Here is a 41,337-nt window from a genome sequence, read left to right on the forward strand (position 1 = left end):
GAGTTTTGCCCGCTTCGTCAATGTCCAAAAGAGCTATGACGGTGTTGAACTGGTCGTCAAGGACTTCAATCTTGATATCCGCAAGGGTGAATTCGTCACCCTGCTAGGCCCTTCGGGCTCTGGAAAGACCACCTGTCTGATGATGATGGCAGGCTTCGAAACCCCCACCCATGGTGAGATTCTACTCAACGACGAGCCAATTAGTGGCTTGCCGCCGCACAAGCGTGGCATTGGCATGGTCTTCCAGAACTATGCGTTATTCCCGCACATGACGGTGGCCGAGAATCTTGCTTTCCCGCTTGAGGTGCGCCATCTCAGCAAAGCGGAGATCAAGGAGAAAGTGGCTAAGGCACTGGCCATGGTACGCCTGGAAGAGTTTGGTGATCGCCGCCCGGCGCAGCTCTCTGGCGGCCAGCAGCAACGGGTGGCATTGGCTCGTGCGCTGGTCTTTGAGCCTGATCTGGTGCTGATGGACGAACCGCTGGGCGCGCTGGACAAGAATCTTCGCGAAGAGATGCAGTACGAGATTAAGCGCATTCACGCCCGTCTTGGGGTAACCATGATTTACGTCACCCACGACCAGACCGAAGCACTGACCATGTCTGACCGGATTGCGGTCTTCAACGATGGCATTGTGCAGCAGTTGGCCTCTCCGGACGAACTCTACGAACGACCGGAAAATGCCTTTGTGGCGTATTTCATCGGCGAGAACAACCGCTTGGTGGGTGACGTTATCGAGCACCTCGGTAGTGACTGCAAGGTGCGCCTGGATAGCGGCGACATGGTGATTGCCAAAGCGGTGGCGTCGGGCGACGTAGGCTCGCGTACGACGCTATCACTGAGACCCGAGCGGGTCAGCATCCTGCCGGATGATACCGACGGCGCGCAGTTCGACAACCAGTTCACTGCTACGGTGCAGGAGGTTATCTACCTTGGCGACCATCTACGCACGCGGGTGTCGGTGTGCGGTAACGAGGACTTTATTTTGAAAACGCCCAATGCCCAAGGGTGTGGGGTGATGCGCCCCGGCCAGCAAATTCAGGTTGGTTGGTCGAGTGCCGATTGCCGCGCGTTGGATGCATGAGCCGGACGGCAGTCAAGTGCGCCGTTTCTCGGTACCTGATGGTGCCGGCGGCGATGACAACAGCAAACGGAGAATCTCTATGAAAATCAGCAATCGCGTTGTTAAGACAAGTATCGCTGCCGTGGGGATGTCGGCACTTGCCGTGGCGGTTAGTGCCCATGCTCAGCAGACGCTGAATATTGTTTCTTGGGGCGGTGCTTACAGCATGAGCCAGCACGAGGCTTACGATAAGCCGTGGATAGAGAAGACGGGTGACGAGATTGTCAATATCGACCGCAGTGGTAACGCTTTGGCCGGTCTGCGTGCTCAATCTCAGGCTGGCAACGTGACCTGGGATTTAGTCGACATGCTCCCCGCCGATGCCATGATCGCTTGTGACGAAGGGCTTATCGAGCCCCTCGACCACGATGAGCTGCTGGCCGACGCCCCGGATGGCACGCCGCCAAGTGAGGACTTCGTCGAGGGGGGCTTGGGGGACTGCTTTGTGGCGTCCATCGTCTATTCCAATATTGTCGCCTTCAATAGCGAGATGTTCCCAGAGGACGCTCAGCCCAGCACCATCGAGGATGTCTTCGACCTGGAGAACTACCCCGGCAAGCGGGCTCTGCTGCGCAAGCCAATTAACAATATGGAATGGGCCTTGATTGCCGATGGTGTCGAGCGTGATGAGGTCTACGCCATGCTTGAGACCGAAGAAGGCGTGCAGCGTGCCTTCGACAAGCTGGATACCATCAAGGATGAAGTCATCTGGTGGGAAGAGGGTGCCCAGCCGCCTCAGCTGTTGGCCGATCAGGAAGTCGCCTTTGCCTCCGCCTACAATGGTCGGATCTTCAATGCCATGGTCACTGAAGACCAACCCTTCGAGATCATTTGGGATGCGCAGGTGTTCGAGCTAGATGGCTGGGTTGTGCCCACCGGCAAGCTCGACAAGGTGAAGGATTATCTCCATTTCGCCACCGATACCCAGCGACTCGCCGATCAGGCTCAGTACATTTCCTATGGCCCGGCACGTCTTTCTTCCTCTGAGCTGGTGTCCACCCATGCCGAAACCGGTATCGATATGACGCCGCACATGCCAACCCACGAACCTAACTTCGCAACGGCACTGCAAAAAGATGACCTGTTTTGGGCTGACTACAACGATGAGCTGACCCAGCGCTTTAACGCCTGGCTATCCCAGTAAGGCGCTGCCGCCGTCCGTCGACAATCGGGCGGCGGCATAACCGATAGCCGATCGTTGCTGATCGCTTTTCTTGCCTGACGGAGAGATCTACGTGTCCGAACCGCTTGCAGCTCCTCTGACAACGGCCGATGGCGTGCCGCTCAAGGTTAGCCTGCGTCGCACCGTACGACGCTCGAAAATCAAGGCGCTGCTGCTGGTTGCGCCGCTACTGGCATTCCTGTTTATCGCCTTTCTGATGCCCTTGTTCGAAATGCTGTGGCGCAGTGTCGATAACCCTGAAGTGTCTACCCATCTATCACGAACCGTTTCAGCGCTGGAAGGCTGGAATGGGGAGTCATTACCCGATGAAGCCGCCTTTGCCGCCTTGGCTGAGGACCTTCGTGTCGGACAGCAGGAACGCAACCTGGGGTTGTTGTCCAGCCGGCTGAACTATGAAAAGTCGGGCATGCGTTCGACCATTAGCCGCACGGCGCGACGTGTTGGTAGGCTGGAACCGCCGTATCGCGAGTCTCTGATCGAGGTCAACGATACCTGGGGAGAACTCGATACCTGGAAGCTGATCCAGCGTGAGGCGTCGCCCTACACCATTTCGTATTATCTGGCAGCGGTCGACCGTCAGTTGAACGCGGACGGCGAGATCGCCAAAGTGCCGGAACATATGCAGATCCACGCCACCCTGTTTTGGCGAACGCTATGGATGAGCGCTGTCATCACGGGCCTGACGCTAGCGCTCGGTTTTCCGGTGGCCTTTCTGCTGGCGAACCTGCCGACGCGTCACTCCAATCTGCTGATGATCCTGGTACTGCTACCGTTCTGGACCTCGCTGCTGGTGCGCACCACTACCTGGATTGCCATCCTGCAGTCGCAGGGGGTGCTCAATGACGTGATGGTAGCCCTCGGCGTGATCGCCGATGAGGCGAGGTGGCAGATGATCCACAACAAGATGGGCACGATCATCGCCATGACGCATATTCTGCTGCCTTTCATGATTCTACCGCTTTACTCGGTGATGAAGACCATTCCACCCAGCTATATGCGCGCCGCGCGCTCGTTGGGCGGCAAGCCGTTTCTCAGTTTTCGTCGAGTCTATTTTCCGCTGACCATCCCAGGCATCGCCGCTGGTGGCATCTTGGTATTCATACTGTCGATTGGCTACTACATCACACCGGCGTTGGTGGGTGGGCAGTCGGGTCGCTTCATCACTAATTACATCGCCTACCATATGCAGACATCGCTCAACTGGGGACTGGCGGCTGCGATTGCCTCCATCCTGCTGTTCGTGGTGATTATCTGTTATTTGGTATTCAATCGTCTGATCGGCGTCGACAAGGTCAAGCTGGGGTAAACGATGGCTATTCCTTCCTACGCCACCCGTGGCGAGCGCATTTGGCATTACATCTTTCTGGCTATCTGCGGCCTGGTGTTCCTATTCCTGATCGGGCCGCTATTGGTGATCATACCGCTGTCATTCAACGCGCAGCCCTACTTCACCTTCAGTAAGGAAATGCTGACTTTCGACCCAGCCGGTTATTCGTTGCGCTGGTATCAGGACTTCTTTACATCGAGTGAGTGGCTCAATGCCATCAAGAACAGCTTTATCATCGGTATTGCGTCCACGCTGCTAGCCACAGTGCTAGGGACGGTGGCGGCGTTAGGGTTGTCGAGTCGGCATATGCCAGCGCGTGGCGCGATCATGGCGCTGTTGATCTCGCCGATGATCGTGCCGTTGATCATCTCAGCGGCGGCGATGTTTTTCTTTTTTTCCAAGGTCAATCTCGCCCAGACCTACGTAGGCGTGATCCTGGCCCACACGGCGCTCGGCATTCCCTTCGTGGTCATCACCGTAACCGCTACGCTATCGAGCTTCGACACCACGCTGATCCGCGCGGCGCATAGCCTCGGCGCTAACCCGACACGGACCTTCTTTAAGGTGGTGCTGCCACTGGTAACACCAGGGGTGGTATCAGGAGCGTTGTTTGCTTTCATTACGTCCTTCGACGAGGTGGTGGTGGTGCTGTTCATTGCCGGGCCCGAGCAACGTACCATGCCGATTCAGATGTGGTCGGGCATTCGCGAGCAGATCAGCCCAACGATTCTCGCTGTGGCGACCCTGCTGGTGCTGCTCTCGATGCTGCTGCTTACCACACTTGAGCTGCTACGCCGTCGCAGTGAGCGTCTGCGGGGGCTCTCTCCCGACTAAGCCCAAGCAGCGTTTTTACCGCGCCGGTTTGATGCGAAAACTAAAGGTCTTTGACCAACCTAAGCGCGTCGTAGATGGCCGCGTGAGTATTGCGGGACTCGACGGCATCACCGATACGGAACAGTTGGAAGCTGCCATCCGGATTGCGCGTTATGCTCTGGGGGGCGCCCACGATTAGGTCATCGTAATTCACCTCGCCGCGGTTGCTGGAGTGCGGCTTTAGCTCAAAATAGAGTTCGGCCATCGGTGTAATGCCGTAGTTGACCACCACTTGGTCGATGCGCCGCTCATACCCCTTATCCTGCTGGCCGTGAACAACATAATCGCTGGTGATTTCGGCGAGCAGTTGGTTGCCGTCGCGCTGCACGGACTTCAGTCGGTAAGTCGGTGTGAATATGACGTTGGCGCGCTGTAGGGAGCGCATGTAGGGCACCAGGTTCATGGCCATGATCTCTGCGGAGAAGGTGCGGTCCGGCGTCATAATCTCAAGCTCTGCTCCCGTGGCGGCAATGATCTCTGCCGCCTGCAAGGCGGCATGGTCGCCTGCATCGTCGAACAGTAATACCCGCTTGCCCGGCGGCACGTGCCCGGAAAGAATGTCCCAGGTGTTGATCACTAAGTCGTGGCCGACGGTGGGTTGGTCTTCCATGGGGTAGCCGCCGGTGGCCACGATCACCACATCAGGTTTTTCGGCGAGCACGTCCTCGGCTTCGGCCCAGACGTTGTAGCGGATCTCGACACCGAGTGCCTCGCAGCGCGACAGACGCCAATCGATGATGCCCAGCATCTCGCGACGTCGCTCACTCTGCGCCGTGAGCCGTATCTGCCCTCCAGCATCGCTGGCAGCTTCTAATATCACCACCGAATGGCCACGCTCGCCGGCAACACGAGCGGCTTCTAATCCCGCTGGACCTGCGCCGATAATGACGACTCGCCGTTGCTGTGCCGCTTTGGAAATGGTGTGGGGCATGCTGGTTTCACGCCCGGTGGCCGCGTTATGGATGCAGTAGGCGGCACCGCCTTGATAGATGCGGTCAAGGCAGTAGTTGGCGCCAACGCAGGGGCGGATCTCTTCCTCTCGCCCCTCTACGATTTTGCGCACGATGTGCGGGTCGGCCATGTGGGCACGGGTCATGCCGATGATGTCGACCTTGCCGGAGGCGATGGCATAACGGGCAGTGGCGACATCCTGGATCTTGGCGCCATGAAAAGTGGGGAAATCGGTCTCACGACGTATTTCTCCGGCAAAATCCAGGTGCGGGGCGCTGGGCATGCCTTGGATGGGAATCACGTCGGTGAGCCCCGCGTCGGTGTCGATGTGGCCGCGAACCACGTTGAGGAAGTCTATCAGGCCGCTACTCTTCAAGCGTCGTGAGATCTCCAGCCCATCACTGGATGTCAGTCCACCCGATAGCATTTCGTCGCCGGTATAGCGAACGCCGACGATGAACGCCTCACCAACTCGCTGGCGAATGGCGCGCAGCACGTCAAAGGTGAAACGCAGTCGGTTATCGAGATCCCCACCATAAGGTTCCTCTAAGGTATTGGTCAGTGGCGACCAAAACTGATCCATCAGGTGGCCGTAGGCCTGCAGCTCGATGCCATCGAGACCGGCAGCGTGCATGCGTTCGGCAGCATCGGCGTAGTCACGGATCAAACGTTCGATATCCCAGTCCTCGACCTGTTTGGGAAAGGCGCGGTGGGATGCCTCGCGGCGATGCGAAGGCGACACTGCTGGCAACCAGTCACCTTTGTCCCAGCGGGTACGTCGGCCCAAGTGAGTCAGTTGGATCATTACCGCGGTACCGTGCTCGTGGCAGGCATCGGTCAGCTCACGCATCCAAGGTACGACTTCATCCTTATAGGCGAGAATATTGTTGAACACCGGCGGGCTGTCTTTTGCTACCGCCGCGGATCCTGCCGTCATGGTCAGGCCAAGACCTGCCTTGGCCCGTTCGACGTGGTAGGCACGGTAGAGTGCTTTGGGCATCCCATCCTCAGGATAAGCGGGCTCATGAGCTGTCATCATAAGCCTGTTTTTTAGGGTCAGGTGTTTGAGTTGGAAGGGCTGCAACAGCGGATCGTTAGCCATGGGTAGCACTCTATTTTGTTGTGTATTTAACAAAGTTAGGTGCCGATGTTCATATCTGTCAATTTAATGTTCATTGGTGTACGTTGGCGGGGCGGTAACTGACATAAACCCGTCGCTTATCGTATCGGCCGACTACTCTTCTATGTACCCATGGCGGGCATGGAAGCGTTGCAGCTCCCTTGCGTCAGGAGACTGGCCGGTGAATATTGCGACATAGGCGGGGATGCGCTGCATGCGTACTTTGATCGGCTCCTGCGTCTTCATCGAGATATAGCCGATCTGGGTTAGGTAGATCGTGCGGCCACGAACGTTGGCCGCCAGTGAATCATAACCGTAGCGCTGGAACATGCGTGTCAGGGCTTCGATACGTGTGGCATCGGCAGTCTCGATTTCACTCACCACCGGCGCCGACTGCAGTGCCCAACTGCGCATGGCGAACTCTAGCGGGGAGTCGAATAAGTTAGGGTCTAACCAGCAGTCGAAGACATTAAGCATCGCCTCGACGATATTCTCGGCATAAGCTTCAGTCTGATGCACTAGTCCCTGGGTGTTCTTTTCACGCCAGCGTGCGATCAGTGCTTCCAGCAGTGACTCACGGTCCTTAAAGAACCAGTAGAAACTGGTCCGAGAAAGCTTTAGGCGCTTGGCCAGGGGCAGAATGCGGACGCTATCGATGCCCGATTCCAGTAGCGTCTCAAACGCTGCATCAAGCCAGACGTCTTGGGAGCCCTTGGTGGCGGACGTATTGGGGGAGGGCATGGGGCTAACCTTTAGGAGTGTTGCGATGCAGTGTACACATGTGTCTTTTATGTGTACACGTGGTTAGCGTTCTCGGCTGAGTTCTGGTGAAGGTGACAATCAATCTCTATGCACGCCGCTAAACAAGTCTGGCCCGCATAAGCGGGCCAGATGGATGGGGAAATTACTCTGCAAACGTCAGCCTTGCGCTAACTGTAACACGGGAGCCTCGTGGCCTAGATTCTCAAGCATGCGGGCGGCGTACCAATTGACAAAGTCGATAACACCGAACTCATAGGTTTCGGAATAAGGCCCAGGCTGATAAGCCTTTGAGTTGATGCCGCGCTGGTTCTCTTCGGCGAGCTGGCGATCCTGGTCGTTGGTGGCATCCCATACTCGGCGAAGCTGCTCGGGATCGTAGTCGACGCCTTCTACGGCATCCTTGTGAACCAGCCATTTGGTGGTTACCACGGTTTGCTGCGGACCAATTGGCAATACGCGAAATACCACCGCGTGATCGCCCATGAAATGGTTCCATGAGTTGGGCAGGTGAAGGATACGCAGTGAGCCCATATCGGGGCTTGATAAACGTCCCATCAGTTTCTTGCTGCCGGGCTTACCATCCATTGTCATGGAGACAATGCCATCCAGCAGTGGCGTACGCGTCAGGCGGTTGCGTTTACCAAGCCGCTTTAACTGGTAGGGCACCTGCTCGGCATCCCAATCTGCTTGTTTACGTGCCACCAGCGCTTTATAAGCGGGTGTTGCGCGGGGGTCGTCGGTATCATCAAACTCCTGCAACGAATTAAGCAGTTCAGGGTGGGCGCCGTTACAGTGGTAGCACTCGCGGTTGTTTTCGATCACGAGTTTCCAGTTGGCTTGCTCGACGATGCTGGATTCGGTGGCAACCTTGACGTTGTCCATCTGGTACGGCTCGAGATAGTGCTCAAGCGTTGTCAGAAAATCGTCAATGGCAGGTGGTTCATCGCTCAGGTTGATAAAGATGAAGCCGCCAGCTGTTTGGACGTTGACCGGCTTGAGGCCAAACTGGTTGAGGTCGAAGTCAGTGCCCATGTCGCTACCGGCAAACAGCAATCGGCCATCAAGCTCGTAAGTCCACTGATGATACGGGCAGACGAGTTTTGCTACCTTGCCCTTATCTTTAACGCACAGACGCGAACCGCGATGGCGGCACACATTGTGAAACGCATGAATAACGCCTTCACTACCGCGCACAATAACAATGGGGTTGTCGCCAATATCCAAGGTGATGAAGTTACCCTTGGTGGGGATCTCGCATGTCATGCCTGCGAACAACCACTCTTTTTCGAAAATCTCTTGCATATCAAGAGCAAACAGTCGGGCATCGTTATAAAACGGTTGCGGAAGAGAAAAGGTACGCGCCCTTTCCTGCAGCATATGGGCCGTTGACTCACGAGCCGCAGTGAGTGGGTCGTCCATCATATTAGAAACACTTTTTTCCATACCAGTATCCTCGTAAACCTCCGCTTTCCCCTCAAGGGCTGCGTGGCGGCCGTTAGTCAAGATTGTTTATCTTGTTGTTCTGTTGCGTAACCTGGCGTTTTATTCGAATGGGGCCTGATGTCAGTGTCTGATTGTGTTGCAGGCTAACCCCTACCAGTTATCTGCCCGCGACATCAGGTGGCGTAACGGCGACTAAAGAAGAGCTTTCTAAGCAATAAAGAGTGGCACGAGGTAAGTGCGCGTCGTTGTCAGGTAAGTCGGCTAAGAGGAGCGTCCCCAAAATGCACATCAACGGTGCTGGGCTATAGCGAATATGGTTCGGTAATGCATAGCGATGAAGGCTGGTCAGGCAGAGGCGATAATGACAACTAATTTCTTTAACCCGGTCACGACCCAAACCTGGACTAACGGCCGCCACCAGGTACGTTGCGTTAAGGTGATCCAAGAAACCCAAGATGTACGCACGTTCTGTTTTATGGCGGAGCAACCCGTACTGTTCTTCTTCAAGCCTGGCCAGTTTGTGACCCTTGAGCTTGAGATCGATAATCAGCCGATCATGCGCTCCTATACAATCTCAAGCTCACCCTCTATTCCTTACAGCTTTTCGATCACTGTTAAGCAGGTGCCGGGAGGCAAGGTTTCCAATTGGCTGCATGCCAATTTAAAAATAGGCGACGAGCTGGTGGTGCATGGGCCAGTCGGTAACTTTAACTCGATCGACTTTCCCGCCGAGAAAGTGTTGTTCCTCTCTGGCGGTGTTGGCATTACCCCTTTAATGTCCATGACACGTTGGCTTTTTGATACTAATGCCGCTGTGGATGTTGAATTTATACATAGTGCTCGAGCTCCCCGCGATGTCATTTATCATCGTGAATTGGTGCATATGTTTTCGCGTATCCCCGAATTCAAACTGCATATTATCTGTGAGAGTAAAGAGGATATTGGTGAGGCATGGGCTGGCTACCGGGGGTATCTCACCGAGCCGCTGTTTGAATTAATGGTGCCGGACTTTATGGAGAGGGAGATCTTTTGTTGCGGCCCGACTCCCTACATGAACGCCATCAAGCGTATTTTGCAGCACCATAACTTTGATATGAGCCATTATCACGAAGAGTCGTTTGGCGCCACGCCTGTCGACGTTCGTGATGATGTGCGTGAGCTGGCCGAGCAAGCAGAAGTCGATGCTGAAAATGTTGATAGCAATGACTTGCACTGCATTGAGTTCGCATCGACCGGCAAAAGTGTGCGCATTCAGCCTGGCGAAACAGTGCATGCAGCCGCGGCGAAGTTGGGTCTGCATATCCCCAAAGCATGTGGTATGGGGATATGCGGTACTTGCCGTGTAGAGCTCAAGTCGGGGGAGGTAGATATGGAGCATAACGGGGGCATTACGGATGAGGATGTCGCAGAAGGATACATTCTATCTTGCTGCAGTCGTCCTAAAGGGGACCTCGTCGTCGATTTTTAACGCAGTCATTTTTTAATACTTCAGTAAAGCGCCCTTTATGGCTTTTGCCGTTTAGGGCGCTTTTTTATGGGTAATCAATGACGATCTATCTGCGCAGCCTGGCTAATTGATGTCGATGTCGCAAATGCATCGAGTGGTGACGTCAACAAGTATCTTGGGCTAGGAAACCAACGATAGTATCGCGGTAAGAAAACGTTGATAGGAACCTTGGTTGATAGAAACTCTGGTTGATAGAAAGCTTGGTTTGTCAGCGTTAAAGAGAACGTCCAGCACTTAATAAAAAAGTCACTCATCAGGAGGCGATAATGCTTCAAAGTAATTTTTCCCCAAAAGCACGTTTGGCCAGTTACGACAGTTTGCTTGCAGAAGCAATTGCTGAAGAAACGGTACGCCAAGAAGCGCATATTGAGCTGATCGCCTCCGAAAATTACACCAGTCAACTTGTCATGGAAGCGCAGGGTACCCAACTGACTAACAAGTATGCGGAAGGCTATCCAGGCCGTCGCTACTACGGTGGTTGTGAATTCGTCGACAAGGTTGAGGCCTTAGCCATTGAACGTGCCTGCAACTTATTTAGTGCCAATTATGCCAATGTGCAGCCGCATTCCGGTGCTCAGGCAAATGCCGCTGTGTTTATGGCGCTGGTCAAACCTGGCGATACTATTCTAGGTATGAGCCTTGCCCACGGCGGCCATTTAACCCACGGCGCCGCCCCGAACTTCTCGGGCAAACACTACAACGCTGTTCAGTACGGCCTCAAGCCGGAAACCGGTGAGATCGATTACGAAGAAGTTGAGCGTTTGGCCCGTGAGCATCAGCCGAAAATGATCATTGCCGGTTTCTCTGCCTACTCTCGCGTGGTGGATTGGCGTCGTTTCCGCACTATCGCTGATGAAGTGGGTGCTTACTTAATGGTCGACATGGCCCACGTTGCAGGTTTAGTGGCAGCTAACCTTTATCCGAGCCCGCTGCCTCATGCCCACGTCGTCACCACGACTACCCACAAAACGCTGCGTGGCCCCCGCGGTGGTCTGATTCTGTCTGCGGATGGCGACGAGGCGCTCTACAAAAAGCTTAATGGTGCGGTCTTCCCAGGCCAACAAGGTGGCCCATTGATGCATGTTATCGCGGCGAAAGCGGTGGCGTTCAAGGAAGCCATGAGCCAGGAGTTTGTGCGTTACCAGCAGCAGGTGATTGACAACGCCCAAGCCATGGCCAACGTATTCATGGAGCGCGGCTATGATGTCGTGTCGGGTGGTACCGAAGATCATCTTTTCTTAGTCTCGCTTATCCAGCAGGGCGTCACGGGTAAGGATGCGGATGCCGCATTGGGCCGCGCGCATATCACCGTTAATAAGAACACGGTGCCCAACGACCCGCAGAGCCCCTTCGTGACATCGGGTCTACGTATTGGTACCCCCGCGGTCACCACGCGTGGCTTCAATGCCCAAGAGTGTGGCGAACTAGCTGGCTGGAGTTGCGACATCCTAGACGTATTAGCTGCTGGGAGTGATACCGCTGCCATCGAGGCCGAGGTGCTGGCTAAAGTGAGTGACGTGTGTGCCCGGCACCCTGTCTATGCTGAAGCTGTCGCTGAAGCCGTCGAATCTATTGCTTGAATCGGCTTGCCGGCAAGGCCCGGCGCGGCTGAACTAAGGAGACCACTATGCAACGCTATTCCGGCTTTGGCCTGGTCAAGCACGCGCTGAGCCACCATGAAAACTGGGAGCGCCAATGGCGCAATCCCACGCCTAAAAAGCAGTACGATGTGATCATCGTCGGTGGTGGTGGCCACGGTTTGGCCACGGCTTACTACTTGGCCAAAGAATTCGGTGTCAAGAATGTCGCGGTGATCGAGAAGGGCTGGTTGGGCGGTGGTAATACCGCCCGTAATACGACTATCGTGCGTTCGAACTACTTATGGGACGAATCGGCTGCCCTTTACGAACATGCCATGAAGCTGTGGGAAGGGCTTTCCCAAGACCTTAACTACAACGTCATGTTCTCCCAGCGAGGGGTGCTCAACCTGGGGCATACCCTGCAAGATATGCGCGATATCCAGCGCCGGGTTAACGCGAATCGCCTAAACGGCATTGATGGCGAAGTGCTGGACACCAGGGGTGTGCAGGCGCTGGTGCCAATCATGGATTGTTCCAAGAATGCTCGCTATCCAGTGATGGGCGCTTCCTGGCAGCCGCGTGCTGGGGTAGCGCGGCATGATGCTGTGGCCTGGGGCTATGCGCGCGGTGCTGATGCTCACGGGGTGGACATCCTCCAGCAGACCGAAGTTACCGGCTTCAAAATCCGTGACGGTAGGATCTACGGTGTGCACACCAACCGTGGCGATATCGAAGCCAAGACAGTGGGCTGTGTGACCGCCGGTAATTCTGGTGTGTTGGCCAATATGGGCGGCTTTCAGTTGCCTTTGGAATCTCACCCGCTACAAGCCCTGGTCTCCGAGCCGATCAAACCGATTCTCGATACCGTGGTGATGTCTAATCACGTACATGGCTATATCAGTCAGTCTGATAAAGGCGACCTAGTCATCGGCGCTGGCATTGACGGCTATAACGGCTATGGTCAGCGCGGTAGCTATCCTACCGTGGAACACACCCTTCAGGCGATCGTCGAGATGTTCCCGATCTTCTCTAGGGTGCGTATGAATCGTCAGTGGGGCGGTATTGTCGATACCTGTCCGGATGCCTGTCCGATTATCTCTAAAACACCGGTGAAGGGGTTGTTCTTCAACTGTGGTTGGGGCACGGGTGGCTTCAAAGCTACTCCAGGATCGGGTCACGTGTTCGCTGCCAGCTTGGCTAAGGGTGAGATGCACCCCATTGCTGAGCCGTTCTCCATGTTCCGCTTCCATAGCGGTGCGCTGATTGATGAGCACGGCGCCGCCGGCGTGGCCCACTAGGGTTCATACGAGAGGAGTATTCGTCATGTTTTATATCTATTGCCCCTACTGCGGCGAGCACCGTGAGGAAGAGGAGTTTCACCCCAAGGGCCAGGCGCATATTGAGCGACCCAAAGAGCCCGAGGCGTGTAGCGATGAAGAGTGGGGGAACTACCTTTTCTTCCGCAACAACCCCAGAGGGGTGCATCACGAAATGTGGGTGCATGCGGTAGGTTGCCGCAAGTTCTTCAACGTGACGCGTCATACGGTGAGCTACGAGATTCTCGAGACCTACAAAATGGGCGAGCAGCCGACGATAACTGCCGACAGCCAAAAGCAGCCTCGCGAGGCGGCAGCGGTAAGCCATCAGGAAGGAGTGCGGGCATGAGTCAGTCTAAGCAACAAGTGTTCCGCCTAAAGGCAGGCGGCCGAATCGATCGCTCTCGCACGTTGAGCTTTACCTTTAACGGTCAGCGTTACCAAGGGCATCCTGGAGATACCCTGGCTTCGGCGCTGCTGGCTAACGGTGTGGATATCGTTAACCGCAGCTTTAAGTATTCCCGCCCCAGAGGCATCGTCGCCGCAGGCGCTGAAGAACCCAATGGCATTGTTCAATTAGGCAGTACCGAAGCGGCACAGGTGCCCAATGTTCGCGCTACCCAGCAAGCACTGTTTGATGGATTAGCCGCCTGTAGCACCAACGGTTGGCCTAATGTACAGCGCGACTTGATGGGCTTGATAGGCAAGTTAGGTGGGCAATTTATGCCGCCGGGCTTCTACTACAAGACGTTTATGGCACCAGCGTCGATGTGGCTGACCTACGAAAAGTACATTCGCAAAGCGGCAGGTCTGGGCCGTAGCCCTATGGAAGCCGATCCAGACAGCTATGACCACCTTCATCAACACTGCGATGTGCTGGTCGTTGGCGCTGGCGCGGCTGGCTTGTCTGCAGCATTGGCTGCTGCCCGTGGCGGTGCGCGGGTGATCGTTGCCGATGAGCAAGAAGAGATGGGCGGCTCACTGTTGGGTAGCCGCGAAACTCTGGATGGCAAGTCGGCAGACCAGTGGGTTGCTCGAGTGCTTGAAGAGCTAGCCGGATGTGACAACGTCACACTGCTGCCACGCACCACGGCTAACGGTTATCACGATCACAATTTTGTGACACTGTACGAGCGGCGTACTGAGCATCTGGGCGAAACGGCGCCTGTCGTCAATGGCCGCCGCCCGGTACGCTCCCGCATGCATCGAGTTCGCGCTGGTCAGGTGATCTTAGCCACAGGCGCTCACGAGCGGCCATTGGTGTATGCGGGAAATGACGTTCCAGGCAACCTACTGGCAAGCGCTGTTTCTACCTACATTCGACGCTATGGTGTCGTGCCAGGTCGCCAACTGGTGCTCTCTACCAGCAACGATGATGGCTATCGCGCCGCCTTAGACTGGAAGGAAGCAGGCTGCGAGGTGGTGGCGGTTGTTGATGCCCGCGAAGCACCTGCAGGGGATTGGGTCGATGCCGCCCGCGCCCAAGGTATCAAGATCATCACCGGCAGTGCCGTTATCGAGGCGAAAGGCAGCAATCGAGTCACTGCCGCACGGGTGGCCAAGATCGATATTGGCGCTTACCGAGTCAGCGGCCCAGTCCAGGAATTGGCCTGCGACACTATTGCTAGCTCAGGTGGCTATAGTCCGGTCATCCACTTGGCTTCCCATACCGGCGCGCGGCCTACTTGGCGTGACGATATCCTCGGCTTTGTACCAGGGCTAGTGAAGGGCGTTCATGCCTGCGGTGGCGCTAATGGCACCTATGCGTTGGGAGACGTACTTGCTGAGGGGGTTGAGGCTGGTATTAAAGCAGCGGCAGCCACAGGCCACGCGGCTCGCCAGCCACAGGCCACGCGGCTCAGCCGGTTAACCTGCCTAGCGTTGAACGTCTCCAGCAGGGGCCTGCGGTGGCACTTTTCCAGGTTCCCCATGAGAAACCCACGCTGCGCGGGCCGAAGCAATTCGTTGACCTGCAGAACGACGTCACTGCGGCGGGCATCGAACTGGCTACCCGGGAGGGCTTTGAGTCTATCGAGCATATTAAGCGCTATACCGCGATGGGTTTCGGTACCGACCAAGGCAAGTTGGGCAATATTAACGGTATGGCCATTGCAGCTCGCTGCCTGAATCGCTCCATCCCCGAGGTGGGCACCACGGTATTTCGGCCAAATTATACGCCGGTGACCTTTGGCGCCATTGTGGGTCGCCACTGCCGTGATCTGTTCGATCCCGAGCGCTATACCGCTCTTCATCAGTGGCACGTTGAGCGCGGCGCCGAGTTTGAGGATGTCGGTCAGTGGAAGCGTCCCTGGTACTACCCACAGAAGGTGAATGGCAAGACCGAGACCATGCACGAAGCGGTCGCCCGGGAATGTTTAGCGGTGCGCGAGAAAGTGGGTATTCTCGATGCTTCGACGCTTGGCAAGATCGACATTCAAGGGCCGGATGCACGTGAATTCCTGGCGCGTGTCTATACCAACAAGTGGGAGAAGTTGGCAGTTGGTAAGTGCCGTTATGGCTTGATGTGCAAAGATGATGGCATGGTCACCGATGACGGTGTGACTAGCTGTCTTGCTGAAAATCACTTTTTGATGACCACCACCACCGGTGGTGCAGCAGCGATATTGGAATGGTTGGAGTTATGGCATCAGACCGAGTGGCCAGAACTGGATGTCTACTTCTCTTCAGTGACTGACCACTGGGCCACCATGACGATCACTGGCCCCGAAGCACGCAAACTGCTGGCTGAGATGACGGATATCGATCTCGACCGCGATAGCTTTAAGTTTATGGAGTGGCGTGCTGGAAAAGTGGCCGGGGTGCCTGCGCGTGTTTATCGGATCTCCTTTACCGGTGAGTTGACCTTTGAGATTAACGTTCAAGCCAACTACGCCATGCACGTGTGGCAGACCCTGTTCAAGCATGGCGAAAAGTATGGCTTGACGCCCTACGGCACAGAGACCATGCACGTCCTGCGTGCTGAAAAAGGCTTTATTATCGTTGGCCAGGAAACCGACGGCTCGGTAACGCCGGAAGACCTGGGCATGCAGTGGTGCGTAGGTTACGACAAGCCTTTCTCATGGATTGGTAAGCGAGCCCTGACGCGAACGGATACCAAGCGCGAAAACCGCAAGCAGCTAGTGGGGCTCAAACCGAAGGACCCTACGGTGGTGCTGGAAGAGGGCGCCCAGATTGTGTTTGATCCCAAGCATGCGATCCCAATGCCGATGGCAGGGCATGTGACCTCAAGCTACTACAGCCCAATTCTGGACTCTGGATTTGCCTTAGCGGTGGTTAAGGGCGGCCTCAAGAAAATGGGCGAAACCGTCTATCTGCCCATGGCAGACGGCCAAGTTCACGAAGCCGAAATTGTCAGCACCATTTTTTATGATCCCAAGGGAGAGCGCCAAAATGTCTAATGCGGCCACTTTCGATACCCGTACTGATACCGCTATCCCGGTAGAGTCTCCGTTAGCCTTTAGCTACCGTCATAGCGGCGCTCCTCGTGCTGGTAGTTCAAGTCGGGTTCAGCTACGCGAGCGGGCAATGCTTGGGCATCTGATCTTACGAGGCGGTGCTATCGTTCTCGATGAGGCGGTGCGCGATGTGCTGGGGATTAGTCTGCCTGGCAAGCCCCAGGCGCTAGTGCAGGATGCCAGCGGCGAGCGGTCCATTCAGTGGCTTTCCCCTGACGAGTGGCTGGTGATTGTGCCTAGCGGTGAGGAATTCCCGCTAGAGACGCAGCTGCGGGAGCGTTTGGGGGATTCCCATTACGCCATCAGCGATGTCAGCGGTGGGCAGACGGTGTTAGAGATTACCGGAGAGGCGGCCCGCGAGCTGTTGATGAAAGCGGTGATCTACGACGTTCATCCCCGCCATTTTCCCGTGGGCAAAGGTGTTACTACCGTTTTCGCCAAGGCCACGACCATCCTTCGTCGGCCCAGTGAGGAGCGTTGGGAGTTAGTCGTGCGGCGCAGTTTTGCCGACTACTGCTACCGCTGGCTACTGGATGCAGCAGCAGAGTATGGCGTGAACGTAGAACAATAAGCAGGCAGGCCGAAACGCTGTTTCGGCCGCTATCTTCTGCCGCTAACAGAGATACATGCATTATGAGCCGAATGAGTGATACCTGGATACTTGCCGCCCAATGCCCAAGCCGTTTGGGAACGGTGGACGTCGTCACGCGCTTTTTAAAAGAGCAGCAGTGCTATATCACTGAGCTTAACTCTTTCGATGACCGGCTTGGCGGACGCTTTTTCATTCGTGCCGAGTTTCGTCCAGAGCGAGACGACTTCCATGAAGAGCGCTTCCACGCCGATTTTACAGCGCGGGCAGGCGAATTCGATATGCAGTTTGAGCTGACGGCGCCGGGCAAACGCACAGGCGCCGTGATTATGGTCTCCAAGGCCGATCACTGCTTGAATGATCTGCTCTACCGTTATCGGACGGGCCAGCTTCCGCTGGATATCAAAGCGGTGATTTCCAACCATCCTGATCTGGAGCCGTTGGCAGCATGGCACGATTTGCCCTATCACTACCTGCCGATCACGCCCGAGACGAAATTGCAGCAGGAAGCGCAGATACGCGAAATCATCGCGGATACTGACGCTGAGCTGGTGGTGCTGGCAAGGTATATGCAGGTACTCTCCCCCTCAATGTGTGAACTATTAGCCGGGCGCGCTATCAATATTCATCACTCGCTACTGCCCGGTTTTAAAGGCGCTAAGCCTTATCATCAGGCGTACGAAAAAGGCGTCAAGCTAGTGGGGGCAACGGCACATTATATTAATAATGACCTTGATGAAGGGCCAATTATTGCTCAAGGGGTCGAGCCAGTGGATCACACCCACTACCCAGAGGATCTGGTTGCCAAGGGAAGGGATATCGAGTGCCTGACGCTGGCTAGAGCGATTAGCTATCACTTGGAACGTCGTGTGTTCTTTTATTCTGGGCGTACAGTGGTGTTTGGTAACTAAGGTTTTTTGCTTATAGCTATTAACGATAAATACACACAGTTATAGCGCGCTTTTATAACGGGGCTACTGTCAGCACCAAGCGTTTTTTAGTTCGCTAGGTAGCCCTTAGTTATGTATAAGCATGCTAATGCGTGCTTAAGAATTTCGGTTTATAAAAATAAAAACTTATCCATAAAAGATAGTTTCGTTTTATTTTTCATCACATCAATAACTTATTAAAACTTTCAGGCGCCGCCTGAGTTTCCCCTGTTTATACGTCAAGAGGTGCTCCAATGCCTATCAGTGTTTTCGACCTTTTTAAGATTGGAGTAGGCCCCTCCAGTTCCCATACCGTAGGGCCCATGCAGGCCGCTTTTAAGTATGTTACATCACTACGCGAAGCCGACCTTCTTGATGAAGTGGCCCGTCTAGACGTTCATCTTTATGGCTCACTGTCAGCGACGGGTATAGGGCACGCAACGGATCACGCGATTATTATGGGGCTAATGGGTGAGCGCCCCGACACGATTGATCCTTTGATTATTGGGCCATCTATTGCGTCGCTTAAAGAGAGTCAGTTATTAGAACTTGGACGCCAAAAAAAAATTGCTTTTGATTGGAATCGCGATATTTATTTCCATGAAGAGAGTTTGCCTCATCATCCTAATGCCATGCGGCTTGCTGCCTTTACACATCAAGGTGAGTTGCTGCATGAAAATATCTACTACTCGGTAGGGGGCGGTTTTGTTGTTGAACAAGCCCAGGTGGATATGCCGTTAGAGGACTTTGATGGGGCAACTATTCCCTACAACTTCGATACAGCTGAAGAACTGCTAGCATTATGTAAAAAAGAGCAGCTGAGTATTAGCCGCTTAATGCTAGAGAATGAGAAAGTATGGCGGACGGAAGACGAGGTCAGAAATGAGCTATGGCGAATCTGGCAAGTCATGTGTGAATGCATTGACAACGGGTTAGCCCATGAAGGGATATTGCCGGGTGGGTTAAACGTGAAGCGCAGAGCTAAGCTATTGCATCAGCGGCTTTTAGCCGCTGAGCAGAATGATTGCCTAATCGCATCGACATTTTCAGCAATGGAGTGGGTCAATATTTTTGCCCTCGCGGTTAATGAAGAGAATGCCGCAGGAGGGCGCATGGTAACGGCGCCCACTAACGGCGCTGCAGGCATTATTCCCGCCGTTCTGCACTACTATATGAAATTTCAGCCCAACGCCTGCGAGAAAAACGTCGTGGATTTTCTGCTAGCGGCAGGTGCCATTGGCATTCTCTGTAAGAAGAACGCGTCGATATCAGGGGCAGAGGTGGGCTGCCAGGGGGAAGTGGGCTCGGCGTGCGCCATGGCGGCAGCTGGCTTAGCGGATGTGATGGGAGGAACGCCCGAGCAAGTAGAGCATGCGGCCGAAATCGGCCTGGAACACAATTTAGGATTAACCTGCGACCCGGTGGGAGGGCTGGTTCAGGTGCCGTGTATCGAGCGCAACGCTATTGCCACCGTAAAAGCCATTAATGCAGCGCAAATGGCATTGCACGGTGATGGTACTCACTTTATATCGTTGGATAAGGTCATTCGCACTATGCGCGACACGGGGAGGGATATGCTTGATAAATATAAGGAAACATCCAAAGGTGGACTGGCCGTCAATGCTATTGAATGCTGATCGCTAATGTATTCGGCAGGGTAGTTAAATTATCAGTCGTTTGGGTGCGCTTCATTGTCGGCATGCCTAACACCGATGACTCCCAAGAAGATTTACTTGATGGCGTTGGTGTTGCGGCGTCAGGACCAATGGCAGAGATGATGCGAGCCCCGGCTATTACGGTATTCAGCTTCTGAAACGTTAGTGCCATGCTGGCAGTATGAAGCCGCTACTTTTTAGTAGCGGCTTTTCTATGTTGGAGTGTTGCAGCATGAGCTTTTCCAACAATACTTGAGAAATTATTGATACTCATACCATTAGTAGGGTGTACTTACGGTTATCCACTTTTCGAGTGGTTGCTCCATGGAAATGTGACTGGCTCTAACGCTGGCAGCGTTGTTTTGCACGGCATGACCATGTTCCCTGGAGGTTTACTTGTCTCAAGATTACCAACCACTCGGTATGCCATAAAGCTATGAAATACACAGATTCCTCTATTACGCGTAAGTTAAAATTTCATCAGCTAATGGTCTTTGAGCAGGTCGTTTTAAGCGGCTCAATGCTACGAGCTTCCCAGGTGCTCAATCTGACACAGCCAGCCGTTAGCAAAGTGATACATGATTTAGAAGTGTATTTTGACAGCCCGCTTCTCGTCAGGGGAAACCGAGGGGTAGTTCCCACTGAGCTAGGTGAGCTTGTTTTGAAACGTGCAAAGCTGCTGATGGCAGAGCTGCGTAGTCTGACAGACGAAGTGAATGCTTTTCAGGAGGGAACTAGCGGTCATGTCGTCGTCGGCACGTTGATTTCGGCTTCAGTTTCCTTACTTCCAAAAGCAATTCAGTTGCTTAAGCAAAGAGCACCCAACGTCATGGTATCTTTGCGTGTCGGCCAGATGGATCAACTGTTTCCGGCAGTGGAAGTGGGCGACGTTGACTTAGTGGTTGGACGTGTCCCTGATGATTGGCGTTGGCGAGATGAGGCTAATAGCCTTACGGTGGACACTCTCTACAGTGAAGAGTTATGCATAGTCGCTGGCTCGAAACATCCCCTACACGAAAGCCAATCGCTGACCCTTGAGAAGTTACATTCTTTTCCATGGGTTCTGCCTACTCGAGAGTCATTACTAAGACGTACTGCCGATAAGCTTTTTGCTGAAGAGGGTTTGTCTGTTCCCAGCAATGTGGTGGAGTCTTTATCCATTCTGACGAATTTAACCTTGATGCAAGATCAAGAAACCGTTGCGTTGATGCCTTACGAGGCGGCTTCGCCTTTCGCAGAGGCGGGGCTACTCAAGGTTTTTAAGCTTGGAAAGTCGCTGGCTTTTGGCGATATCGGTTGCTTTTCCGCTTCTGGTCGAGAGTTAGGCCCTGCTGCAAAACTGTTTCGTGAGTGCCTCAAGGAAGCGTGACTTCAGTGAATTTCTGCGCTCAGAGTTCTATGGCTATGAGTTTACAACGCTTATATAACCAGATGCCCTTTTGGATTAGCGGTTTGATGGGGGCTGGGCGCTGGTAATGCCAGGTATTCCTTTTTTAAATATCTAATGGGTTTTTATTGATTATGAAATGATATCTGCTCTGCCTACACTCTTTCCGAAATGAATTAAAACAACGTTTCGGAGACAACCGTGTCGACCACAGCTCCCCAGCTTCTCAATTATGTCGGCGGTGAATTTCTTGCCACCGAACAGACTTTCCCCAATATCTCACCCATTGATGGCCGTTTGCTGAGTCAGGTCTGTGAAGCCGACGAAGCCTTAGTGGGGCGCGCCGTTAGTGCCGCCAAAGCCGCCCAAACCGGCCCTTGGGGCCGCACCAGTGCCAGTGAACGAGCCGATGTGCTGATGCGCATCGCCGCGGGTATCGAGAGCCGTTTTGATGAATTTGTGGCCGCTGAAGTGGCCGACACCGGTCGTCCGGTAGAGCAGGCCCGTCGTCTGGATATCGCGCGTGGTGTGCACAACTTCCGTACCTTTGCTGAGCTTATCCGCCAGTCTGGCGGCGACTACTTCGAGATGCGTGCTCCCGACGGCAGCGATGTTTTCAGCTACTCGGTGCGTAAACCCCACGGTGTGGTTGCGATTATCTCCCCCTGGAACCTACCAATGCTGTTGCTCACCTGGAAGGTGGCACCCGCACTGGCTTGCGGTAACTCGGTAGTGGTTAAGCCCTCTGAAGAGTCTCCCTCCACAGCTACTCTGTTGGCCGAAGTGATTCATGACGCGGGGCTGCCTGAAGGCGTATTCAACCTGGTCCACGGCTTCGGTCCAGGCTCTGCCGGTGAGTTTTTGACCAAACATCCCGACGTAGACGCTATCACCTTTACCGGTGAATCTCGCACCGGCAGTGAAATCATGAAGGTGGCCGCCGAGGGTGTTCGTGACGTTTCCTTCGAATTGGGCGGCAAGAATGCCGCCGTGGTCTTCGCTGACTGCGACTTTGAGGCGGCGGTGGCTGGCGTGGCCCGCTCCAGTTTCACCAATGCCGGTCAGGTGTGCCTCTGCTCCGAGCGAGTCTATGTAGAGCGTCCTATTTTTGAGCGTTTCGTGGCCGCTCTCAAGGAGAAAGCCGAAGGGCTCAAAATCGGCTATCCGGACGAGCCCGGTGTTGATATGGGTTCAATGATCTCTCGCCAGCATCGCGAGAAGGTACTCAGCTACTTTGAATTAGCTCGGGAAGAGGGCGCCACAGTGGTGACTGGCGGCGAAGTGCCAACGTTTGGCGATGCTCGCGATCAGGGGGCTTATGTACGACCAACTATCTGGACCGGCCTGTCAGACGATGCTCGTTGTGTCCAGGAGGAGGTCTTTGGCCCTGTCTGCCATATCGCCCCCTTCGACCGTGAGGATGAGGTGATCGAGCGGGTTAACAATACCGTTTATGGCCTGGCAACAGCCCTCTGGACCCAGGATCTGGGCCGTGCCCACCGAGTTTCCCGTCAGTTCCATGTGGGCATGGTGTGGATCAATACCTGGTTCCTGCGCGACTTGCGCACGCCCTTCGGAGGAGCGCGGCTTTCTGGCCTTGGCCGCGAGGGTGGCCGCCATTCCCTCGATTTTTATTCCGAACTGACCACCATCTGCGTTAACCCGTGAGCGAGGAGATTGCTATGCATACTGCCCTGATCGAGGCCGCAGAGTGCCTCAGCCAAGCCCAGGCGACGGGACAACCCTGTAAGCCGGTGCGTGAGCTGATTGCCCGTGCCCAGGTGGAGGAGAACGCCGCTGACCCGGTGGCCTTAGCCTATACCGTCCAGCAGCACAACACTCGCCTAGCCCGGAAGCAGGGGCGTCGCCAAGTGGGCTTCAAGGTAGGGCTTACTTCCCGCTCCGTTCAGCAGCAGTTAGGGGTGAATCAGCCTGATTTCGGAGTGCTTTTCGCCGATATGGCGGTGGGGGACGGTCAGCCTATCGCAGTGGATGCCGTGCTTCAGCCCAAAGTGGAAGCGGAGATCGCTCTGGTGCTGGCGCATGACTTGGATCACGAGCGCCATACCTTAGCGGATCTGATTCGGGCTACCGCCTTCGTTTTACCTGCCATTGAAGTGGTGGGGAGTCGCATTGCTAACTGGGATATCCGCCTTGAGGACACCATCGCCGACAACGCCTCATCGGGCTGTTTTGTACTCGGCAGCCGTCCAGTGACGCTGGAAGCCCTCGACTTAGTGCGTTGCGGTATGAAGATGACCTTGCGCGGTGAGCCAGTGTCAGTGGGTGCGGGTGCTGCCTGTCTCGACAATCCCTTGAATGCCGCCGTATGGCTGGCCGATACCATGGCCCGCTTTGGGGAGCCGTTGCGCGCTGGTGACATCCTGCTTACCGGTGCTCTCGGCCCCATGGTGCCCGCAGCTGCAGGCGATATCTTTCACGCCGAAATACAAGGCCTGGGTGGTGTGACCGCTGCTTTCGCCAAGCCACAATGAGAGAAAAGATCATGAGCAAAAAAGTCAAAGTGGCCATCATTGGCTCCGGCAATATCGGCACCGATCTGATGATTAAAATTCTGCGGCACGGCCAGTATCTTGAAATGGGAGCCATGGTGGGAATTGATCCGGCCTCGGACGGTTTGGCGCGCGCCCAGCGCTTCGGCGTCCCTACGACTGCCGAGGGAATTGATGGTCTGCTGGCTATGGAGAATGTTGACGACATCAAAATCGTCTTTGACGCCACTTCTGCTGGCGCCCATAAGCGTCACAACGAGATGCTACAAGATCGCGGCATCAACGTCATCGACCTGACTCCGGCAGCCATTGGTCCCTATGTGATTCCGTCGATCAATATGGATGAGCATCTGGACGCCCCGAATATCAATATGGTTACGTGTGGCGGCCAAGCCACCATCCCCATGGCGCCCAAGCCACCATCCCCATGGTAGCAGCAGTTGCCCAGGTTGCTAGGGTGCACTATGGCGAGATAGTCGCCTCTATTTCCAGTAAGTCTGCTGGCCCGGGTACCCGCGCCAAGACCGGATTTGAACCGATGACCTTCGGGTTATGAGCTGGATTGATTTGATTTTCTTAGCGCTGCTTTATTTGTTGTTAATTTGTCTAAATAGCCTGCTATATAAGGGTTTCCGTCGGTTTTTGAAATGCTGTCTAGGTAATTTAAGGTCAATCTAGCACGCTAAAGAGTGTCACAAAATAAAATGTAAAATTTACAGCATAAATGACCGTTAGGCTGCTGCTGAGGTCGGCAGCGGGTTAGCCGGACTCTGAAACCGGCGAGACTGGCATCATAGGTTTTGTCAGAACGGATTGTTTGGTATGCCAGTTCCCGTGAGATGGCGCTGGGCGGATGTTCCAATTGTCGGGCGATGGTTCGGATTTAGTAGTGAACCCGCATCTGCATGATGGCGGCTCGGTCTTCAGTAGAGAGGTCGCAATAGCAATGAGTCGTGGCAAAACCATACCGGAGGGTCAGATATTGCATTTGGTCATTGAGACCGCCAACCCAAGTGCGAATAGTCAACGGCATCTTATTGGTGATACGGCTACAGTGGAAGCAGCTTGAAGCATTCGATTGATGAGTTTATTATATCTGAACTGATATAAATTTATGGCAGTTAAGGAGCCAGCGTGGCGCGCAAGAAACCTGTTGCATTCGTTGGAGACTCGAAGGATCGGCTGCGCGACTTCTCTCTGGACGCCAAGCGAGAAGCGGGGTTTCAGATAGACAAGATTCAGGCTGGAGGCCAGCCGGACGATTTCCGCCCAATGCCAAGCGTTGGCCCTGGTGTCATGGAAATCCGCATTCGGGAACACAACGGCGCCTTTCGGGTCTTCTACGTGGCCAACCGGGGCGACGCGGTATTTGTGCTCCACTGCTTCCAGAAGAAAACCCAGCAGACCGCCAAAAAAGACATCGACTTGGGCAAGCAGCGATACAAGGAGCTGCCCTGAGCCCAACCACCAAGCGAGGTTAGAAAATGGCCATCGAGTATTACGACAGTGTGTGGGACGCCATCGAGGACACTCCTGAAGAGGCGCTGAACATGCGGCTGCGCTCCGAGCTCATGGCGAGGATTGCTGGCCGTGTAAGGGAGTGGGATATTACTCAGAAAGAGGCTGCACATCGGCTGGGAATCACCCAACCCCGCCTCAACGACTTGCTGAACGGCCAGATTAATAAGTTCAGTCTCGATGCTTTGGTCAACCTGACGGGGCCAGCTAACTTCCATCTCGAACTGGAGATTGAAGACGAGAAGGAAGTAGCCGCCTGAGAGTGACCAGATAAACTGGGTTCAGCTAGACAAGTGAAGAAATTCTTGGCCTCAGTTCACTTGATGAGCTTTTAACGACTGACTGCCTCTCAAAGGCTAAAGCAATCTGGTTTGCCCGGAAGCGATAAACTTATACCCCATAGCCTTATAGCCTTTCTCACGCTTTCGGAACATTCGCTCAAGCATAGGCAGGCCAGTATCCAAGTAATCATAGACAGTGACTTCTAGTTTGCCTTCGGTGTCTCGATGGAGTCTGCCTGCATACTGTGACAGCGTTCCTTTCCATGCGATGGGCAGAGCTAAAAACAGGGTGTCCAGTCGAGGCAAGTCAAAGCCTTCTCCAATGTATTTCCCAGTTGCAACGATGACTTGAACCCTATGCAACTCTTTTTCTGCCAACTGGCGCTCTTTGACGCGCATCCCACCACGTAAGATAACTGACGATATGGATTCAGCATCCAGCAGTGTCGCCAAGGTCTCGGCATGTTCTCGTCGTTCCGTCAGCACAAGGCAATTTGCTTGGTTGTGCGCACAGCTTGCAACATCCTGAACAATGGCCTCATTTCGGGCGCTGCTCTGGGCAAGCCAATGGTAAACCGATGCGATATGGGGCCGCACACTAGGCTGGCAGATGTGGGTGGGTGGCGTTTCGTGATGCTCTCGAACAATGACGTGTTGGATAAATCGGTTACTGTGGTGCGCCTGGGCTTTGTGACGAATGGGCCCTGCAACCATCAACATGATTTTTTGGTGGCCATCCTGACGATCAGGCGTTGCTGTCAAACCAATGACGTATCGAGCGCTGACCTCATTAAGCAACATCTCGTAACGTGGCGCTGAGATATGATGGCATTCATCGATGATGACTTGCCCGTACTCCTTGACCTGCTTCGAGACTGTATTGTCTTTCTTATTGATCAAGCTTTGGTAAGTGGCAACGTCGACCTGCCCAGTAGGTTTCTTTTTACCGCCGCCAATTACACCGATGAGCGCACCCTCAAGGAAGGTGTCGAGTCGCTCCTTCCATTGATCAAGTAGCTGACGACTGTGCGTGAGGATCAGTGTGTTGACTTGCCGCCTGGTTATCACGCCAATAGCCGTTACGGTTTTACCGAAAGCGGTCGGTGCATGAAGTATTCCGGTATCGTGTTGGATAAGTGCCTGCACCGCCTTGTCCTGGTCGCTACGCAGCGTTGCTTTTAGGCTGACTCCAGGTAAAAACTGGCCTGATATTCTACGGTCATCAATGTCCACCGTGATTCCCTGTTTCAGCAGCAGATCTTGAAGCTCATCCAAGCAGCCTCTGGGAATAGAAAGATAACCTTGCTCAATATGGGCGCATGATATGTAGCGAGGGATGCCATGCGTCGAGAAACGAAGCGACTGTGTTTTGAAAAATACAGGATTAGCAAAGCTGGCCATTCGCTTTATTCGTGTCGCCAATGTTCCTGGAATGCCTGATAACTTTATATAAATGTGACTGGTCAGGATGAGCGTGATGCTTTCAGGACATCCAGAAAGCTTCCCTGTATCAACCGGTAACGTTGACTCCCACGGCAACACAGTATCTACAGTCACACCGGAATTAGCCTCATTGCCGATCAGCTCTTCAAGTTGAGCTGATGCAAGTGTCTGTTGCTGACTGAGCAGTGCCCATTGATCCGGGTATGGCGCAAAGTTGTCGTCGACGAAGACGGTGCATCCGCGACTTCGCGCCTCGTGTTGAAGCGGCAGGGCAATCAGATTGCCAAACCCACCATCAGGCATGGTGTCTTGGTTGGGAAATAGCCGGTCATAGGAGTCGAAGGATAAGCCTGGATGAAGCTCCATGGCCTTATCCAACAATTTGAATCCCAACCTCCTCGCTGACGAAGCTTGAACAGCTTCTGAAAAGAAAACCCATAGATGGGCACCCGCACCGGACCGAGAAACCTCCATAAGATAGGGTACGCCTTCACCACGACAGGCCTGGGCTAGTGCACGAACATTCGCTTTCCAGTCCCCCTTATCAAAATCCGCCGCCAGCAAGTAACAAGAGCTATCCGGCAGTAAAGGGTAAAGGCCGGTCACATGTTTGCCAGACAGGTGGTCATAAACTGCATCAAAATCGAGGGGCTTGAAATTTTTGTGTCGACATTCTCCGCACTTGATCCTTGGTTTCTGACAGATGACCGGCATCCACTCGTTCGCACAAGCGACAGCATAGCCGGAACGACCGCCGGAACTCTGCCAGCGAACCGCATAAACATCCTGCCTGCCTCGAAAGAGTTTTCGGTATACTTCAACTTTCTGGCCAGGGGTGAGTAGCGGTAAATCATGTCGGTTTGCAGAGCGATACAGCTCTTGCTTTCGAGAAAGGAGAGCAGCCTTTTCTTGTTCAAGCTCTGATAGTCTCAGCTCAATAGTGACGAGTTCTTGATCTGTACGGATACCTACCTCGTGCCCAGTAAAGCTATAGGGGTCTACGGTTTAACAGGTTAGAGACGCTTATTTGTAGTCTAGCTTATCGTCAGCACTCGGCTGACAGACCACACTCGTCACCATAAAAATTTACGGCGATCTATTTTGATATAATAGTAATGCATTGGACTGACAACACTGAGGCATGGTGTGACAAAGTTGGTAATATCGAAGATCAAACCCCCTTCCGGAGCGCTCGCTGAGATCGAGCGAGTCAACATTAACATTGCCAATCAATTGCCCGTGTCGTCATGGCTGGATGCTGAATTAGCCGATACCTTACTTGCCTACCATCCCGTTTCTGTGCAAAAGGTATCGAGGCATTACGAAGTGGTCAGTGGATTTCGCGCGTTTCATGCCGTTAGTGCCTTGCTGGATCCAGAGGCTTCCATCTCGGTAGGCATCACAGATGCTCACGAATCTGATCTGGTCAGAGGAGCGTTGTTTGAGCTTATTAGCCATAGCCTGATGCACTGTCCTGAGGCTGTGGATGCGAAAGAGCGCGTCTATCGACAGTTAAAAGAGCTCTCCATTACGCTGCGTAAGACGCACGGCATCAAGGTGCCTAAGAGTCTGTCCACACGCAATCTAAAGGCATTAATGGGACTAGAAGAGCGCCGCATCACGCATTCAAGGAAGCGAAAATCAGAACTCCAGCGGATCATGGAGTCCCAGTGACATGGTGATGCAAGCAGATTTGGAGAAATTGGCAACTTTGAGTAGCGTGGAGCTTTCCAGAATAGAAAAGCTGCTTGCGCTGCTGAAAGCGCCGGATGATCTAACCCACCTTCTCCTAGTTATGGAAAACTTGAACCGTGCTTTACAAGCAGTTCAAAGAAGCCAAAAAATTCGGGAGGATCTTGATGATGCGACCGAGAAAAAGGAGGAGAAAGGCCTCTTTCATTACCTTCCTGTCATTACCCAGATTATCGCCGTGCTGAAGGGATTTGATCGCGAAAGCTGCCCAGAGACGTGGTTAGATCAGTCGGGGAAGCAGCGCGGCATTATCAATGACCACCCTGAATGGGCGATGCTGATTCTTACCCCCGATGCTGAGTGCTATGGCAATGATGCGTATTGGCAGCATACCGGTGTAGTTATGGCGTGCTCAGCCGTTCAGCGAAAGCGGCACCAAGCGCATATTGGTTCCGAAATCACCGCTGCTTGTCGTGATATCCGGACGATTGGCAATGGCAAGAAGTCTCTCGGGCTGTTGGTAGAGATTGAGATGGACGCCACGCTCAAAAGCTACCGTCAACAATATTTGCTAAAGAGCGACGAGATCCTCGAGCCGCTGTCGGGTATCGAGCTGCTCGTTCGAAAAGTACTCGACCATAAGGGAAAGACGAGAGACGGTGGAGGTGGGGGTGGCCACCCGGCCCGAACGATCGAGCGGCGCGTTGATGTGTCGGATTCGGATGACGAGGAAAATGAGGGGCCAGAAAAGTCGATGCAACTGTTGGAATCGGCCGGTGACGAGCAGGCGCAGGGCCGTCAGCGTGCCGCCGGTTTGCACCCCAAAGAATCCCAGACACTGCGTGCTGTTTCCTTCACGGAAAGTAAAGCATCACCGACATTAGGGTTTGATCTAAGGGACTTGATCCGGCGCCAGAGCAGCCGTATCCAACATATCAGCCAGTCCAACCAGAGGCTTCCTTTTCGCTACGCCAGCTTAAGTCGGGTCGAGCTATCGCTGGCAGCGAAAGCAGCTTTCGAGCTATTTACGGGCCGAGGCCGCTTTGAAAAGCGTGATGACGAAGATGTCTATGCCGGTCTACTGCTGCTGTTGATGATCTGGCTTGGACGTCCCGTCGAGCAGATTCTGGGGATGCGGGTCTATAACCATCGACATGAGCTACCGAAACACCGCAAGGACGTACTCGCTTTTTTGATTGAAGAGCACGCCTTTGTGCTCCCCATTCCGTCGCCGGAGTGGCTCCAGGACGACGCAAAGAAACTGCTCTTTACAGCCGGTGGGAGCACGCCTGCATTGGTGGATGAGGTGGTAGTGGTCGCCAGTCCCGTGCGGATGGGGAAGTTTATCTCGCGTCTCAGCTTGGTGCGGAAAAGTCGGACAAAATATCGCGAATTGTTTCCCGAATGGCGTCATGGCGGCATTGAGGAGGCAATGCGGGTGGCGGTTTCAAAGATCAACCGCACCCACCGTATGCGGCTGACACCCCGTCGGATCAGTCAAGCGCTATTCGATGAGATCGTCGGCCACTCCAGCGATTGGGTTGATGCTTACCTGTTGACCGGGCACCGTTTCACCGTCGCTGATGTGGCCGCACATTATTACAGCGTGCCGGCTGGCTATCTTGAGACACTCTATCATGCTGCTGCTGTTTCGCTGCGTAACAGCATCTATCAGTACCTTAGCGTGGAAGAGAAGCATTACTACGCCTTCAAACAAGTCGTTCAAAACAAGGGTGACCATGGCAGTAAGCTGAACCTCAAACCGATATTGCTGACACGCCTGGTCAAACACTTGAAAGGCGAACTGCGGGCAGCTAGGCGTCTTCAGCCTGGGGAGGAGAGTTGGCGACAAACGCATAATCACTACGTGGCTTATATCGCTTTCTGGATACTGTTCGCGACGGGCTACCGTGCTGTCAATGACTTGGTTTTTCGCTGGCGGGAAATCGACTTTGCGTCCGGTTTTCTGGCCATTTCCGACAAGGACGACGAAGCGATGAGTCAGGCACGGGTGGTTTGGCTGTTGCCGGAGTTGCGTGATCAAATACGCCAGTATGCGAGCCACTTGGAAGTGCTACAGGCCCGGTTTTATCAACGTGCGTCTCTTTACGAGCACCTCGAAGCAGTGTTGAGTGAGCCTCAGCCAGACGTGCCGCTGATGTTTTTTATCAGTGACAGCTGGCAGATGGTTCAGCTTTCTCCAGAGAATCTGCGGCGCCACGTACCGCTCTTTACGCTGCCAGTCAACGCAAGTCGGCACTATCTTCGCAGTGCTTTGCGTGCTGAAGGGGTTCGTGGCGAACTGGTTAATGCCTTTATGGGGCACGCTCAACAAGGGCAGGAGCCGTTTGGCGCTTTCTCTACCTTGACCCCCGTGGAAATGTTTCGGGAGCTAGCGCCTGTCCTCAGTAAAATGCGCCGGGAAGCGGGATGGACAGTGCAGCAGGGGCTAGCGGATGACTGATCATGTCGAGGAAGTTTGGAGCGGCTGGAAGCTAATACAAGTTCCGGAAGGGGCAGGTGGTGCCGAGGCACGCCATCGGCAGCATCTGCTAAATAGGCGTCGTCACCAAATGGCAGTGCTGGAACTGCTACAGGAAACGCACCCTGGCCTTGTCCGCGGTGAATCGGATGTCAGCGTGCCGACGGATATCGCCCAGCAGTGGGAAGAAGCCCTACAAACCGGTGACAACCGTTCAGTCGTCGAAATTCGCAACAAGGTTAACTTCTTATCACTGGGGCTGTCGCGTGGGCAGCGTGAGTTGGGGTGGGACGTGCGCGTTCCAGCGCCGCTGCACCTGGTCAGGCCAGCGGCGAGTCCTTTTACGCCCTTGTCCTTCAAAAATTTAAGCGATTACCGTGACTGGTGCCAGGATGCCGATCATGAGATTCAGCAGCCAGACTTTCAGGCGCTTCTTTGGCACGGCAATGGAAAAAAGGGACACCGTCGGCTTGAGCCTGAAATGATCAGTTGGGGGCTGTTTCTTTATTGTGTGATTGCCAATGACGGCCTGCTGGGCAGCAAGCACCTGAACTCACTACCATTGGCCACCACTACATTGGCAGTGCACGGGGCTTCTGCCTGGTTGGTGCTGCATGAGACAGTACCGGAAGGCATGCCAAAATCGAAACGGGTGTTGCCACGTAGCCGTTGGCTGTTGGGAGTGTCGGCCTTAGCGGTGTTGATGCGCCACATTCAGCATTTTGGCCACCCTGGCGAGAAGTGTGGCGGTTATCAGCAGGCGAGGACTTATACCCAGACGGCTTGGCTGCATTTCTGTGGCGCTTTAAAGACTGAGCCGGTGTCACTTCCGACGTTTAGCGAGCATGCCTCGACCGCCTTTCGCTTACATGTACCGGCTTATATCGTGAACAGCGCACACGGCAAACACCCAAGCACGTCAATTGCTGAAGAGCGTTGGCATCAGCTGCTCACCGGTGGGTACGTAAAGCATGCCAAGCCAAAAGCCGAGCAGGAGGATGTGCTTCCAGGAGAAGGATCCGGGCTAACGCCAATGGTGACCGAGCGTTGTGAGCGGGACCAACCGTTATATGAAGGGCGTGCGCTGCTGAAATCGTTACACGATACGCTCTATAAGCGTCGTAACCAGAAACGCCTCAGGTTTCGAGACCTTTCTCGCGAGCTGGAAAGTGCCATTGTTGCTTCTCAGCGTATGGCTCCCACCGTTGAATGCCTGTGTCGCTGGCTGCTGTTCTTGCATCAGAAGCAGAAGCGAAAGCAGTCGACGCTGTACAAGTATCTCGGTGTAAGCATGCCGCTTCTGCAGGCTTTGGGGGAGACGCCGGTTGATCAGGACCGGATGGATGCGCTCATTGAGGCCTATCAGTTCGTGGTCGAACAGGCCAAGACCGAGAAAAACCGCCACTACCGTTGGACGGTGTTGCGCTCATTCCATTCTTTTCTTGTGATTGATCAAGGCCTGGCCAACGTCTCTATGGTGTTTGCTGACGGTGGGGCAACTATCGCGCATCACGCCGATGCCAATTGTCTGTCAGAGGATGAGTATCGTCTGATAGCTAGCTTTCTGGCCTCCCGCTCGTCAAACATCATGGGGCAAATTCGCTATTGGGTATTTGTGCTTGGATTTCGCGCTGGTCTCAGGATAGGAGAAGCACTTTCCATTCAGTTAGATGATGTCTTGCTTCATCAAGAGGTGCAGAATACCGACGTTACCCTTCTGGTTCGTAACAATGAGTATGTGGGGGTTAAGAGCCATGATTCACGGCGGCAGCTTCCGCTTCATTATCTGCTGACGGACAGCGAGCTGGAAGCATTCAAGGCCTTCATCGCCAATCGACAAGAGGTGTCCCTTCACGGTCGAGTCATGCTGTTCGGTGAGGGAAGTGGTTCGGTGGCTCCACTACGCGATGATGAGGTGCAGGCAGAGATCCACGAAGCCATGCGACGTATCACCGGGGATTACAGTCTGCGCTTTCATCACCTGCGTCATTCACTGGCTAACTATCTGTTGCTCTCTTTTCATGGGGTGGAGATACCCTGGTCAGGGCCTTCCCATCATGCTTTTCTTTGGGACAAGGTCGCTGAGGGGCCCACGCGATCAGGGCTGTACTTTATCGCGCAACTGATGGGGCATGCGTCCCCCGATGTGACATTACGAAGCTACTTGCACTTTACCTGCCTGCTCCTTGACCATTACTGCCACAAGCAGTCCTCCTCGATGGAGAGCTGTATTCCGAGCCACGCAATTGCTCAGTTGGAACCCTTGGCCAACGTGCTCCAAATCAAGCCGGCGACCCTGCGTAAATGGAAAGAGCGTTTCGGGGGAAAACCGCCACGTTGGCTTAAAAAGGCCTTTCCCAAATGTTCTGTGATAGACGTAGCTCAGCAGGCGCTAGCCCCCTATCCTGAATTGCCAGCCAAGATACTGCTTGAGCGCCAAGGTCTGAGTCAGCTATCGCTGGAGCAGGTCGCCGCTGCGCTGGATGCTTTGTATCAACGCGATTTTGACGACGTTGAGCATATCTTTAATTTGTGTAAAGGCGAGGCAGAGCGGCTAACGTCTTGCGCGCGGCGGGTTCTAACAGCGCGCACGCGGCAGGGGATGAGCGCGTTTCGTCACTACCGGATGACGAAAGGTAAGCAGTCAGCACCGAATGATTTTGCCCACCCACGCCTGGCAATGCCGCGCTCGCTGGCGGAACGCCCAGTGGCGAATGCGATGTACCAAGCCATCTGGTCGTGGTGGTTTAGCCATCATCCGGATGAATTGCGTAGGCATCTTCGTTTGTTCTACCGCTACCACCGTGCCACCGACGGTCATGTATGGATTCGCGATGCCGATGATGGCTTGGCCTTTGTGAGTTGGGTGCTGGGTCTGGATGCTCGCATCAGAGCAGTCGTTGAGCTGACACCCAGTGCGCGATCGTCCCTGTCTGAGAAGCAGCAGCTGAGTGAATGGAAGAAGCGGCTTCCCTCACATCAACATAAGGTGGAATGGCAAGCTAAGCGTCCAGGCAACCGTTTTTCAAAACCGCTGGGCACGGGCAACGTTACTTTCTATGTAGTCAATGAGAATAAGCGCTCTCGAAGTGGCTACCCCGTGCGCTATATGCTGGTGATGGCGTGTATCGTAATGGCTACGGTCGCCCAACATGGGAGCTCTAAAGTGAGGTAGGAATAGGCGACACTTCTCCTGCTGGAGTCGCCGTTTGTCCGCTATGCCAAGACCTTGCCAGGACTTTTTGTATCGGTTTTAGTGCATAAGCATCTGTTACTTCTCGATAGACGGGCCTGAACGTTAATCTTTGAGCTTAAGCAGTGCTGCCAGCGGCATCGGTTTAGCAAATAAAAAACCTTGCAATAAATCACAGTGGCGCTGTACAAGATCCTGCTGTTGTTCATAGGTTTCGATGCCTTCTGCCACCACGACTAAGCCTAAATAATGCGCCATGGTGATCACGCCTTGGACAATGGCGGCATTTTTATGGTCGTTGGTTATATCGTGAATAAAGGCGCGGTCAAGTTTGACTTTATGAATAGGCAAATCGCGCAAGTAGCTGAGGCTAGAAAATCCTGTACCAAAGTCATCAAGTGCGACTTTGATGCCCATTAGCTTGAGCTGATTAATCAAGTCGGTTGCTTTATCCGCCCCATCGAGTAGTACGCTCTCGGTGACTTCTAGCTCCAGGGCGTTAGCAGGCAGACCAGCCGCCCACACAGCACGTTGAACATCCCCCAAAAAGCCAGCACGCCTGAACTGTAGTGATGAAATATTAACGGCCACTGGTATAGCTTTGCCTGCGGCATGTAGTTTCGCAGCGTCTTGGCAAGCTTGCTGTAATACCCAGCGCCCTAAAGGGATGATCTGGCCAGTTTGTTCGGCTAGTGGAATGAAAATACCGGGTGAAATTATACCTTTTTGTGGATGATGCCATCGTATAAGGGCTTCCACCCCACGAATGCTCCCACTAGTGGCGTCCACAATAGGCTGATAATAGAGCTCAAACTGCTGCTGCTTCAGTGCTGCCTGGAGATCGTGGCGTAGCATAACCGAGGCTTCAGTCACTTGCTGCTCATCGCCTTGGTACCATTGCCATGTATTGCGGCCTTGCTGCTTTGCTTCACCCATGGCTAGGTCAGCGCGTTGCATAAGTTCATGGGCATGCGCGACTGCGGTGGTATTACATGCAATGCCAATACTGCCGCTGATGTGAATTGACGTGTCGTCGATTTTAAACGGTAAAGAGAGAGTGCCGAGTATCTGCTCTGCTAGATCAATAGCCGCTTGCTCAGTTGGCATTTGGGAGAGCAGTAGAGCAAATTCATCACCGGTGAGGCGCGCGAGAGTGTCACCCGGTGTGATAAGTCGTTGCAGTCGATTGGCTACCTCAATCAACAATTGATTGCCCGTCGGATGCCCAAGCCCATCGTTAATCGCTTTAAAGCCATCCAGATCCAGGTGCAACACTATGAGTTTATGGCCGGTTTTTTGTGCATTGCTAAATGTATATTTTAAACGCTTTTCAAATTCAGAGTAGTTCGGCAGATGTGTAAGCAGGTCGTGGGTGGCTTGATAGGCCAGCTGTGCCTTTTGTTCATGTTGCACCGTTGTATCTTTTACAATGCCGAAGACTCCCTGGGTCACTCCTTCTACAATCATAGGCATGGTGGTTAGGTCAAGAACTTTTATATGCCCATCGCGATGCTTGAGCTGAAAGGTTACTTGTTTTGTCTGGCCTGCTAGCGTAGCGGTAAAGAGCTTCTGTAGTGGTGCTATATCTTGTGGCTCCAATAGTTTAGAAAAATGGTTGCCTAGAATCTCGCTATTGTTGCGACCAGTAATCGTGCTGCAGGCTTTATTTGCATTGGTGATGCACCCCTGGTGATTAAGGGAAAACACTCCATCAGGATGATAGAGGTAAAGTGAGCGAAAGCGCTGCTCAAGGTCGTACTGCGCTTTAATTTGCTGTCTAGCTATGAGTAGCTGGCCAGAATGTTGTCGCACTAATTTAATCAGCCCAAGGCTAAGTGCTAACAAGTAACTAAGCGTTAACCCCGCAATAGCAAAGCTGGCGGGCATGATACTTGCGTTTAATAGTGTCGAGCGAGAGCCCAAGTGGGCATCTAACGTGAGGTGTGCGCCGCCGGGCAAGCCAATATGGCGCCGTTCTAGGTGCGGCAAAGGGCGTGAGGCGGTAGATTGGGGGATCGTATCGTTATGCCGTAACACTAAAAATGGCGTGTCACCACCTACTGAGAGATGGAATTGCGTAAGTAGCACGCTAAGTTCGCGTGTTAACAAATCGATAAGATCTACTTCAGCGGCCACATAATGGCGCTGATTGTTTCCGGTTGGCGCGACAAGCAGCAGAGTGTTTGGATGCTCTTTGGGTTGGAGTGTCCACGCTTCTGGCCACGCCAGTAATAGCATGTCCTGAAATTGATCTAGCGGCTCATTTTGCCAAATAGGGGAGGTGTGCAATTCTGTTGATGTTCGCAGATCGATAAGCTCGCCATGGCTATCAAACAAAGCCACGCTTTTTAAATAGGGTGCATGCTGAAAGTAGGCGTGAACGTCGGGGAGCCAGCCATCGTCGGGTTGCGAAAGCAAAGGGAGGTCGTGCCGCCAAGCGAGACGCTGAATCCACTCCAGTCGCGTTCTCATGGCGTGGCGTGCGTTCAGCGTCGCATTATCCATTAGGGATGTCACTTGGTTTTGTAGAGTATTTTGGGCGCTCCAGCTTAGTGTGTACCACGCAAGACAGCTGGCCATTACCCCTGCTACGACAGCCGTGATGGTAAGACTCCCAAGTGGAAGCAGACGGCGGTTACCGCGCCAAGCTGCCCCAATAAATGCACTACCACCTAATAGTGAATACAATGTGGCGAGTATTGGCCCAGATACAAAGCCTTCTGACCAGCTAAAGCGGCTTGATGGTAACAACAGAAGGAGAAGGGAGAAGCCGCCCATGCCAACGGCTAGTAACCCACAGCCCGCCCACGCTACCCTGTGCCATGGCTTTTTCATGCCCAGTAGGGTACATGCGGCCACCAGCAGCAGTAGAAGTGCAGCCGCTGAGAGGATTCTTGGCCCGCCTGACACCCATGAGACTGATACCCACGGCCCGCCGACCCAGACGTTATGGACTAGCGTATAGAGCGTGATGGCTGCTAACGGAACGGCCGCGACAGCGATTAGCCCACGGTAATGGATTAACCACCCCAGAAGGCAGCAGCCTGCTAATAGGCCGGTTAGCGCTGCATCGGTCACCATTAAACCGCTTAGTGGGTAATCAATGCCTGCCCAACGCCCTATAAGGCCTGTGCTTCCCAGGAGTATAAATGTGGCAGCGACCATAAGCAGGCCAACATCTATCGCAATATCACGTATTCGATAGGGCGCTGTAGCAGTATCATTCGCGCTTGATTTAGCCCTTTTCGCTTGCATGGCTGCTCCCCATTTAGCCTTTGGCAACGTTATTACGTCCTAGGTGCTTCGCCATATATAGTGCGCGGTCGGCACGGGCCATTAAGCTTTCACTAGTATCCTCTAACAGATAGCTTGTCACGCCGATGCTGGCGGTAATCGGCTTAGGCAGCCAGGGGTGTACCTCTATCGCGTGTCGTAATCCCTCTAAGGCTTTGCCTGCTTCTTCAAGTGACGTTTCAGACATGAGAAAGGCAAACTCTTCGCCACCAATTCGTGCAACAAGGTCACTTCCCTGTATGAGAGAAGTGAGTAGTCGAGCTAGCTGTTGCAATACCTGGTCTCCCACTGCATGGCCATAGTTGTCGTTGATAGGCTTGAAAAGGTCTATATCCAGTATCGCTACGCTAAACACTTTTGGAGCCTGGTTGACAAACGCACTTGCTAGCCGTTCTTGAAGGACGAGATCAAAATGGCGACGGTTAGGCAAACCGGTAAGGGGATCGCTGCGAGCTTCCTGAGCCAGTCGTAAAGTGAGACGGTGGAGTTCTTGGTTGTGAGATTCTAGCTTGATACGCATTGACTCCAAAGCGGCAATAGTCTGCCTATTTTCCTCTAATGTGCCCCGATCTGATTGGCGAGACTCTAACCGTTCGCGTTCTAGTTTATCCATACGCGCAATCGGCAGCATGGCCAGAAGCGTTAAGGGCGGGTCAGGCGCGGTTAAACGGCGCGCGCTGGACAGGACTGGAAATGGCTCGCCACTTTCCGTGCGCAGGTTAAGGTGAATTTCATCGACTGCCCCCACATCGCTTAGCCTGAAAGAAAGCACCCCTTGGTAGAGTAGACGCGCCTCAGTGGTAAACAACGTGCTGACTGGCTGGTGGACAAGCTGATTTTCCGCGTAGCCAAGCCAATGGCATAGCGTTTGGTTAACCTGCAGTATACAGCCTTGTCCGTCTACGATGATTAGGCCTGAGGGTGCAAGCTGCCACCAGTGCGCAATGTTCACGGCCTTTGGCGTCATCTATAGTTGCTTCCCTGTTAATGCAAGCCGTGACCGTAGCGCATTAGCCAAGGTATCAGGAGCAGTCATCTGAGGGTAATGACCGCCTGCATCCAGCATGACTAGCTGACTTTTAAGAAGATTCGCTTGTAGATACTGGGCGGCTTCAACCGGCACAATAGCATCGCGAGCAGTCTGAAAGATGACACTGGGTACTGTAACGTGAGGCAGGTGATGCCGGGTATCGCCTAGAAAAATACTTCTGGCCAATGGGCGTAATATGTTGGGTGATATCCTAAGAAAGAGCTGCTTTAAGCTGTGTTGATGTTCGTAAGTAATGGCATCACCTAGCGCCACTCGGGACATCGTACTCACCCATTCGAGGTAGTTTTGCTCCATTAGTCGCATTAAGCCATCAAGCTGCTTCTGGGAGTAGCCGCCGTGATAGTCGGGTGGGTCATCCAGGTAGCGCGCTGAGCTACAGACCAACCCCAGGCGGCTAAATGCCTGAGGACGCAAAATAGATGCTAGCATCCCTATAGTTCCCCCAATTGAGTGGCCCAGCATCATGGCGTTTTCTAGCTGCAGTTCATCGCACAGTGAGGCAATATCCTCTGCATGACCAGTAGGCGTAGTGTGCCGCTGGCAGTCGTAGAATTCCGGTGCCGCGCCGCCGAAGCCTGCTAGGTCGACAAGAATCAGTCTATAGTCGTTCTCAAGTGAGGGAATAAGGCGATGCCAAACTGTTTGGTCACAGCCAAACCCATGGATAAGTAGTAAGGGCGTGGTGCCAAGGCCGTGTTCATTAACATTGAGAAAGTCGATAAGTGACGTCATTCAAGTGCCCGTATTTTTATTATAGTTAATACTATTACGTTAGCATGTGTCGCAGTGCTAGGCATATCAACGCCGTTGAATAACGACAAGGACAGCCCAGTGAAAACTATTTTTATAGAGTTTCAATTCAGTAGCGATTGCCCATGAACGATGAACAGGAAAGTGCAAGATCACGAAGCATCTCGTCTAGCGGCCTTGGTGGAATACCACATTCTGGATACCCCTCAAGACCCCTTATTCGATGAGATTGTGGAATTGGCCGCTATCATCTGCCAGGCTCCGATTGCCGTGATCAATTTCATCGACCGTAATCGGCAGTGGTTCAAAGCGGCTAAAGGGCTTTCAGTGCGTGAAACACCCCTGGATATTTCAATTTGTGCTCACGTTATCTTACAGCCGGGCCTTTTTGTGGTGCCCGATACAACGCAAGACGAGCGCTTTGTAAGCAACCCACTAGTTGCCGGTGATCCCTGTTTACGCTTTTATGCAGGGGCGATACTGAAAAGCCACGATGGTTATCCATTAGGGACGCTTTGTGTGCTTGACTATCATCCTCGAGATATCGACCAGCAACAGCGCTTTGCTCTTCAAGCGTTGGCTAACCAAGTGATGGCGCATATGGAATTAATGCGCTCGCACCGTGAGCAAAAACGTCTAATCGCCGAGTTGGAGAACGCGCGGCGCAAAATGTCGAAATTAGCCGCAACAGATGTGCTTACCGGGTTGCTCAATCGCAGGGCGCTAGAGCGGCGTCTGAATAATACTCTGGCGTCTATAAAGCGTGGGGCCGCTCCAGCGGCGATAGTAATGATCGATATCGATTATTTTAAGCAGATTAATGATACCTACGGCCACCCAGTGGGAGATCGCGTCATCAAGCGCTTTGCAGAGCGCTGCCGTTCAATTGTGCGGCAAGCGGATGTGCTAGCCCGCTGGGGTGGTGAAGAGTTTATGTTACTCATGCCCCATACAACCCTTGATGAAGCGTACCAAGCCGCTAACCGGTTGCGAGAAAAGCTGGCCGGCCATCCGTTGATAGCCAATATCGCCGAGCCGCTCTACGTTACGGCTAGTATGGGGATTTGCAGCCTGGATGAAGCTAGCGACCTTCAAGAGCGGCTAAACGTTGTTGACCAACTGCTTTATCAAGCCAAGGATCAAGGCCGAGACTGCATCGTGTTAGAACAACCATTGTCAGAGACATTAGACACAGCGCTTAAAACTGGTGTGGCTCACTAGCAATTTGCTTTCCTATTTTTCACAGAACCCGTTGTAAAGAATCTTTTTTGCCAAAGGTGGCATTAAATTTCCAGCCTAAATTCCCGCTTTCATCAATCTATAAGTCGTTGCATAGGTGAGATCAAATGCTGGAGTAGACAAAAGGCCACTGCGATAGCAATGGCCTAAAGGTCAGACTTTATCCCTGGAACCGGCGCACAAATCAGTACGCTTACGGTGCTTAATTTATCCTGGTTATCCAGAACCTACTCGCACATACAAACAGTTGATGAATCCGCAAATGCGGTCAGCCGTAGATATTATCTAGGCCAGCCTAGCAGCTTATTGTCTTATCACCTAACCAGCCGTCATTGTTCGTTTTCCTGCTGGGCTTGACCGAGGGCGGCGAGTGCTGAGAGCACTTCGCTGACGCCTTTGACCGGTTTGCGTTTGAACTGTCTGGCCAAACTTTCCGCGCTGTGGGGGCTGGCGGCGAGCATATCGCGCAGCAGGGTGACCTGGGTGGCAAGGTCTTTGGGCCAGCTGGCCTTGGTTTTGTCGGCTACGGGGGCGACTTCTTCCGGGGGCTAGGTAGCCTGAACACAGTGATTAAAAACGCGCCATACAGTTTATATCATAGTCACCTACTTCTAGGTTTTTTGCCAGAATAGCCTTCCTAACCTGGATTTCTCATAGTAC

Annotated in this window: 30 protein-coding genes and 1 pseudogene; 24 read left to right on the forward strand and 7 right to left on the reverse strand. The window is 53.6% G+C overall.

The annotated features are described in order from the left end of the window. From INT22_RS18740 to INT22_RS18755, 4 genes are all read left to right on the forward strand, one after another. Positions 1-1,084 (forward strand): ABC transporter ATP-binding protein (locus INT22_RS18740; protein WP_193068750.1); only part of this gene is annotated, 1,084 nt, incomplete at its 5' end. A 79-nt stretch (positions 1,085-1,163) separates the two neighbouring features. Then, a complete protein-coding gene (locus INT22_RS18745) occupies positions 1,164-2,267 on the forward strand; it encodes an extracellular solute-binding protein (RefSeq protein WP_193061709.1) in 1,104 nt (367 codons plus the stop codon). Positions 2,268-2,358: 91 nt separating this feature from the next. Then, a complete protein-coding gene (locus tag INT22_RS18750; protein WP_232471383.1) occupies positions 2,359-3,612 on the forward strand; it encodes an ABC transporter permease in 1,254 nt (417 codons plus the stop codon). A gap of 3 nt (positions 3,613-3,615) precedes the next feature. Further along, positions 3,616-4,467, forward strand: coding sequence for an ABC transporter permease (locus INT22_RS18755; RefSeq protein ID WP_089039316.1), 852 nt, complete (start codon positions 3,616-3,618; stop codon positions 4,465-4,467). Positions 4,468-4,507: 40 nt separating this feature from the next. On the opposite strand, the gene INT22_RS18760 is transcribed toward INT22_RS18755, so the two are convergent. The 3 genes from INT22_RS18760 to INT22_RS18770 all read right to left on the reverse strand — a co-directional run bounded on the left by INT22_RS18760 (position 4,508) and on the right by INT22_RS18770 (position 8,782). Beyond that, the gene (locus INT22_RS18760) at positions 4,508-6,559 is read right to left on the reverse strand and encodes an oxidoreductase (RefSeq protein ID WP_193061708.1); all 2,052 of its coding nucleotides are present in this window, start codon (positions 6,557-6,559) and stop codon (positions 4,508-4,510) included. A gap of 132 nt (positions 6,560-6,691) precedes the next feature. Continuing rightward, the gene (locus INT22_RS18765; protein ID WP_193061707.1) at positions 6,692-7,318 is read right to left on the reverse strand and encodes a TetR/AcrR family transcriptional regulator; all 627 of its coding nucleotides are present in this window, start codon (positions 7,316-7,318) and stop codon (positions 6,692-6,694) included. Between the two features lie 177 nt (positions 7,319-7,495). Continuing rightward, entirely contained in the window at positions 7,496-8,782 is a 1,287-nt protein-coding gene (locus tag INT22_RS18770; protein WP_193061706.1) for an aromatic ring-hydroxylating oxygenase subunit alpha, read from the reverse strand. A gap of 361 nt (positions 8,783-9,143) precedes the next feature. Here INT22_RS18770 and INT22_RS18775 point away from each other — a divergent pair, with 361 nt between their 5' ends. The 16 genes and pseudogenes from INT22_RS18775 to INT22_RS18845 all read left to right on the forward strand — a co-directional run bounded on the left by INT22_RS18775 (position 9,144) and on the right by INT22_RS18845 (position 25,512). Continuing rightward, positions 9,144-10,250, forward strand: coding sequence for an FAD-binding oxidoreductase (locus INT22_RS18775; RefSeq protein ID WP_193061705.1), 1,107 nt, complete (start codon positions 9,144-9,146; stop codon positions 10,248-10,250). A 305-nt stretch (positions 10,251-10,555) separates the two neighbouring features. Beyond that, positions 10,556-11,869, forward strand: a complete 1,314-nt coding sequence (gene glyA, locus INT22_RS18780) for a serine hydroxymethyltransferase (RefSeq protein ID WP_193061704.1) — start codon at positions 10,556-10,558, stop codon at positions 11,867-11,869. Positions 11,870-11,916: 47 nt separating this feature from the next. Then, complete coding sequence (locus INT22_RS18785) at positions 11,917-13,167, forward strand: sarcosine oxidase subunit beta family protein (RefSeq protein WP_193061703.1); 1,251 nt, start codon at positions 11,917-11,919, stop codon at positions 13,165-13,167. A 25-nt stretch (positions 13,168-13,192) separates the two neighbouring features. After that, a complete protein-coding gene (locus tag INT22_RS18790; RefSeq protein WP_038480866.1) occupies positions 13,193-13,534 on the forward strand; it encodes a sarcosine oxidase subunit delta in 342 nt (113 codons plus the stop codon). Next, positions 13,531-16,604 (forward strand): annotated as a pseudogene (locus INT22_RS22195) (sarcosine oxidase subunit alpha family protein). Before INT22_RS18790 ends, INT22_RS22195 begins: the two are co-directional and overlap by 4 nt. Beyond that, complete coding sequence (locus tag INT22_RS18800) at positions 16,597-17,232, forward strand: sarcosine oxidase subunit gamma (protein WP_193061701.1); 636 nt, start codon at positions 16,597-16,599, stop codon at positions 17,230-17,232. The pseudogene INT22_RS22195 and the gene INT22_RS18800 overlap by 8 nt, the downstream one beginning before the upstream one ends. Before the next feature lie 62 nt (positions 17,233-17,294). Beyond that, the gene (gene purU, locus INT22_RS18805; RefSeq protein WP_089039309.1) at positions 17,295-18,161 is read left to right on the forward strand and encodes a formyltetrahydrofolate deformylase; all 867 of its coding nucleotides are present in this window, start codon (positions 17,295-17,297) and stop codon (positions 18,159-18,161) included. Positions 18,162-18,433: 272 nt separating this feature from the next. Further along, the gene (locus INT22_RS18810; RefSeq protein ID WP_193061700.1) at positions 18,434-19,816 is read left to right on the forward strand and encodes an L-serine ammonia-lyase; all 1,383 of its coding nucleotides are present in this window, start codon (positions 18,434-18,436) and stop codon (positions 19,814-19,816) included. Further along, on the forward strand, positions 19,810-19,992 hold the full coding sequence (locus tag INT22_RS18815; RefSeq protein ID WP_193068751.1) for a hypothetical protein: 183 nt from the start codon (positions 19,810-19,812) through the stop codon (positions 19,990-19,992). The genes INT22_RS18810 and INT22_RS18815 overlap by 7 nt, the downstream gene beginning before the upstream one ends. 278 nt (positions 19,993-20,270) lie before the next feature. After that, a complete protein-coding gene (locus INT22_RS18820) occupies positions 20,271-21,203 on the forward strand; it encodes a LysR family transcriptional regulator (RefSeq protein ID WP_193061699.1) in 933 nt (310 codons plus the stop codon). Between the two features lie 219 nt (positions 21,204-21,422). Beyond that, positions 21,423-22,889 carry a 2-hydroxymuconic semialdehyde dehydrogenase gene (locus tag INT22_RS18825; RefSeq protein ID WP_193061698.1) on the forward strand — a complete coding sequence of 489 codons (1,467 nt, stop codon included), beginning with the start codon at positions 21,423-21,425 and terminating at the stop codon, positions 22,887-22,889. Between the two features lie 14 nt (positions 22,890-22,903). Continuing rightward, positions 22,904-23,716, forward strand: coding sequence for a 2-keto-4-pentenoate hydratase (locus INT22_RS18830; RefSeq protein ID WP_226912910.1), 813 nt, complete (start codon positions 22,904-22,906; stop codon positions 23,714-23,716). Between the two features lie 11 nt (positions 23,717-23,727). After that, positions 23,728-24,168, forward strand: a complete 441-nt coding sequence (locus tag INT22_RS18835) for a Gfo/Idh/MocA family oxidoreductase (protein ID WP_446718964.1) — start codon at positions 23,728-23,730, stop codon at positions 24,166-24,168. Beyond that, positions 24,162-24,290: a hypothetical protein gene (locus INT22_RS22200; RefSeq protein ID WP_446718965.1), complete on the forward strand. Its 129-nt coding sequence runs from the start codon at positions 24,162-24,164 to the stop codon at positions 24,288-24,290. The genes INT22_RS18835 and INT22_RS22200 overlap by 7 nt, the downstream gene beginning before the upstream one ends. A gap of 578 nt (positions 24,291-24,868) precedes the next feature. Next, positions 24,869-25,192 carry a type II toxin-antitoxin system RelE/ParE family toxin gene (locus INT22_RS18840; protein WP_035565904.1) on the forward strand — a complete coding sequence of 108 codons (324 nt, stop codon included), beginning with the start codon at positions 24,869-24,871 and terminating at the stop codon, positions 25,190-25,192. Positions 25,193-25,218: 26 nt separating this feature from the next. Next, positions 25,219-25,512, forward strand: coding sequence for a helix-turn-helix domain-containing protein (locus INT22_RS18845; RefSeq protein ID WP_039860777.1), 294 nt, complete (start codon positions 25,219-25,221; stop codon positions 25,510-25,512). A gap of 96 nt (positions 25,513-25,608) precedes the next feature. On the opposite strand, the gene INT22_RS18850 is transcribed toward INT22_RS18845, so the two are convergent. Next, a complete protein-coding gene (locus INT22_RS18850) occupies positions 25,609-27,942 on the reverse strand; it encodes a TOTE conflict system archaeo-eukaryotic primase domain-containing protein (RefSeq protein ID WP_193061738.1) in 2,334 nt (777 codons plus the stop codon). A gap of 180 nt (positions 27,943-28,122) precedes the next feature. Here INT22_RS18850 and INT22_RS18855 point away from each other — a divergent pair, with 180 nt between their 5' ends. From INT22_RS18855 to INT22_RS18865, 3 genes are read left to right on the forward strand one after another with little or no spacing between them, the layout of a single operon-like run. After that, complete coding sequence (locus INT22_RS18855; protein WP_193061696.1) at positions 28,123-28,650, forward strand: hypothetical protein; 528 nt, start codon at positions 28,123-28,125, stop codon at positions 28,648-28,650. 1 nt (position 28,651) lies between these two features. Beyond that, a complete protein-coding gene (locus INT22_RS18860; RefSeq protein ID WP_193061695.1) occupies positions 28,652-31,132 on the forward strand; it encodes a hypothetical protein in 2,481 nt (826 codons plus the stop codon). After that, positions 31,125-34,325 carry a tyrosine-type recombinase/integrase gene (locus INT22_RS18865; RefSeq protein WP_193061694.1) on the forward strand — a complete coding sequence of 1,067 codons (3,201 nt, stop codon included), beginning with the start codon at positions 31,125-31,127 and terminating at the stop codon, positions 34,323-34,325. The genes INT22_RS18860 and INT22_RS18865 overlap by 8 nt, the downstream gene beginning before the upstream one ends. Before the next feature lie 123 nt (positions 34,326-34,448). On the opposite strand, the gene INT22_RS18870 is transcribed toward INT22_RS18865, so the two are convergent. Genes INT22_RS18870 through INT22_RS18880 form a run of 3 tightly spaced genes read right to left on the reverse strand, consistent with a single transcriptional unit; the run spans position 34,449 to position 39,420 of the window. Next, the gene (locus INT22_RS18870; RefSeq protein WP_226912912.1) at positions 34,449-37,598 is read right to left on the reverse strand and encodes a putative bifunctional diguanylate cyclase/phosphodiesterase; all 3,150 of its coding nucleotides are present in this window, start codon (positions 37,596-37,598) and stop codon (positions 34,449-34,451) included. A 13-nt stretch (positions 37,599-37,611) separates the two neighbouring features. Next, positions 37,612-38,604: a sensor domain-containing diguanylate cyclase gene (locus INT22_RS18875; RefSeq protein WP_193061693.1), complete on the reverse strand. Its 993-nt coding sequence runs from the start codon at positions 38,602-38,604 to the stop codon at positions 37,612-37,614. Then, positions 38,605-39,420, reverse strand: a complete 816-nt coding sequence (locus tag INT22_RS18880; RefSeq protein WP_193061692.1) for an alpha/beta fold hydrolase — start codon at positions 39,418-39,420, stop codon at positions 38,605-38,607. It lies immediately after the preceding gene. A 162-nt stretch (positions 39,421-39,582) separates the two neighbouring features. Here INT22_RS18880 and INT22_RS18885 point away from each other — a divergent pair, with 162 nt between their 5' ends. Continuing rightward, the gene (locus INT22_RS18885) at positions 39,583-40,659 is read left to right on the forward strand and encodes a sensor domain-containing diguanylate cyclase (protein ID WP_319022112.1); all 1,077 of its coding nucleotides are present in this window, start codon (positions 39,583-39,585) and stop codon (positions 40,657-40,659) included. Positions 40,660-41,337: the final 678 nt, after the last annotated feature.

It is taken from the genome of Halomonas sp. 3D7M (assembly GCF_014897885.1).
Taxonomy (GTDB): Bacteria; Pseudomonadota; Gammaproteobacteria; order Pseudomonadales; family Halomonadaceae; genus Vreelandella.

Coding starts and splice junctions, on each gene's coding strand:
- INT22_RS18820 (WP_193061699.1), top strand. CDS start 20,271: ATGAAATACACAGATTCCTCTATTACGCGTAAGTTAAAATTTCATCAG.
- INT22_RS18865 (WP_193061694.1), top strand. CDS start 31,125: ATGACTGATCATGTCGAGGAAGTTTGGAGCGGCTGGAAGCTAATACAA.
- INT22_RS18785 (WP_193061703.1), top strand. CDS start 11,917: ATGCAACGCTATTCCGGCTTTGGCCTGGTCAAGCACGCGCTGAGCCAC.
- INT22_RS18745 (WP_193061709.1), top strand. CDS start 1,164: ATGAAAATCAGCAATCGCGTTGTTAAGACAAGTATCGCTGCCGTGGGG.
- INT22_RS18810 (WP_193061700.1), top strand. CDS start 18,434: ATGCCTATCAGTGTTTTCGACCTTTTTAAGATTGGAGTAGGCCCCTCC.
- INT22_RS18800 (WP_193061701.1), top strand. CDS start 16,597: ATGTCTAATGCGGCCACTTTCGATACCCGTACTGATACCGCTATCCCG.
- INT22_RS18760 (WP_193061708.1), bottom strand. CDS start 6,559: ATGGCTAACGATCCGCTGTTGCAGCCCTTCCAACTCAAACACCTGACC.
- INT22_RS18870 (WP_226912912.1), bottom strand. CDS start 37,598: ATGCAAGCGAAAAGGGCTAAATCAAGCGCGAATGATACTGCTACAGCG.
- INT22_RS18755 (WP_089039316.1), top strand. CDS start 3,616: ATGGCTATTCCTTCCTACGCCACCCGTGGCGAGCGCATTTGGCATTAC.
- INT22_RS18845 (WP_039860777.1), top strand. CDS start 25,219: ATGGCCATCGAGTATTACGACAGTGTGTGGGACGCCATCGAGGACACT.
- INT22_RS18815 (WP_193068751.1), top strand. CDS start 19,810: ATGCTGATCGCTAATGTATTCGGCAGGGTAGTTAAATTATCAGTCGTT.
- INT22_RS18875 (WP_193061693.1), bottom strand. CDS start 38,604: ATGACGCCAAAGGCCGTGAACATTGCGCACTGGTGGCAGCTTGCACCC.
- INT22_RS18790 (WP_038480866.1), top strand. CDS start 13,193: ATGTTTTATATCTATTGCCCCTACTGCGGCGAGCACCGTGAGGAAGAG.
- INT22_RS18830 (WP_226912910.1), top strand. CDS start 22,904: ATGCATACTGCCCTGATCGAGGCCGCAGAGTGCCTCAGCCAAGCCCAG.
- INT22_RS18880 (WP_193061692.1), bottom strand. CDS start 39,420: ATGACGTCACTTATCGACTTTCTCAATGTTAATGAACACGGCCTTGGC.
- INT22_RS18770 (WP_193061706.1), bottom strand. CDS start 8,782: ATGGAAAAAAGTGTTTCTAATATGATGGACGACCCACTCACTGCGGCT.
- INT22_RS18860 (WP_193061695.1), top strand. CDS start 28,652: ATGGTGATGCAAGCAGATTTGGAGAAATTGGCAACTTTGAGTAGCGTG.
- INT22_RS18775 (WP_193061705.1), top strand. CDS start 9,144: ATGACAACTAATTTCTTTAACCCGGTCACGACCCAAACCTGGACTAAC.
- INT22_RS18765 (WP_193061707.1), bottom strand. CDS start 7,318: ATGCCCTCCCCCAATACGTCCGCCACCAAGGGCTCCCAAGACGTCTGG.
- glyA (WP_193061704.1), top strand. CDS start 10,556: ATGCTTCAAAGTAATTTTTCCCCAAAAGCACGTTTGGCCAGTTACGAC.
- INT22_RS22200 (WP_446718965.1), top strand. CDS start 24,162: ATGGTAGCAGCAGTTGCCCAGGTTGCTAGGGTGCACTATGGCGAGATA.
- INT22_RS18835 (WP_446718964.1), top strand. CDS start 23,728: ATGAGCAAAAAAGTCAAAGTGGCCATCATTGGCTCCGGCAATATCGGC.
- purU (WP_089039309.1), top strand. CDS start 17,295: ATGAGCCGAATGAGTGATACCTGGATACTTGCCGCCCAATGCCCAAGC.